A 57,391-nucleotide genomic window follows, 5' to 3' on the forward strand; every position below is an offset into this window, starting at 1 on the left:
GCGCCGGGGTCGAGCACCGCGGCCCGCGCGCCGAGCCGGTGCACCGCGAGCATCACGGCGAGCGCCCGCGGCCCGGGCCGTACGGCGACGCCGACGGTGCCGCCGCGCCCGACGCCCCGGGCGTGCAGGGCGGCGGTGTAGCGGTCGGCGAGATCGGCGAGATCCCCCCGGGTGGCCTTGGTGCGTACCGCTCCCGTCCTGGTGGTGCCGAGGACGGCGGGCCTGCCGGGGTCGGTCCGCAGGGTGCGGGCGAGTGCGTCGAGCATCAGCGGGGGTCCTCCCCGTTCCGGCCCGGTCCCCTGTCGAGGTACCACCGGGCGGTGCCGACGATGCCGTAGGCCCGCAGCCGCCGGGTGGAGTTCTCCACCACCATCGCGCGGGCGTGGACGATGGCGGCGGTGTGGCGGCGCACCCGGTTGAGGAAGAGCCGGTCGGTGGGCGAGGGCCGACGCGGCATCCCTCCCACCGCCTCGTACAACGCTGCCGTGATGGCCATGTTGTTGCCCGCGTGCATCCGGTAGGGGGCGAGGTAGCCGTGCCGGCGCCGGTGGGCGGGGCGTATCCGGCCGAAGATCGCGGCGAGGCGGACCAGGGCGCGGAAGGCGGCCCGCCCGAGCGGGCCGTGCTCGTCGCGGCGCGCGTCGATGCGCCCGCACACCAGGCCCGCGCCCTGCCGCAGGGCGCCGCGGGCGCCGGCGGTCCAGCCGGGGCGCGGCAGGCAGTCGGCGTCGGTACGGGCCAGCAGCGTCGCGCCGCGCCCGATGGCGTACCGGAAGCCGGTGTCGACCGCGCAACCCACTCCCTTGTCCGGCTCGCTGAGCACGTGGACGGGGAAGGGCGCCCGGCGGGCGAAGTCCCGCGCGAGGGCGGCGGTGCCGTCGGTCGAGGCGTTGTCGACGACCACGAGCGTGAAGTCCCGGTCGCGCTGGCCGGCGAGCGCGTCGAGCGTCGCCTCGATACGGGCGGCCTCCTGGTGCGCGGGCACCACCACCCACAGCGCGCTCGCCCGCGCTCCGTCCACCGCTCCCACGCGCGCCTCCCCCGCCGTCCCCGTGCGGGACTTCGCCCTCACGACTTCTCCCACACCATCGTCATGATGCTCACGCCGCCGCCCATCCCCACCAACAGCACCCGGTCCCCGGGGCTCAACTCGTCGTGGACGAGGTCGAGTTGCACGCCCAGGGTGGCACTGGCCATGTTGCCGAACTCCGGGACGGTGACGACGAGCCGATCCCTTGGCACCCCGGTCAGCTCCACGAAGCGCTCCAGGTAGGGCAGCGTGACCTGGTGCACCAGGATGTGCCGGAAGTCGCCCCACTCCAGGCCGGTGCGCCGCCGCATCCGGTCGAGCACCGAGGTGCCGACCTTCTCGAACGCCTCGCGCAGCCGGCTCCCGTCGCCGGTGAAGTACGTGTGCTCGTCGCCGCGCGGGTGCCGCGACCCGCCGCCGGCGATACCCCCGACCGGCCAGTGCTCGGAGCGGGTCTCGCCGTCCACGTCGATTATGCCGCCGCGCCGCACCGCCTCCAGGACGACGGCGGCTCCCGCGTCGCCGAAGGTGTAGCCGGCGAAGCCGTCCCTGAGCTGGTCGGGTCCCGCCGGGGCGTGCCGCACCGCCCGGCTCGGGGTCTCGCCGGTGACGACCAGCGCCCGGCGCGACCGGCCGGCGAGAATCATCGCGCGGGCCGTGTCGATGCCGTTGACGAAGCTGTTGCACGCGTTCGTCACGTCCAGCGCGTGCGCCCTCGACCCCAGCTCGTCCTGGACGATGTGCGCGGTGGCCGGTTCGGCGACGTCGCGGGTGGCGGAGGCGAACACCAGCAGGTCCACGTCGTCCGGTGCCAGCCCCGCCCTGTCCAGCGCCGTACGCGCCGCCCGCAGCGCGAGCGTCGAGGCGTACTCGCCCTCGGCGGCCACCCGGCGCGAGGCGATGCCGGTGGCCCGCTCCAGCATCCGCGGCGGCAGCCGGAGCCCGGAGGCGTCACTGATCCGGTCCTGCAACTGCTCGGAGGAGACGCTGAGTTCCGGCAGGCTCGCTGCGACCGCCGTGATGCCCGCGGTGAGCCGGGGGCGGTGGACCGCCTGGTCGATTGGCATGACCGGATACTATGGGCGGATTCGAACAGCTTGCCTGAGTACCCCTACTCAACGTCCCTGGGGACGTCACCATCCCGAACCGCGGTCGCCGGCCGGTCACTTCGTGAGGGGCAGGCATTCGGCGAGCAGGTCGACGACGTCGCGCCAGGCGCGCTGCGCGTGCAGCGGGTGGTGGCCGACGCCGGGGAGCACGGCCCCCTCGACCGAGGGGTGGTGGAAGGCGTGCACGGCGCCGCCGTAGACCACCAGGCGCCAGTCGACGCCCGCGGCCTGCATCTCGGCGGTGAACGCCTCCCGTTGGGCGGGCGGCATGATCGGGTCCTCCGACCCGACCCCGGCCCACACCGGGCAGCGGATGCGGGCCGCCTCGCCCGGCCGGCCCGTGGTGGTCGCGTTGACCGTGGCGATCGCGCGCAGGTCGACGCCGTCGCGCCCGAGTTCCAGCGCGATGGCGCCCCCGGTGCCGTAGCCGACGGCGGCGATCCGGTCGGGGTCGGTCCGCGGCTGCGCACGCAGCACGTCGAGCGCCGCGTGGCCGATGCTGCGCATCCGGTCGGGGTCGGCGAGCAGCGGCATCACGTGCGCCAGCATCTCCTGGGGGTCGGTGAACCAGCGCCCGCCGTTGATGTCGAAGGCCAGCACCACATACCCCAGCTCGGCCAGGGCGTCGGCCCTGCGGCGCTGGAAGTCGTTCAGCCCCGGCCCCTCCGGGCCGACCAGGACCGCGGGCCTGCGGCCGGTACCGGCCGGGAGTGCGAGGTGCCCGACCATCGTCAGGCCGTCGGCCGGGTACTCGACCGTGTGCGAGGTAACCGTCGTCATGGACCGGACGCTAGTGACGTTCCTGCCCGGACGGGCCGGTGTTCACCTCCGGCGGAAGGAAACGGGCCGGTGTTCACCGCAGGCGGAAGCGGCCCCCTCAGGGTGCGCCGAAGGTCACGCTGACCATGGGCGCGTGCGCCTGCCAGCCCAGCGCCTCGTACAGCGCGCGGCCGTCCACCGTGCCGACCAGGACACCGGTGCGGGCGCCGCGCTCCAGGGCGGCGTGCTGCAGCGTGCCCATCACCACCGAGCCGAGGCCCTTGCGCCGGTGCAGCGGCGAGGTCGCGATCCGGTCGGCGACCGCGGTCGCCCCGGTCGGCGTGATCTGGCCGCGGGCGGCGAGCGTGCCGTCCGGCGCCGTGACGGCCGCCCGTATCACCCCGCCCTGGACCCAGGTCCGCAGCCGGTGGCCGTCGGGGACGTCGACGGGGGTGTGCTGCAGCTCGGTGGTCATCAGGAAGCCCGGCGTCCCCAGTGTCCAGCCCGGTACGAGCCAGGGGGCGACGACGTCCTCGGCCGTGTGCGGGGCGCCGGGCGCGATCGACACCTGCGGCAGGAACACCTTGAGCCACCGGCCGGGCGCCGCGCGCTCGGCCGCGAGCCTGCGGACCGTCGCCTCGTCGCCGTCGGGCAGCACGTGCCGCCCGGACTGGGCGAACTCCCCCACGTCGATCGTCCACCCCCAGGGCTCGGGCACCGGGTCCGCCGCGCCTCGCGAGACCACCCAGCCGTCGATCCAGGACCGCACCAGAGGCGTAAGCGATGAAGTGCTCATGGGTCCATTACACCGTAGGCGGTAGGCTGATCGTGACCCGCAGGTCGCCGTATGATCCGGAGGGCTCTCCCGCCAGGAGGCCGACGGCACCCGTGCGGGTGGGAAGCTGAGGTTCGAGTGATCACCATCGCCTACCAGGGGGAGCCGGGGTCCAACTCCGCCGCCGCGACGGCCGACCTCTACCCCGGCAGCACGGGGATGCCCTGCACGAGCTTCGAGCAGGCGCTGGACGCGGTGACGCTGGGCACCGCCGACCTCGCGGTGATCCCGGTGGACAACTCGGCCGCGGGCCGCGTCGCGGACGTGCACCACCTGCTGCCCGAGTCGGGGCTCTCCCTCATCGGGGAGTACTTCCTGCCCATCCGCTTCGACCTGGTCGTCGTCCCGGACGGGACGGCCGAGCAGATCGAGTGCGTCCGCAGCCATGTGCACGCCCTGGGCCAGTGCCGCAAGATCCTGCGCGAGGGCGGCTGGCGGACGCTGGTCACGCAGGACACGGCGGGCGCCGCACGCGAGGTGGCGGAGCTGGGCGACCCCCGCCACGCGGCCCTGGCGCCGCCGGCCGCGGCCCGCGAGTACGGGCTGCGCGTGGTGCGGGCCGGTGTCGAGGACGACCCCGACAACACCACCCGCTTCGTCGTCCTGTCCCGCGACGCGGTCACCCCGCAGGACACCGGCGCACCGACGATGTCCAGCCTGTTCTTCTGCGTGCGCAACATCCCCAGCGCGCTGTACAAGGCGCTGGGCGGCTTCGCCAGCAACGCCGTGAACATCACCAAGATCGAGAGCTACCAGATCGGCGCCGGGCTGCACCCGGCCCGCTTCTACATCGAGATCGAGGGGCACCCCGACGAGCGCCGGGTCGCGCTGGCCCTGGAGGAGCTGGACTTCTTCTCGTCCGAGGTGCGCGTGCTGGGCGTCTACCCGGCCCATCCGCACCGCCGCGCGGGCCGCGAGCAGCAGGCGGCGGGCGCGGCTTCCTGAGCCGGGGGCGTGGTCAGTCGTCCTCGTCGGGTTCGTACCGGTGAAGCCGCGCGGCCGGGGTCTCCAGTGCGAGTTCCCTGACGCCCTCCAGGTCCGCCTCCCCCTCGACGATCGGCCACTTCGGGCGGTCGTCGCCGACGCCGGGCGCCCCGGACGCCTCCTCGGCGGGTGTGGCCAGCCCGTAGTGCAGGTACAGCTCCTGCTCCTGGGCGAGGCCGAGGTGCTGCTCGGCCTCCATCCTGGGCGCGCTGAGCACCGCCTCCGCGGTGCACGCCAGGTCGAGCACGCCCCGCCGGGTGTGCGTGGCGCCCTCCAGCGGGACGAAGGTGTCGCCGCTGCCCGGGCCGTGCTCGTGGGTGAGCACCACGGTCACCCACTCGGGCGCGCGCCCGAGGTCCTCCACGTACACGTCGCCGACGGCCCCGATCCGTTTGCCGTCCCGGTCGTAGGCGGTCAGCCGCCTGAGCGCCTCCGGGTCCGCAAGGACGTCCTCGGCCATAAGAGGTCACTCCTCCGGTGAAGGGCTCGCAGCCGCGCCGGTTGCCCTCCCACCGTAAGCACCCGCCCGAACGGGCGCACGCGCTGGCATCCCGCCCCTGGCGGCGGGATCAGTGCAGGTCGGCCCGCGCGGGGGCGTCGTCGAGGAAGCCGCCCGACTGGTGCTGCCAGAGCTTCGCATAGGCACCGCCGGCCGCCAGCAGGTCCTGGTGGCTGCCCTGCTCGACGATGCGTCCGTGGTCGAGGACGACCAGCCGGTCCATGGTGGCGACGGTGCTCAGCCGGTGCGCCACCACGAGCGCGGTGCGCCCGTCCATGAGCCGCCACAGCGCCTCCTGGACCAGGATCTCGCTCTCGGAGTCCAGGGCGCTGGTCGCCTCGTCGAGCAGCAGGATCGGCGCGTCGCGCAGGATCGCCCTGGCCAGCGCGACCCGCTGGCGCTGCCCGCCGGAGAGCTTGACCCCGCGTTCGCCCACCAGGGTGTCGAAGCCGTCGGGCAGCGCGTCGGCGAAGTCCGCGACATGCGCGGCCTCCGCCGCGCGGCGGATCTCGGCCTCGGTGGCGTCGGGCCGGGCGAACGCGATGTTCTCCCGCAGGGTGCGGTGGAACATCGCCGGGTCCTGCGGCACGTAGGCCATCAGGCCGCGCAGGTCGGCCTGGCGCAGCCGGCTGATGTCCTGGCCGCCGATCGTGATCCGGCCGGCGTCGATGTCGGACATCCGCAGCAGCAGCCGGGTCAGCGTGGTCTTGCCGCCGCCCGACCGCCCGACCAGGCCGATCCTCGTGCCGCCGGGCACGTCCAGGTCGAGGTCCTGGAACAGCGGCTCCGCGCCGGCGTGCGCGAAGGTGACCCGCTCGAAGCGGACGTCGGCGGCCCGCCCGCGCAGCGGCTCGGGCGACACGGGGTCGACCACGGTCGGCGGGGTCAGCAGCAGCTCGGTGAACTGCGCGGCCTCCGTGACGGCGCTCTCCAGCCGGCGGTAGATCTGGTTGAACTCGAACATGATCCGGGTGGCGTTGGAGTAGTAGGTGAAGGCGACCACGATCGCCTCCACGCTGTGGGTGCCCCCGCCGAGGGTGACCGCGAGCAGCAGGCCGAGCGCGTTGGTCAGCACCGACAGCGGCGCGACCAGCGTGTCGATCCGCAGGTTGCCGTAGTCCCAGGAGCGCAGCGACAGCCGTTTGGACTCCGCGACCCGGGAGCGGTGTTCCGCGGCCTCGCGTTCCTCGGCAGCGAAGGCCCGGACGGTGTCGATGTTCATCAGGCTGTCGGCGACATGGCCGGCCACCCGGGCGATCGCCTCCTCGCGCTGGTTGACCAGGGCCTGCCGGCGGCGGATCAGCGGCGCCACGACCAGCGCCGTCACCGCGATCATCGCCAGCAGCCCGACGACCAGCAGGGGCTGGTAGAGCCAGAGCACCACGCAGCCGAACAGCAGCGGCACCAGGTTGCCCACCACCTGGAAGGTCAGCGTGTCGACGAACTCCTCGAAGCGGGACGCGAAGCTCAGCACCCGCTTGGTCAGCGATCCGGCGAAGCTGTTGTGGAAGAAGTCGGCGTCCTTGGCGAACAGCTCGTCCATGCCGAGGACGTAGAGGTGCTCGATGCCGCGGGCGTCGACCCGGTTCAGGCAGTGGAAGCCGAGTCGCCACAGCACCTCGCCGAAGAGCATGACGCCGGTGAAGGCCAGGACGTAGGGCAGGGCCGTGCCGACCGCGATGCCGGAGTCGTCGGCGACCCGGCCGACGAGCTTGGCGACGAACAGCGGTGCGACGTAGTTGATGCCGGTGGAGCCCAGCGCCGGAAGCAGCATCGCGGGCACCGTGATCCACCGGAGCCGGGCCAGCTCCCGGCCGTAGTACCGCAGCGCGAGGACCACCGAGCCGCGCCGCGGCGCACCCTCGCGGGACTCGGGCGATTCCATCCCCCACCCCCTGTGTGTCGTGCACGAATGCCCGCCACCTTTTCGGGGAGGCCAGGAAGGGAAGTGTCCCGCGAGGGCACCGGCGTGGTCCAAGCGTTTTTCTCGGCCGGGCGCGCTACCGGTGACGGACCGTCAGAACCCGGAGTTCCCGGGGCCGCGGGTGATCGGGTAGCCGCCGGGGTTGTTCAGTCCGCCGGACGCCGTGCCGCTGACGGTGGTGTTGCTGACCGTCATGCCGCCGGTGACGTTGTTGATGTCGAAGCCGTAGGTTCCGGCGCCGGTGATGGTGTCGCGGTCCAGGGTCAGGCCGCTGATCCGGTGGGCGTAGCTGAGCAGGACGGCCTGGTAGGAGCTGTCCTTGACGGTGTTGCCCGTGACGGTCACCGGCTGGGTGATGTCGCCCTTGGCGTCGGCGAAGATCCACAGGGCGCCGATGTCGGAGTTCCAGTTGTCGTTGTGCGAACCGGCGCGGGTCAGCACGTTGTCGCGGATGGTGGTCGGTCCTGAGAAGTTCTGGCCGAAGGCGGTGCTGACGTTGATGCCGGAGCCGAAGGCGACGGTGTCGCTGACCGCGTTGTTCTCCACGACGTTGTCGCCGCCGCCGTAGACCCCGATGCCGCCCGCCTGGATCGGCGACTGCACGGTGTTGTGCGAGACGGTGCAGTGGGTGACGTCGCCGCCCTCGGTGTCCAGGGCGATGTTGTCGTCACCGGTGTTGCGGACGTTGGACTGCTCGACCCGGGTGCCGGAGGAGCCGCCGTGCACGTGGATGCCGTCGGCGTAGATGTCGCGCGCCCTCGCCCCGGCGACGTCCAGGCCGGTGCCGGGCACCGCCCACAGGCCGACCTTGGCGTGCTCCATCCACACGTCGAGGATCAGCGAGCCCGAGGCGAAGGAGCCCTCGATCGCGGGTGCGCCCTGGTCGTTGTTGCGGAAGGTGTGGTCGCCGGAGATCGTCAGGTCGGCGATCTGGTTGCGGCCGCCGGTCGCGTAGAGGCCGCCATCGCCGTTCTCCGCGGTGGACTGCAGCGTGGTGTACCACTGGCCCGCGCCGCGCAGCGCGACGTCGGCGAGGTTGACCCGGCCGGAGATGCCGTACGTGCCGGCCGGCAGCCACAGGCCCTGGCCGGTGCCGGACAGGCCGGCGAGCGCGCTGTTGAGTGCCGCGGTGACGTCGCCGCCGCCGGGGGTGATGCCGTAGGTCGCCGCGGAGACGTAGCCGGCGGGCATCGCGTAGGAGGGGTCGACCAGTTCGGTGTCGACGGTGTCGATCGTGAAGGTGCCGCCCGCGGTGCTGTCCTTCTGGAGCTTCAGCACCGTGCCGGCGGGCCAGGTGCCGGAGTTCTTGTAGCGCACGTCGTCGTAGAAGTGGTGGCCTGAGCCGTCGGCGGGGTTGTTGGTGTCGTAGTAGCCGCCGCCGTAGAGCCAGGAGTACTTGTTGGTCAGCGTCAGGTCGGTGACCTTGGTGCCGCCGGCGTACAGGGCGAGCGGGGCGGTGGCCGGCGAGCCGTCGGAGGTGTCGGGGATCGAGTAGCGCACGACGACGGAGTTGGCCGGCTTGGCCAGGGTGAGCTGGACGTACGTGCCCGTGCCGGTGAGCTGGACGGCGCTGCGGCCGGTGGCCTCGGCTTGAAGCGAGGGATAGGCGCGGCTGACCGGCAGCACGCTGCCGTTGGTGGTGGCGTCGGCGGCGCGGTATTCGGTGTACGGCAGGGTCGCGCCCTGGGCGGCCGGCGCGCTGCCGCCGGAGATCGCCACGCCGTCGACGGCGACGCCGCCGGTGTCGCCCGCGTCGTGCTGGAGGCCGATGAGGTTCAGGCCTGAGCGCAGCGCGACGGAGGCCGAGGCGGACTGCCAGCCGCTGCCCGCGGGCAGCGTGAGCCGGGAGTTCTTGACGCCGTTGACGTACAGGGTGAGGGTCTGCGCCGAGCCGGTGGAGTTGGCGTAGGTGACGGTGACGGGGTAGGTGCCGGCCGACGGGACGGCGGTGTCGATCTGGGTCTGGGCGCCCTGGGCGGTGAAGCCGGTCAGGTAGCCGCTGCCGGCGTAGCCGGCGATCGAGGTGCCGACCGCGGGGCCGCCGGTGGCGAAGGCCGTGGCCGCGTCGTAGGTCTGCCCGCCGCCGGGCGGGGTCGTCGGCGGGGTGGTGGGCGGCGTGGTCGGCGTCGTCGCCTGGACGGTGATGTTGTCGAGGTTGACGTTGCCGTTGTCGGTGCTGTCGAAGCGGTACGCCACGGTGTTCGCGCCGGCGGCCAGCGTCAGGTTCTCGGTGGCGGTGCCCCAACTGTTCCAGTCGGCGGTCGCGGGCAGCGAGGTGGTGACCGCCTTGCTGCCGTTGACGTACACCGACAGGGTGCGGGTGGAACCGGTGCCGTTGGCGTAGCGCAGGGCGACGGGGGTGCTGCCGGCGCTCGCGGCGGTCACGGAGAAGGTGGTCGCGGCGGCGCCCTTGTTGCCGTCGGTGTAACCGCCGACGAAACCGCTGCCGGTGAAACCGGTGTGGTCGGCGCCGGCGACCGCGCCGCCGGACAGCGCGGCCGACTCGGCCTCGTACTGCCCGCTGGGCGGGGCCGGGGCGGCGGCGAGGGTGATGCCGTCGAGGTTGACGTTGCCGCTGTCGGCGCTGTCGAAGCGGTAGGCGACGGTGTCGCTGCCCGCCTTCAGCGTGACGGGGGTGGCGACGGTGCCCCAGGTGTTCCAGTCGGCGGTCGCCGGCAGCGAGATCCCGCTGACCCTGGCACCGTTGACGTAGACCGAGAGGGTCTGCGCGGCGGTCGTGCCGTTGGCGTAGCGCAGGGTGGAGACATAAGAGCCGGCGGTCGCGGCCGTCACGGAGAAGGTCGTCGCGGCGGCGCCCTTGTTGCCGTCGGTGTAACCCCCGACGAAACCGCTGCCGGTGAAACCGGTGTGGTCGGTGGCGACCACCGCGCCGCCGGACAGCGCGGCCGACTCGGCCTCGTAGCCGGTGCCCGCGGCGGATGCCGAGGCGCGCAGGGTGGTCCAGCAGGCGAGGGCGGCCAGCAGGGCGAGCAGCGTGATGACCGCGGCGGGCGCGGATCTGGGCAGGGAGGTGCCCCGGGGGGAAGTGGGCATGCAGGTGCTCCGCAACAGGAGGGGGGGTTGGTCGAGTGCGCCGCACCGTAGCCCCGGCCCATGGCGGGGGCAATGCGCGGCGGCGAACCCGCGGAAGCGCCGTGCACCGCCGCGCAATCCGGCTGTCGCCCGCGACATGGGCGCCGACCTGCGCGGACGCGCGCAGTACCGCGTCGGCGTTTGCGGCCGCCCGTGCATGCGGCGAAGCTTTTCCGTCCGTTTCTTGCTCGGATTTCCCTGCCTGCCAGGGGGGGTTGGCTAGGGCTGGGCGCCGTCGCGCGGGGCGGGGGCCGGTGCGGTGGAGTGGCGGACGACGAGTTCGGGTTCGTGGAGGAGTTCTTTGGGGGTGGGGTTGGTGCCGTTGATCTGGTTGGCGAGGAGGGTGACGGCGGCGCGGGACATGGCTTCGATGGGTTGGCGCAGGGTGGTCAGGGGTGGGTCGGTGTAGTTCATGAAGGCGGAGTCGTCGTAGCCGACGACGGACAGGTCGTGGGGGACGGTGAGTCCCTGGCGTCGGGCGGCGCGGATGGCGCCGAGGGCGAGGACGTCGCTGCCGCAGATGAGCGCGGTGATGCCGGTGGCGAGCAGTTCGGTGGCGACGGCCTGGCCGCCCTCGAAGGAGAAGAGCGCATTGCCGATCGGATGCGTCTTCTGCGACCCGGCACCCCGGTGGGCCAGCGCGGTGAAGGCGGCCGCCTTGCGGCGCGAGGGGGTGTGGTCGGCGGGGCCCACCATCAGCCCGATCCTGGTGTGGCCCAGCGACGTCAGATGCGCGTACGCCTGCTGGACCGCCGCCACGTCGTCCGTCGACACCTGCGGGAAACCGCCGTGGTCGACGGCGGCGTTCAGCAGCACCACGGGCACGTTGCGCGATCTGAGGGCCGCGCTCTCGTCCTCGGTGAGGCCGCCGCAGAAGATGACGCCGGAGACCTGCTGGTCCAGCAGCATCGTCACGTACTCCGCCTCGGTCAGCCCGCCCGCCGACCTGGTGCAGAGCACTGGCGTGAAGCCGAGCTGCACCAGCGCACCGCCGGCGACCTCCGCCAGCGCCGGGAAGATCGGGTTCTGCAGCTCGGGCAGCACCAGACCCACCAACCGCGCCCGGACCCCCCGCAGTTGCGTGGGCCGCTCGTAGCCCAGCACATCGAGCGCCGTCAGCACCGCCTGCCGCGTCGCGTCCGACACCCCGGGCCGGCCGTTCAAAACCCGGCTCACCGTCGCCTCGCTGACCCCGACCTTCTGGGCCACCTGCACGAGTTTGCGTACCATGAGCGCACTATATCCGCGGTTCGCTGCCGGATTTCTGCGTTATTTTTGCAGTCCTTCCAAGCGGTCATGACGGGCTCGTATGGTTTTTGCGTAAATGTGTTTCCGCATTGCGTGCCTGGTGCGGGGGACGTAACTTGTGCGTCACCTCGGGGGCGGCCGACCCCTCCACCACCCTCATGACCAGGGACGATTCATGACCGGTTTCGCGGCGGGCAGCAGAGCCCGCATCGCCCTCGCCGTCGCCACGGCGGCGGGCCTCGCCCTCGCAGTGAGCGCCTGCGGCGGCTCCTCCGGCTCGTCGGCCGCATCCGACGGCACCGTCACCATCACGGTGAACGACATGCCCGCCAAGACCGATCCGGTGAACCGGAAGATCTTCCTGGAGGACGTGGCGGCCTTCGAGAAGCTGCACCCGAAGATCAAGGTGGTGCCGCACGAGGGCCAGATGGACCCGCAGACCTTCGCCACCAAGCTGGCCGGCGGCCAGCTGGAGAACGCCTTCTACGTCTACTACACCGACCCGGCGGGCCTGATCGCCAAGCACCAGGCGGCCGACATCACCCCGTACCTGTCGCAGTTCCCGGCGGTGGAGCAGGTCAAGCCGCAGCTGCGCAAGGTCTTCCAGGACGCGGGCGGCCACACCTACGGCCTGCCCGAGGGCAACTACTCGATGGGCCTGGTCTACAACCGGGCGCTGTTCACGCAGGCCGGGCTCGACCCGGACAAGCCGCCGACGACCTGGGACGAGGTGCGGGCCGACGCCCAGAAGATCGCCGCCCTCGGCAAGGGCATGGTCGGCTACGGCGACTACAGCAAGTCCAACACCGGCGGCTGGCACTTCACCGCCGAGATGTACTCGCGCGGCGGCGACGTCGCCAAGCAGCAGTCGGACGGCGCCTGGAAGGCCGACTTCGACAACGCCACCGGCAAGGCGGTGCTCCAGCAACTGCACGACATGCGCTGGACCGACGACTCGATGGGGCAGCGCCAGCTGCTGGAGTGGGCGGACCTGCTGCAGATGATGGGCGCGGGCAAGCTCGGCATGTACCTCGCCACCGCCGACAACATCCCCACCATCGCCTCGCAGTACAAGGGCGACCCCAAGGACTACGGCCTCGGCCCGATCCCCGGCGGCAAGGGCACCCTGGCCGGCGGCGGCGGGTTCATGTTCAGCCCCAAGGACTCCCCCGCGCAGATCAAGGCCGCCATGGCCTGGGTGGCCTTCAAGTACGAGAACCCCGACCGCATCGAGATGGGCGCCCAGCGCGCGTCCCAGGCCAAGCAGCCGGTCGGCCTGCCGGAGCCCAACATCTGGACCGGTGCCGCCGCGCGGACCAAGTCCGCCGCCGACCAGAAGTACGCCAACCAGCCGGTCGCCAACTACGCGCCCTTCCAGCAGGCGCTGCCCGGCATCCCGCTGATCCTGGAGCCGCCGAAGGCCCAGCAGATCTACGCCGTGCTGGACACCGCCATGGCCAAGGTCCTCACCCAGAAGGACGCCGACATCGACGCCCTGCTGTCGGACGCCTCCAAGCAGGTCGACTCCCTGCTCGCGGCCCCGTAAGGCCGCGCCCGGACCCCGACCCGCACCACCCGCGGGCGGCGCCGAACCGGCGCGGCCCGCGGGCACCGACCAAGGAGATTCCCCATGGCCACTTCGCTGGCCCCCCGCCGTCCCGGACCCCCCGCGGCACCCGCCCGCGGCCGGAGCGGGGAGCGCTCCGCGCGCCGCGCCCGGCTGCGCCGCCGGGTCGCCGACAACGCCCTGGCGTACGCCTTCATGGCGGCCGGCATCGTGTGCTTCGCGGTGTTCTCGTGGTACCCGCTGTTCCGCGGCATCGTCCTGAGCTTCCAGCAGGACAACCTCATCACCGACCCGCAGTGGGTCGGCCTGGACAACTACCGCCACCTGTTCGACGACCCGCTGTTCTGGACGGCGTGGAAGAACACCGCCCAGTTCACCGGGCTCGCGCTGCTGCTGGGCTACGTGGTGCCGTTCGCGATCGCGGTGCTGCTCAACGAACTGCGGCACTTCAGGGCGTACTTCCGCATCGCGGTCTACCTGCCGGTGATGCTGCCGCCGATCGTCAGCGTGATGCTGTGGCAGTTCTTCTACGACCCCGGCGGCGGCCTGTTCAACACCGCGCTGCGCGGCGCGCACCTGCCCACCTCGCAGTGGATACAGTCGCCGCACACCGCGATGATCTCGCTGGTGCTGGTGTCCACCTGGGCCAACATGGGCGGTGCGACGCTGATGTACCTGGCCGCGCTCCAGGCCATCCCCGGCGAGCTGTTCGAGGCCGCGGAGCTGGACGGCGCCGGCATCTGGGCGCGGCTGCGGTACGTGACCCTGCCGCAGATGCGGTTCATCATGCTCGTCCTGCTGCTGCTGCAGATCATCTCCACGATGCAGGTGTTCATCGAGCCCTTCCAGCTGACCGGCTTCACCGACCCGTCGACCATCACCGTGATGACGCTGATCTACCGCTACGCCTTCGCCGTCAACAACGACTTCGGGCTCGCGGCGTCGATGAGCGTGCTGCTGTTCGCCGTGCTGGGCGTCTTCGCGGCGCTGTACCTGCGGCTGACCCGCGAAACGGACCAGGGATGACGGGCACAGGAGCACGAGGGACCACGACCATGACCGCGACCGCCAAAGCGCCCGCCGCCCCCGCCACCCGCAGCCTCATCTCCGACCAGGAGCTGGCCAGGCCGCGCAACCGCGTCGTCTACTTCGCCGTACTGGCCCTGACCACCGTGCTGTTCGCCGCGGCCTTCCTCTTCCCGCTGTACTGGATGGCCGGTTCCGCGCTGGAGACCCCGCGGGAGTTCGCCGCCCAGACGCCGACGCTGCTGCCCAAGTCCGTGCACGCCGCCGCCTACCGCGACGCGTGGAGCCAGATGGACATCGCGCACTTCTTCCTCAACACCGCCTGGTACGCGGCCGGCGGCTGGCTGATCCAGATATCGGTGGACGTGTGCGCCGCCTACGCGCTGTCCAAGCTGCGGCCGGCGTTCGGCAGGGCGATCTTCGCCGGGATGCTCGCCAGCCTGATGCTGCCCGCCGCGGCCCTGCTGGTGCCGGCCTACCTGACCGTCTCCGACCTGCCGCTGCTGCACCTGAACCTGCTCAACACGCCCTGGGCGCTGTGGCTGCCCGGCGCGGCCAACGCCTTCAACATCTACGTGCTGCGCCGCTTCTTCGACCAGATCCCCGGTGAACTCCTGGACGCCGCCAGCATCGACGGCGCCTCCCGGCTGCAGACGCTGCTGCGGGTGGTACTGCCGCTGTCCCGCCCGGTGCTCGCGGTGATCTCCATCTTCGCGGTCGTCGGGATGTGGAAGGACTTCCTGTGGCCGCTGCTGGTGCTCCAGGACCCCGACAAGCAGACGCTGTCGGTGGCACTGCACCGGCTGTCCACCTCCACCACGCAGGTGCCGCCGACCGAGATGATCGCCGGGCTGTCGATCGCCGCGGTGCCGATGATCGTCCTGTTCCTGCTCTTCCAGCGGCACATACTCGGCGGTCTGTCCGCGGGAGCGCTCAAGGGCTGACCCGCGGTACGCCCCCGGCCGCCCGGCACGCCCGGCGGCCCGGTCCGCCCTGCCCTGCGGACCGCCGATTCACCCCCTTCGTCCCACCATGCCCGCCAGCTCATCCAAGGAGTCCGCCCCCGTGGCCGATCAGCCCGCCCCCGCCCAGCACGCCCAGTGGTGGCGTGACGCCGTCATCTACCAGGTCTACCCGCGCTCCTTCGCCGACAGCGACGGCGACGGGATCGGCGACCTGACCGGTGTCCGCGACCGCCTGCCCTATCTGGCCGATCTCGGCGTGGACGCCCTGTGGTTCAGCCCCTGGTACGCCTCCCCGCAGGCCGACGCCGGATACGACGTCGCCGACTACCGGCGCATCGACCCCGCCTTCGGCACCCTGGAGCAGGCCGAGGAGCTGATCGCCGAGGCGCACGCCCTCGGCCTGAAGATCATCGTCGACGTGGTGCCCAACCACGTCTCCGACCGGCACGCCTGGTTCCAGGAGGCGCTGGCCGCGGGGCCGGGGGCCGAGGCCCGCGAGCTGTTCTGGTTCCGGCCCGGCCGCGGCGCGGACGGCGAACTGCCGCCCAACGACTGGCAGTCCGTCTTCGGCGGGCCGGCCTGGACCCGTACGCCCAGCCCGGACGGCACACCCGGCGAGTGGTACCTGCACCTGTTCGCGCCCGAGCAGCCGGACCTGAACTGGAACAACCCCAAGGTCCGCGAGGAGCACGAGAGCGTGCTGCGCTTCTGGTTCGACCGCGGCGCGGACGGGGTGCGGATCGACTCCGCGACGATGCCCGCGAAGGACCCCGCGCTGCCGGACTTCGACCCCGACGCGCCGCCGGTGCCGCACCCGTACATCGACCGCGACGACGTGCACGGCATCTACCGCGCCTGGCGGGCACTGGCCGACGGCTACGAGCGGCCGCGCGCGCTGATCGGCGAGGTGTGGCTCGCCGACCCGGTGCGCTTCTCGCACTACCTGCGGCCCGACGAGATGCACAGCGCCTTCAACTTCGACTACCTCAACTGCCCGTGGGACGCGGCCGACCTGCGCCGGGTCATCGACGCGACGCTGGCGGCGCACGCCTCGGTCGGCGCCCCCGCCAGCTGGGTGCTGTCCAACCACGACGTCACCCGGCACGTCACCCGCTACGGCCGCGCCGACACCTCCTTCGGGCTGTCGCTGCGGCAGCACCGGACGCCCACCGACCTGGAGCTGGGCGCCCGCAGGGCGCGGGCCGCGCTGCTGCTCGACCTCGCGCTGCCCGGCGGCTGCTACCTCTACCAGGGCGAGGAACTGGGCCTGTGGGAGGTCGAGGACATCCCCGACGAGCTGCGCCAGGACCCGATATTCCACCGCACCGGGGGCACCGACATCGGCCGTGACGGCTGCCGGGTGCCGCTGCCGTGGTCGGGCGACGCGCCCCCCTTCGGCTTCAGCCCCGACGGCGCCACCGCACCGCCGTGGCTGCCGCAGCCGGAGCAGTGGGCCGGCCACACCGCACAGGCCCAGGACGGCAGGCCCGACTCGATGCTCACCTTCTACCGCACGGCCCTGCGGTTGCGCCGCGACGAACCGGGGCTGCGCGGCGAGGACTTCGGCTGGCTGCCGGGCAGCGCACCGGGCGTCCTGGCCTTCTCCCGCGGCGACGGCTTCAGCTGCGTGGCGAACCTGTCGGGTACGGCGGTGCCGCTGCCCGCGGACGCCGAGGTCGTCCTCGCCAGCTCGCCGGACGTCGACCCCGCGGCGGGCGAACTCCCCGACGACACCACCGTGTGGCTGCGGCGGCACTGACCCGACCAGAGGAAGGCAGGCAGCACGTCATGACTCGGAGACTGGCGGAGGTCGCCAAGCGGGTGGGCGTCAGCGAGGCGACGGTGAGCCGGGTTTTGAACGGCCGGCCCGGGGTGTCGGACGCGACGCGGCAGGCGGTGCTGACGGCGCTCGATGTGCTGGGCTACGAGCGGCCCACGCAACTGCGGGGGGTCCGGGCGCGGTTGGTGGGTCTGGTGCTGCCCGAGCTGCAGAACCCGATCTTCCCGGCGCTGGCGGAGGTCGCCGGCGGTGCGCTGGTGCAGCTCGGCTTCACACCCGTGCTCTGCACCCGCACCGCGGGCGGCCTCACCGAGGCGGAGTACGTGACGATGCTGCTGGACCAGCAGGTCTCCGGCGTCATCTTCTGCGGCGGGCTGAGCACCGACGAGTACGGCACCCTGCTCCAGCGGGGCGTCCCGGTCGTGCTGCTCAACGCCGCGGTCGACTCCGCGGCGATCCAGGCGGCCCGGCAGCGCGACCGGCCCGCCGCCTCCGAGGGCCGGGCGGGCGTGCGTACCGCGGGGTACGCCGCCCGCCCGGCGGACCGGGGTGCCGCGCAGGCCCAGGACCGCAGGACGTCCCCGCCGATCGGCTTTCCGCAGGTGTCGACGGACGACGTGGCGGCGGTCCAGCAGGCCTACGCGCACCTGGCGTCGCTGGGCCACACCAGGATCGGGCTGATGGTCGGCCCCGCCGACCACACCCCCTCGCGCCGCAAGGCCGCCGCCTTCACCGCGCTCGCCCACCGCAGCGCCGGCTCCCCCGCCACCCACCCCATCGGCCACGCCCTCTTCTCCTTCGAGGGCGGCCAGGCCGTGGCCACCGAACTGCTGGCCACCGGTATCACCGCACTGATCTGCGGCAGCGACGTCCTCGCCCTCGGCGCCATCCGCGCCGCCCGACGGCAAGGACTCACCGTCCCCCACGACCTGTCCGTCGTCGGCTACGACGACTCCGCCTTCATGAACTACACCGACCCACCCCTGACCACCCTGCGCCAACCCATCGAAGCCATGTCCCGCGCCGCCGTCACCCTCCTCGCCAACCAGATCAACGGCACCAACCCCACCCCCAAAGAACTCCTCCACGAACCCGAACTCGTCGTCCGCCACTCCACCGCACCCCGTCACCCGTCCGCCCTCGGCTCCTCCCCCAACCTGCGCGCGGTGCGGGCAGAGTGAGGGCGAGCCGAGGGCGGATTCACCGCGGCGGCCTGATCCGTGTCAGCCGGAGCAGGTCAGGGTGGGCGTGGCCCAGTCCCCGTGGTCGTAGGCGTTGCCGTCCCCGGCGTCGCCGACGACGAGGTCGAGCATCTGGACGCCCGTCAGGTCCGCGCTGATCTGCTGGGCCGGGTCGTTGCCCCTGATCGTGCTGCTGGCGGCGAGCTTCTTGCCGTCGCCGAGCACGGTGAAGGTCATCGAGCCGCCACCGCCGGCGTCGGCGTCGTTGCCGACCGTCGAGGTGAACTTCGAGCAGTTGCCGCCGAGGTAGATCGTGACGTCACTGATCGAGTTCGTGCCCAGGCCCTTGGGGTAGACCGTGCCGTTGATGGTGAGCGGCCCGCCGTCGCCGGCGTTCGTACCGCCGACCGACAGGTCGCGCTCGACCGGTCCCCAGCCGTTGGTCGACGTCACGAAGTCCAGGTCGCTGACGGCGTTGACGCCGGACGGCGGCGGCGGGTTGACCACCGATACCTGGGCGTCCTGGCGCAGCCACTGCGCCACGCCCTGCTGGGCGAAGGTGGCCGTGGCGGTGATGCCGACCGTGGACGGCTTGTCGGTCGGTGCGGTCAGCTCCCAGGTGGCCACCACGCTGTGGCCGGGCTGGACCTCGCCGAACACCTGCGGCTGGCTGTCGAAGGTGAACCCGGGTGCGGTGAGGCTGACGTTGACGCCCTCCGCGGGCTTGGCGCCCCGCGGGACCGACACCGTGGTGGTGACCGTCACGGGCCTGCCGCGCTCGACGCTGGCCGGCGAGGCGGCGACGGCAAGGCCGGCCGAGGGCTGCCGGTCGCGGGTCGCCTGGAAGGACAGGTTGTCGAACTGGTCGGTGGCGTAGTGGGTCATGCCCAGGCCGCCGAGACCCGCGGAGTAGCTCGCGTCGTTGACCGTGCCGACGTCCTTGCCGTCGACCGAGGCGGTGATCGCCGTGCCGCTGAAGGACAGCGCCAGGCGGTGCCACTTGCCGGTGCCCAGCGCCGCGGTGGCCGAGCGGGTCAGCACGGTGCGGTGCCCGTTCGCGTCGCTCTTGAAGATCGTCCAGGCGCCGGTGTCGCTGATCTGGAAGAAGTAGCCCTGCTGGTGGGACTGCGGGCGGTTCTGGGTGCCGGCCCGCCCGATCAGCTCGACCGCGCCGGGCTTGGCCAGCTCCACGTCGGTCTGCAGCCGGTAGTCCTTCCACGTGGTGTCGCCGACCAGGGTGAAGGCGTCGGAGTCGTCCTGCCATTCGATGGGCTTGACCGCGGCCATCTGCTGCAGGCACTGGCCATCGCGGCCGGCCGCGCACTTCTGGACCTCGAAGGAGCCCTGCATGTCGGACAGGTAGCGCGCCTCGGTGCCGCTGACATCGTTGTCAAAGTTGTCGGTGTAAGGCAGCGCGAGCGCGTGTGCGGCCGGCGGGGTGGCGGTGCCCTTGCCCTGTCCTGTGGTGGTGGTCAGGGTGTAGACCCAGCCGGGCTCGGTGGTCAGCGAGTACGAGCCGTCGACCGGCGTGATGTCCTGCTGCCGGACCAGGTTCGTGGCCGCGCCGGGGCTGTTGACCTGGGTGGCCCACACGTGCACGGCGCCGGTGGACAGGCCGCCGGTGACGTGCAGGTTGACCGTCTGCGCGGTCTGCGCCGTGGTGGTCTCCACGATCGTGGAGTAGTCCTTGCCGTTCGGCGACTTCAGGCTGACGTAGGTGCCGTTGGACTCGCTGCCGCCGAGGTAGCCGGACGCGGAGTCGATGAACTTCCAGCCGGGCTCGGTGAACTGCGTGACCTGGGCGGTGGCCCAGGTGCTGGTGCCGATGGTGTAGTTGCCCGACCAGGGGGAGCCCGCGGTCGCCAGGCCCACCGTGCTGTAGGGCAGGTTGGGGTAGATCGCGGCGATCAGCGGCCAGTTGAAGTAGCTGGTCATCTTCGCGTCGATGTAGCCGCGGGTGATCGCCCTGATCAGCGCGGGCGCACCGGTGTTCATGTCCTGCGATCCGTTCTCGCTGTCCCACAGCGGCTTGCCGTTGTCCTTGGCCGCCTGGGTGCTGGAGCAGGTGTTCGCGTTGCCGCCGTCACCGCCCTCGCACGAGTAGTGCGTCCCGATGATGGACACGGCGTCGTTGAACGCCTTGTCCTTGGCCATGTCGTCGGCCACGCCCCAGCCCGAGTCGTCGGCCACCAGCTGCACACCGGAGTAGCCCGCCTTGTCCAGGGCCGCGCGCAGCTGGACGAACCAGCCGGCGTCGTGGCCGCGCTCGTTCCAGCCGCCGAGGTAGCTGATCGGCAGGCCGTGCTGCTTGGCGCAGCCGAGCCAGGAGATCAGGTAGTTGATGGTGTCGGTCGACCAGAAGCCGCCGTCGATCCAGCCCGGTGCCGCCCAGGCCAGGCCGTACAGGCCGATCTTCGGGTTGCGGGCCTTGGCCTGCTCGGCGAGCCAGAACTCGTAGCCCGCGTTGCAGTTGACCGTGCCGCGGGCGTGCTCGATCGACGGCTCCGAGCCGTCGGTGGAGTTCGCGTCGCCACCGATCTCGATCTTCAGCAGCTGCAGGTTCGCGCCGTAGCCCGGCTTGAACAGGTAGTCGAGGATCTGCGACTGCTGGGCCGCCGGATAGTCGGTCAGCAGGCGGGAGTTGCCGCCACCGCCGCTGATCGCCCCGATCCCGTCGAACGTACGCCCGCCCTGCGCCCCGTCCACCGTCACCGAGGTGTCGGGGGCCGCGTGGGCGGCCGAGGTGCTCATCGTGAGCAGCGCGGCCAGGAGGGCAACTACCCACAGCGGAGCGAGTCTTCGCGCGTGGGTCATTACGTGGAGCATGGTTGCCAACCCTTCATGAAGGAGGTTGGCGCACAGTGTTGTTTTCTGTTTGTCCTTGCGTCAATGATACTCACAAGAAAACTCAAAATGTCACGTGTCGTCGGCTGGAGCGGCAGTTGGGGACGGCCGCCACCGGTGCGCCCACGACCGCGCCCACCACACCGCCACGACCTCGCCGACCTCCTGCCCGCCCTCGGACAAGCCCACCTGGGGCTACGGCCACTGAGCCGCCGACCGACCCCCGCGCCGCGGCCCCGGTTCCGACCGGGGCCGCGGCGCGCGTGCTTGACCTTCACCTTGGGGGAAGCGGCAGCCTTGTCCGCACCGGTCACGGCGGCCGGGGCGAGGAGGAGCCGTGCGGCAACTGCTGACGATCGGGGCGTTCGCGCGGGCCGCGCGGCTGTCGCCGAAGGCGCTGCGGCACTACGACGAGCTGGGCCTGCTGCAACCGGCCCTGGTGGACGGCGAGTCGGGCTACCGCTACTACGATCCCGAGCAGTTGGAGCAGGCCCGGCTGATCGCCTGGCTGCGGCGCCTGGGCATGCCGCTGGCGCGCGTACGGCGGGTCTGCGGCCTGCCGGCGGCAGCCGCCGCCGAGGAGATCAGCGACTACTGGCGGCAGGTGCAGGCGGAGACCGCGGCACGCGGGCAGTTGGCCACCTTCCTCGTCGACTACCTGACGGGCAGCGGCAGTCCGGTGGGCGCGGCTCCCGCCGTGCTCGGCATCCGCTACGCCGCACGGTCGGAGTCGGGGCTGCTGCGCACCAGCAACGAGGACACCGCGTACGCCGGCCCCCGGCTGCTCGCGGTGGCCGACGGGGTCCGCGGTGCGGCCGGCGACCGCGCGAGCGCGGCGGCCGTGGCCGCGCTCCGGCCGCTGGAGACCCTGGCGGTGCCGGCAGGCGACCTGCTGGGCGCTCTCGCCGACGCCGTCGACACCGCGGACCGCACGATCGCGGAGATCGCCGCCTCGACGGCCGCCGGTGCGGCGGCCACCACGCTGACCGCGCTGCTGTGGTCGGGTTCGCAGCTCGCACTGGTGCACATCGGCGACACCAGGGCGTATCTCGTACGCGGCGGTGAGCTGTTCCGGATCACCCATGACCACACCTATGTGCAAAGGCTCGTCGACGAGGGCCGGCTGACCGCGGACGAGGCCGCCTCCCATCCGCAGCGGGCGCTGCTGGTACGGGCGTTGAGCGGGACCGGCGCGGCCAGGCCCGATCTGTCGCTGCACGCGGCCGCGGCCGGCGACCGCTACCTGCTGTGCTCCGACGGCCTGTCCACGGTCGTCCCCGACGGTGTGCTGCGCGAGCTGCTGGCGGGTGCCGACGGTCCGCGGCAGGCGCTCGACGCGCTGCTCGCGCGGGCGTACGCCGCCGGTGCGCCCGACAACGTCGCCTGCGTGGTCGCGGAGGTGGTCGCCCTGGAGGCGCCGGCCGGTCCTGGCGCCGGCCACGTCGGCGGCAACGGGCGGTGAGCGCGGTGGGGTTCAGGTTCCGCGGCACGTACACCGTCGACCGGCGCCCGCTGGCCGTGCCGGCCTTCCGGCGGCTGTGGGTGGCGTCCGTGGTCGGCGCGGTGGGCGGTTCGTTCAGCGTGGTCGCCGTCCCGACGCAGCTGTTCACGGTGACCGGGTCGTCGGCGGTCGTCGGCCTGTCCGCCGCGGTGTCGCTGGTCGCACTGGTCGTGGCGGCGCTGTGGGCGGGCGCCGCGGCGGACGCGCGGGATCGGCGTACGGTGCTGCTGGTCGCCCACTGCGGGCTGGCGCTGACGTACGCGGGGCTGTGGACCCAGGCGGCCCTCGGCGGGCGCTCGGTTCCCGTGCTGCTGGTGCTGGTGGCCTGCCAGGGGCTGGCCTTCGGCGCCATCATGACGACGATGGGCGCCGCGGTGCCGCGCCTCGTCCCCGCCGAGATGCTGCCCGCGGCCGTCAGCCTCGGCTCGCTGGTCCGCTACGCCGGGTCGATCCTGGGTCCCGTCCTGGCCGGCGTCCTGATCCCGGTGACCGGGCTCGGCATGCTGTACCTCTTCGACGCCGTCGCGCTGCTGGCGGTGCTGTGGGCCGTCGTCAGGCTGCCGCCGCTGCCGCCCCGGGCGGCGGCGCGCTCCCGCCAGGCCGGCTCCGTCCTGGGCCGGCTGCTGGGCGGCTTCCGCCACCTGGCGGCCAGCCGGCTGCTCATGGCGGTGCTGGCGGTGGACCTCGCGGCGATGGTCCTCGGCATGCCGGTCGCCCTCTTCCCCGAGCTGGCCCAGCGCGCCTATGGCCGGGCGGAGGGCGGCGGTCCGGCCCTCGGCCTGCTCTACGCGGCCTACCCGGCCGGGGTCTTCGCGGTCGGCCTGCTGTCGGGCACCTTCACCCGCGCCCGGCGCCACGGCGCGCTGCTGGCGGCGGCCGCGGCCGCGTGGGGTGCCTGCGTCGTCCTGCTCGGCCTCGCCCCCGTCCTGTGGCTCGCGCTGGCGGCCCTCGCGCTCGGCGGCGCGGTGAACTTCGTCCTGAGCACGTTCCGCAACGCCCTCACCCAGTCCCTCACCGACGACGCCCTGCGAGGTCGCGTCCAGGGGTCGCTCACCGTCGTCACGATCGGCGGGCCGCAGATCGGCAACCTGCTGCACGGCGCGGCCGGTTCGGCCTTCGGCGCGCGGCCGGCGATCTGCGCCGGCGGGCTGCTGACGGTGCTGGCCGTGGCGGTGATCGTGCGGGCGGTGCCCGAGCTGGGGCGCTACGCGGCGCCGGCCGGCACCGGACGGACACACGCGGTGGGCCGGACGCCGGGAGCGGGCGTCAGCCGCCGGGTGCCCTGACGATGCAGAAGGGGTGCCCGGCCGGGTCGGTGAGGACGCGGAACCTCGCGTCGTCCGGCTGGGGTTCGGGCTTGCCCGCGCCCAGCGCCAGCAGCCGGGCCTCGGCCTCGTCGAGGTCGACGTCGACCGTGAAGTCCAGGTGCGACTGCTGGGGCACCGTCTGGCCCGGCCACTGCGGCGCCCGGTAGCCGTCGACCCGCTGGAAGCCGATGAACAGGCCGTCCCCGCTGGTGAGCCCGGCGAATCCGGCGTCGCTCTTCGGATGCGGTTCGAGGCCGGTCGCCTGCTGGTAGAAGGCGGCGAGCGCCGGCGGGTCGGGGCAGTCGAGGGTGATCGCGCTCAACGTCATCAACGGGTGCTGCACGGCGCCTCCGGGCGGGTCGGCGGACTTCTCCCGCCGCCCACCTTACGAGGCCGCCGCCCGCCCTACGAGGCCGCCGCCCGCCGCCGCGGGCGGAGGTCACGCCCGGCGGCGGGTGGCACGTACCGCGACCCGGGGCGTCAGCAGCGCCTCGGGGCGGCGGTTGAGCGAGAGCACCGCGAAGAACGCCTCGCACGCCACCGGGTCGGTGTTGGCGGCGACCAGCACCCGTGCCAGGTAGTCCTGCTGCAGCCGGCCGAACCTGCCGGGCTTCGGCCCGTCGGTGCCCGGATAGCGGGCGTCCTCACCCGTGGCGATCAGCCAGGCCGCCTTGACGCAGCGCGCGACGGCCCGCTGCGTCTCGCGCGCCCGCGCGGCGATCTCGGCGGGCTCGCGCCCCGCGGCCTGTTCCGCGATGGCCTGGGCCTGGAGCGCCGCGACCGTCATGCCGTGCCCGTAGACGGGGTTGAAGCGGCACAGCGCGTCCCCGGTCACCACCAGGCCGCGCGGCCAGCGCTTGGCGCGCTCGAAGTGCGTCCACTCGTTCGCCGTCGCCCGGAAGGCGACCGCGTCCGTCAGCGGCTCCGCGCCGTCGAGCGCGGCGGACAGCTCGGGCGAGCGCAGCGACGAGGCGAAGGCGAGCCAGGCGCCCTCCTCGACCGGCGGTTGGTGCTCGCCCTGCCCGATCAGCGTGACCAGCCACCTGTCGCCGTCGATCGGCACGATCACCCCGCCGCGCGGCACCTCGGGATTGCCCTGCAGGTACATCGCCCGCCAGGGGCCGCCGGCGACCGGGCGCCGGTAGTAGCGGGAGGAGTAGCCCAGATGGGCGTCGACGCGCTCCGGGGCGGGCACCGGGTAGCCGAGCCGCAGCAGCCATTCGGCGGTGCGGGAGCTGCGGCCGGTGGCGACCACCACCAGGGACGCCGGCAGTGTGGACTCCCGCCCGCCGCCGCGTTCGCGCAGGCGTACGCCGCTGACCGCCGTGTCGCCCGGCGCCGGGAGGAGGCCGGTCGCCTCCTGGCGGCTCATCAGGGTGACCGCCGACCGGTCGACGATCCTGCGCCGCAGCGTCGACTCCAGCACCTCGCGCGAGACGGACAGGTAGCGCGCGCCCGGCACGCCCGCGAACCAGCCCGCGGGCGAGAGCCAGCGCATCTGCGAGGGGGCGTCGATGACGGCCGCCCCGGCCGCTTCGAGGTCCGCGCCGACCCCGGGCACCAGCTCTTCCAGGGCCTGCAGGCCGCGCGACCAGAGGATGTGCACATGCCTCGACTGCGGTACGCCGGCCCGGAATTCCGCCGGCCCGTCGGTGACCGCGTCCCGTTCGACGACCGTGACCTGCTCGAACCGCCGGGCCAGCGCGTGGGCCGCAAGCAACCCGGACACCCCGGCCCCCACCACGACCGCATGGCCCGTCTCGTCGACCGCCATCGCGTACCCCCTCCTCCGATGACTGCACTCCGTATCATCCCGCATACGATGAGTGAGTGACAGGGCGCGTATATCAGGCGTTGTCGGCATCAACTCCGCGCGCCGTCGCGACTTTCCGCCACCGGGCGCACGGGCCGGTACGCCGGCGCGATCCGCACGCCATCGGCGCGGCGCCGGACGGCGCCGAGGGCGGGCACGGGGTACGTGCCCGCCCTCGGTCCTGCCGCGGCGTCAGGCGGCGGTCGCTGTGGCGGCGGTGGCGGTCGCAGTCGCGGTCGCAGTCGCAGTCGCAGTCGCAGTCAGCCGACCGTGATGGTCCGAGAGGCCGTGACCGGCGCGAGCGAGTCGGCGCCGGTGTAGGCGCGCATCGAGTCGTTCGCCACCGTCACGGTCACCGAGCCGCGGCGCAGCGCGGTGAGCGTCCGGGTCAGCGGGTCGTGGATCGCGACCTTGCCCTTGCGGCGGGCCTCCTCGACCGCCTGCTTCCCGCTGCCGACGGCCAGGCTCGACGAGCCGCCCCAGTCCACCGACATCGGGTAGCGCGGCGGCACCACCCGGGTGCCCGCCGACACGCCCTCGGGCTGCACGATGCTGCCGGACAGCTGCGCCGTCCCGCCCACCCGCAGCGAGCCGGGCGCGTCGAGCGTGACGGACTGCGCGAAGGCGCGCACGTCGCCCTCCAGCCACTGCCGGCCCGCGCCCAGGCCCGCGTCGACGGACCAGTCGACCCACCCGGTGAAACCGCCCCGGTCCGGGGTGCCGTACGGGTCCTTGCCCGACGAGGGCAGCACCACCTACGGGACGCCCTCGACGCGGTGGACGTCGGCGATCTGGGCGTGCGAGCCGACCGTCGCGGCGCCCTTGCCGGTGCCGTTCCTGAAGTCGGTGAGCATCTTCTCCACGAGTGCGGCCTCGTCGCGGTCGCCGAGCTGGCTGGACCTGGTCTCGGCCGGGTCGTCCACCGGGTGGTGGGCGAAGACCAGGACGTTGTGCACCGAGGGGTCCTTCCTGGCGTCGGCGAGCGCCTGCTGCATCATCGGCAGCTGGTCCCATGCGGTGCCGCGCAGCGACCCCAGCGAGCTGGCGAGCAGGATGAACCGGGTGCCCTTGTGGTCGAACGTCCGGTACGGCTGCCCGAATTCGCCGGTGAAGTCCGTCAGGTCGGACCGGACGTTGTTCAGGCCGTACGACTCGTGGTTGCCCGGCACGTAGTAGCACGGGACCGAACCGGCCGCCGGGTCCGGCGTGCTGTCCGCGGCCGGCTCCTGACCGACCGGGATGAGGTCGCACCCGGCGTCGGTGAGCACCTTGCGGGCCAGCGCGAGGTCCTGCGGCAGGCCGCGGTCGGTGATGTCGCCGTTGAGGACGATCAGGTCGGGCCTGGTCGTGCGGATGCGCTCCGTCGGCGAACGCGGCGGCCGGTCCGGCCGCCACCACGGTCGCGGCGGCGAGCACCGCGAACAGCGGCCTCGTACACCGGTGGCTCAGGACCCTCGGTCTCAGGTGCACCTCGGCTGGTAGGGACGCGGAGGCGGCGCCCCCGCCGCCCCCGGTTCCGCCGAGGGCGCGCACTGATCCAAAGGACCGACCGAGGAGCGCGGGTGACACCGCCTGGAGCACGCAGTGAACCCTGGGGGAAGGAGCGGTGGTCGACCGGTCGGTGGGCGTCCCGGTGCCGAGTCCGGTCCGCCGCGGGCGGCCGGCACGTGCCCCGCGGCTGCGGGGGCCGCGCCGGCCCGTGCTCACCAGGTCTTTCCGGCCTGCTCGCCGATCGTGCGGTTGATCCGGTTGAAGAAGTTGGTCGTCGCGATCTCCAGGGTGATGGCGGACAGTTGCTTCGGGTCGAAGTGGGCGGCGGCGGTGTCCCAGATCTCGTCGGTCACCCCCGCCGCGCCGTCCTGGAGCCGGGTGGCGGCCTCGGTCAGCGCGAGTGCGGCCCTCTCCTCGTCGGTGAAGAAGGGGGTGTCGCGCCACGCGACCACGTGGTGCAGCCGCTCCTCGCTCTCGCCGAGCTTCCGCGCCGACTCGACCGCGGCGAAAACGCACGGGCTGCAGCCGTTGATCTGGCTGGCGCGCAGGTGGACGAGCGAGAGCAGGCCCGGGGCGACGCCGCCGTCGCCGATCGCCTTGTGGAGGTGCTGGATCGCGGTGATCAGGTCGGGGCTCGGCGCGCTGTTCGTACGTGCTTGCATCGGTCCTGCTCCTTCATCGGTTACCTGGCCCCGTCCGGGGCCGTCATCACCCATGACGGAGCCGATCGCAGGAAGGTAACCCGATGTCCGACAGCAGCCCGGCAGACCCGGTGGCCGAGGTGTTCGAGGCGCAGCGCGAGCGGCTGCGCGCGGTCGCCTACCGCATGCTCGGCTCGCACGCCGACGCCGAGGACGCGGTCCAGGACGCCTGGCTGCGGCTCTGCCGCCAGGACCCGGCGGAGATCGGCAACCTGGCCGGCTGGCTGACCACCGTGGTCGGGCGGATCAGCCTGGACGTCCTGCGGTCGCGCAGGACCCGGCCGGACGTGTCCTACGACGTCCGGCTGCCCGAGCTGGCGGTGACGCCCGGCGGCGGTCCGGGTCCCGAGGACGACGCGGCGCTCGCCGAGTCGGTCGGGCTCGCGCTGCTGGTGGTCCTCGACGCGCTGGGGCCGAGCGAGCGGCTGGCGTTCGTGCTGCACGACCTGTTCGCGGTGCCGTTCGACGAGATCGGCCGGATCCTCGGCAAGTCGACGGCCGCCGCCAAGATGCTCGCCAGCCGCGCCCGCAAGAAGGTGCGGGCGGCCGAGCGGCCGGCGGGCGCAGGGCGGGAGCAGCGCGAAGTGGTCACGGCCTTCCTGGCGGCGGCCCGCCGCGGCGACTTCGAGGGGCTGCTGCGGGTGCTCGACCCCGAGGTGCGGTTGACCGTCGACTCCCCCGCGGGGGTGGTGGTCACCCTCGGCGCCACCGCGGTGGCCGGCGGCGCGAAGCTGTCCGCGGGTGCGGCCGGCGGCGGGCGGGCGGTGCTGGTCGGCGGGCGGCCGGGGGTCGTCTCCTGGCGTACGGACGGCACGCCGCTGGCGGTCCTCGCGTTCACCGTCGCCGGCGGCCGGATCACCGAGATGACGGTGGTGACGAACCCGGCGCGGCTCGCGCGGATGGACCTGCCGCGTCCGGGACCGGACCTGGGGACCGATCGGGCCGAACTCCCCTGATTCACACGTGTACATGACGATTGTTCACGCGGGCGTCAACCGCCGGAAAGGAACGGTCCTCATCGCATCCGTTGCCCTGTACATCAATATGGATCATGAGACTTCAGAAGAAGGCCCGCTGGGCGGCTGTGGCGGCGATCGCCGCGGCCGCGACGGCGTTCGGCCTGGTGGGAGCGGACAACGGGGGCGGGTCGGCCGCGGCGGCGAGCACCGGCCAGCGGTACTCCGCCGCGTGCCCGGCCGCGGACGCGGTCAGCCCCGCGCTGGACAGCAACCTGATCGCCAACCCCGGCGCCGAGCACTTCACGGCGGTCACCGACCTCGGCGCACCCGCCGGTGACACGCAGTACGTCCCGGACTGCTGGGAGGCGTCCTCCCCGATGGACGCGCCGGGCGCCGTCCTGGAGTCGTACGCGTCGTCGACTCCCGGCCAGTCCGGCGGCCGCACCTTCTACGGCGGCTACGACTACGAGTCCCCGCAGGTCTCGGTCGTGGGCGTCACCACGACGGCCACCCAGATGATCGACGTCAGCGCGCTGGACGCGGGCGGGAAGTCGTTCACGCTGACCGGTGCGATCGGCGGGTACACGACCCAGGCCGACTACGCGACGGTCACCGCCGCGTTCCAGGACGCGCAGGGCGCCGCCCTGGGCTCCGCGGCCATCGGCCCGGTCAACGCCGCCCAGCGCGGCAGCGTCACCAGCCTCGTCCCCGAGGCGGCGGTCGGCACCGTACCGGCCGGCACCGCCAAGGTCGTGGTCACGGTCGCGTCGACCGGTGTCAGCGCCGGCTACGGCATCGACGGCCGGGCCGACAGCCTGAACCTGACCATCGCCTCGGGCAGCAGCGGCCAGCACTACACCGCGCCCTGCCCGGCCGCCGACCAGGTCGCCCCGGCACTGAACGCCAACCTGATCGCCAACCCCGGGGCCGAGGACTTCACCGACGCCACCGCGCTCGGCGCGCCCGACGGCGACGACCGGACCGTCGCGAACTGCTGGACCAGCACCTCCCCGCTCAACGCACCGGACGGCACACAGGAGTCGCGCCCGTCGACGTACCCGGGGGTGACCGGCGGGCGGGTCTTCTACGGCGGCACCAACCCCGGCACCGTCCAGGTCGCGGGCGTGGTCACCACCGGCACCCAGCTGATCGACGTCAGCTCCCTGAAGCCGGACGGCCAGCCGTTCAAGCTGACCGGTGAGGTCGGCGGCTACTCGACGCAGAGCGACTACGCGCAGGTCGTCGCGACCTTCCAGGACGCCGGCGGCGCGAGCCTGGGCACCGCGGGCATCGGCCCGGCCACCACCGCCCAGCGCGGCGGCACCTCCGAGCTGCTGACCGACGGCACCTACGGCGTGGTCCCGCCCGGGACCAAGAAGGTCCTGGTCACCATCATCACGGTGGCCGTCGACAGCGGCGCCGACAGCGACGGCGCGGCCGACAACCTGAACCTGACGATCGGTCTGAAGGCCGCGGGCCAGAGCTACACCGCGCCCTGCCCGGCCGCCGACCAGGTCACCCCGGCGCTGAACGCCAACCTGATCGCCAACCCCGGCGCCGAGGACTGGACCGCCGCGACCGCGCTGGGCGCCCCGCTGGGCGACGACCAGACCGTCGCCGACTGCTGGACCAGCACCTCGCCGCTCAATCCGCCCGACGGCACGCAGGAGTCGCGCACCTCGACGTACCCGGGGGTGACCGGCAGCCGGGTCTTCTACGGCGGCACCAACCCCAGCACCGTCTCGATCCCGGGCGTCACCACCTCGGGCATCCAGTCGATCGACGTCAGTGCGCTGGACACCGACGGCCAGCCCTTCAGCCTGTCGGGCGACCTCGGCGGCTACTCCACGCAGAGCGACTACGCGACCGTCACCGCCGCGTTCCAGGACGCCAAGGGCGCCACCGTCGGCACCGCGGTCATCGGCCCGGTCACCGCGGGCCAGCGCAACAACATCTCCAGCCTGGTCCACCAGGCCTGGCACGGCACCGTGCCGAACGGCACCGAGAAGGTGCTGGTCACGATCGCCACGGTCGGCGTCAGCAGCGGCGCGAACAGCGACGGCACCGCCGACGACGTCAACCTGACGATCGGTTCGAGCGCGGCACCGTCAGGACCGATCCTGCAGACGATGCACTACACCTCGGTGGGCGACGACGCGGGCACCCATGTGGACCCGGGCTCCGGCGCGGTCGTCCCCAACGTCACCCCTGGCTCGCTCTACCGCCCGGCGGGCCTGTCCGTGCTCAGCGGCTCGGTCTACGTGTCGAACACCGGTGACAACGTGGTCGCCAGGCTGCGGGACGGCGGCACCTCGATCCTGGCCGGCGACCTGGAGGGCTCGGGCGAGAAGGGCGACGGCGGCAAGGCCGACGCGGCCACGATGTACCAGCCGGCCGGCACCGCGGTGGACGCCGACGGCAACGTCTTCATCGCCGACAGCGGCGACAACGTCGTCCGCGAGGTCACGGCAGGCGGCGTCATCCAGCGCTTCGCGGGCAGCGGCACCGCGGGCAGCAGGCTGTCCCTGAGCGCCCGTTCGGTCCAGCTGGACCACCCGGGTGCGGTCGCGGTCAGCGCGGCGAAGAACGTCTACATCTGCGACACCCACAACAACCGGGTGCTCGTGGTGTCCCCGAAGCAGCTCGTCATCGGGGTGATCGGCACCGGCGGCGCCGGGTACTCCGGCGACGGAAGGCCTGCCGCGCTCTCCCGGCTCAACCAGCCGACCGGCCTCGCGCTCGACGCGAAGAGCAACCTCTACATCGCCGACTCGGCCAACAACGTGATCCGCCGGGTGGACGCCAGGACCGGGGTCATCACCACGGTCGCGGGCAACTACGCGGCAGGCCGGGCGCACGACGGACTCGGCGGCTTCTCCGGCGACGGCGGCGCCGCGACCGCCGCGCAGCTCAACGACCCGCAGGGGGTGGCCGTCGACGGTGCGGGAGACCTCTTCGTGGCCGACACCTTCAACAACGCGATCCGCGAGATCACCCCGGACGGGATCATCACGACCGTGGTGAACTCCTCGGCCCTGCCCGGCGGGGAGAGCAGCGGCGCGGCCCCGGCCGCCTCGAAGCTGCACACCCCGCAGGCGGTGGCCGTCGACCCGGCCACGAACTTCCTCTACATCGCGGACACGCACAACAACGCCGTCGCGCAGGTACTCGGCGTCGCGCGCCCCGGCGCCGCGGCGGGGCCGGTGGCCCCCGCGACGTCCTGACCCGGCCCCACGAGACGAAGAAGAGAGACGATGAGCACCACCGATTCCTCCCGTCCGGGCCTTTCCCGGCGCCGGTTCGTCAGCACCGCGGCGGCACTCGCCGGCGCCGCCGGCATGGCCGGCGTGCTGCCGGAGAGCCTCGCGCGGGCCGCGACCGCAAGCCCGTCCAAGGGCAGCCTCTCCGACATCAAGCACGTCGTGTACGTGATGATGGAGAACCGCTCCTTCGACCACTACTTCGGCACCTTCCCCGGCGCGCGCGGCTTCAGCGACCGCACCGCGATCCGGCTGCCGAACGGCAACTCCGTCTTCCAGCAGCCCGATCCGGCCAACCCGGACGGCTACCTGGAGCCCTTCCACATGTCCACCATCACCACCGGCGCCGCCGCGATCCCCTCGCTGTCGCACGACTGGCGCGACCAGCACGCCTCGTGGAACAACGGCGCGATGGACGGCTGGCTGACCACCCACCTCGCCTCGGACGGCCAGGTCAACGGGTCGTACACGATGGGCTACTTCACCCGGGAGGACATCCCCTTCCACTGGGCGCTCGCCGAGTCCTTCACGCTGCTCGACAACTACCACTGCTCGGTCCTCGGCCCGACGGACCCCAACCGGCTGGTGTGGATGTCGGGCACCAACGACCCGCAGGGCACGTTCGGCGGCCCCTGCCTGGAGACGGTCACGCCCAACGCGTTGACCTACCCGTCGGCCGCGGAGATCCTGCACAGCGCCGGCTACAGCGTCAAGACGTACTTCTCCGGCGCGACCAGCGGCTTCAACGTCTTCGGCTGGTTCGCCAACTTCAAGGACAAGGCGACCCTGCCGGTCGCGCTGTACAACTCCGTCATGACCGGCGGCACGCTGTACGGCACCGGCGCCCCCGGGCAGGTCGGCAACGCGACCAGCCCGACCCCGGCGGCCGACCCGGCGCTCGCCTTCGAGGAGGACTGCGCCAACGGCGTACTCGCCGACGTGTCCTGGCTGTTCATGCCGAGCGAGGCCGACGAGCACCCGCCGAACCTGCCCGCCGCCGGCGCGCAGTACCTCGCCTCCAAGCTGGAGGCGCTGGCCGCCAACGAGGAGCTGTGGAACTCGACGGTCTTCGTCCTGAACTACGACGAGAACGACGGCTTCTTCGACCACGTCCCGCCGCCGGTCCCCGACCAGCGCAAGTACCCCGAGGAGTTCGTGACACTGCCCTCCCCGAAGGGCACGCCCGGCGGCGGGCTGCCGGTCGGCGCCGGTTTCCGGGTGCCGTGCATCATCGTGTCCCCGTGGACCGTGGGCGGCCGGATCTTCTCCGAGGTCTCCGACCACACCTCGGGGCTGCAGTTCGTCGAGACGATCACCGCGGCGGGCGGCCTGTCGGGCCACGGTCCTGTGACGTTCACGCCGATCAGCAAGTGGCGGCGGCGCACCTTCGGTGACTTCTCCGGGGCGCTGCACCTGCACGACCGCAAACCGGCCCCGGCCAACCCGCAGTTCGACGCCTCCACCACGGCGGCCAACCTGGCCGCCCAGGCCACCGCCGCGACCCAGCCCATGCCCGCCCGTCCCGGTGCGACCCAGCACATGCCGAGCCAGCAACAGAACTGACACCCCGTCACCGACGCGGAACAGGGCCGCCCGCCACCGGTGGGCGGCCCTTCACGCCCCCGGGCCTGCGGGGCCGGTGCTGGAGCGGACGACCAGCGTCGGCTCCACCGATGCGGGGGCGGGAGCCGCGGCGGGGTCGGCCAGGTGGCGCATCAGATGGGACACCGCCAGCGCGCCCAGCTCGGCGAAGGGCTGGGACACCGTGGTCAGGGGCGGCGAGCAGTACTCCGCCAGCGGGATGTCGTCGACGCCGACGACCGAGATGTCGGCCGGGACCCGCCTGCCGAGTTCGTGCAGCGCGCGGACCACCCCGAAGGCCATCTCGTCGCTCGCGGCGAAGATCGCGGTGACGTCGGGAATCCTGCCCAGGATGAGCCCGCCGCGGTAGCCGGACGCCGGTGACCAGTCACCCTCGATCTGCGGCGGCACCGTCCTGCCCGCCGCCTCCAGCGTGTCGCGCCAGCCGCGCAGCCGGCTGGCCGCGTCCAGCCACTCCCCGGGCCCCGCCAGGTGCCAGACCGTCTCGTGGCCGAGGTCGAGCAGGTGACGGGTCGCCAGCCGGGCGGCCAGCGTCTGGTCGACGGCGACGACCTCGGTGGCGGGCGTGCGCGAGCCGTCGATGGTCACGGTGGGCAGGGCGCCGGTGAGCCGCTCGATCCGCCGGCTGACCTGGATGAGCGGCACCGCCAGCACGAATCCCTCGACGCCCTGGTCGGCCAGCCGCGACATCGCGCCCTCGACGGCGGAGGTGTCCAGGGATTCGGTGGTGGCCGCGGCGACGGAGAAGCCCGCCTCCGACGCGGCCCGCTCGATGCCGTACATCAGGCTGGTGCGCGAGTAGTACCCGGTCCGCAGCGACACGACCCCGATGGTGAGGCTGCGGCCGGAGGACAGCACCCGGGCCGCGTCGTTCTTGCGGTAGCCCAGCTGCTCTGCGGCGGCCAGCACCTTGGCCCGGGTCCCGGCCTGCACGTTGGGGTGGCCGCGCAGCGCCCGTGACACGGTCTGCGGGGAGACCCCCGCCACGCGCGCCACGTCGGCCATCGCCACCCGGCCGTGCCGCGCCGCCGCTGTCCGGTGCTCCATCTGCCGCGTCCCCTGTCTGTCGCCGCGATGGTAACGCGGCGGCACGCGCGGGAGGCGGCGGCCCTGGGCGGGGGCCGAGCTCAGCCGCAGGGGCGCGCGAGGGGCTTCAGCGGGACGCCGTTGCTGCGCAGCACCTCGCGGACGTCGAGGATCAGCGGGAAGACCTCGTGGTTGCGGTCCTCGCCCTGCTCGTCCCAGGCACGCTGCTCGGCCTCGACCGCCATCCGGTCCTCGGCGAACACCCGCTCGGTGAAGCGCCGGATGAGCGGCCACGCCAGCCGCATGGCGCCCGGGACCCGGGGCTTCTCGATCATGAGCAGGCCGTAGACGTGGCAGGTCCGCTGCTCGGCGTCCTCGGGCACGTAGGCGACCCAGAGGGAGAAGACCGGGTGGTCGGACTTCTCCGGGACCAGGGTGAGCGTCTGGTACGGGTACTCGGTGCGGATCGTCATCACGTCGGCGCTGTTCGAGCCGCCGATGCCCTCGGCCGCCAGCAGGCCCGCGCCGCGGTTCTTCCTGCCGCCCGCGTGGGTGAACAGGTAGCGGGCCTCCACCGACCGCGCGCCCGCCTCGTAGCCGAGGAGCTGCGGCCGCAGCCGGCCGACGACGCCGCGGTGGAGGAACTGGTGGTTCATGTCGAGCAGGTTCTCGTGCATGAAGGAGTAGTGGCAGCGCACCGTACGGGAGTACGTCATGGTCCGGTGGCGCGGCGAGCTGTACTCCGGGAGGTCGGGCAGCGGGGTCGCCTCGGCCTGCGCCGGGTCGCCGGGGAAGACGAACACCAGGCCGTAGGCCTCCCTGACCGGGTAGGCGCGCACCCCGCGCGGCGGCCGGCCGACGCCCTTGGGCAGATACGGGATCTGCGAGATGCGGCCGTCGCCGCGGTAGGCCCACGCGTGGTAGCAGCAGCGCAGTGCCTCGCCCTCGACCACTCCCATGCTCAGCGGGACCTGGCGGTGGGCGCACCGGTCCTCCAGCGCGTGGACGGCACCGCTCGCACCGCGGTAGAGCGCCATGCGCTCGCCGCCGAAGGTGGCGGCCACCGGCTTGCCCCGTACGCCCGACGACAGCGCGACCGGGTACCAGTTGTCCGGGTGGGCGCCGACCCGGCGCAGGTCGAGGGCGCCGGCCGGGCGGGCGTACGCGCCGTCCTGCGCCGCGATGCCCGTCGCGTCGCCCGGGGACGTGGTGTCGGTCATCGGTCCTCCCTCGGTCGCGGGCGTCGGCACGGCAGCCGTGCTGCCGGTCGGGCCGACGGACGTCGGCGACCGCCCGATGCGCACGGGCAGGCCGCCGCGTCCCATCCTGACCGGAGCCCGCAGCCCCGGCCCACCGAGCGCGTCCGGACGGGTGGCCGGACCCGGGGCTTTCAGTCCCCGGCGGGCCGGTGGTCGAACCGGTCGAAGTGGACGAACCGGTCGAAGTGGACGGTGCCGGACGCGGCGTACATGCCGATGACGCGGCCGGTGAAGTCGCCCGCCAGCCGGCACCGTCACCTGCCCGTCGGCCGCCCTCTTCGGGTCGGATCGGCATCCTGGTGTGTTTCCCTGCGTCGCTTCGCTCAGGTCGTACGTCCCCGCCTCAGTGTCCCCGCCAGGGGGTCCAGCCGTCGGCGCCCGTCAGGTAGGCCTCCCGGGTGGCGGACGCGGCCTGCGCGGCGGTGAGTTGGGGGCGGGCGGCGGGGTCGGTGACCCGCGCGCCCGGGCCGGTGTCGGCGTACTCGCGGAAGCGCATGCTCTGCCAGGGGTGGGCGGCGGACATGTCGGCGTACGGCGCCGCGGCGTCGATGCCCGCGCCGAGCCAGGTGTTGCGTACGGTCAGCATCGGCACGGCGGTGGTGTCGGAGCTGGGCACCCAGGGGCGGGCGAGCTTGTACGCGGCGTCCGGGGCGGCGCTGGTGATCCGGCAGCGGGTGGCGAGGAAGCCGTGCGGGTCGGCGGCCGTGGTGCTGGGCGCGAAGACGAAGCCGTAGGGCGGGGCGGCCAGGTCGGTGCGGTCCAGGGTGCGGAAGCGGCAGCGGTCGAAGACGGCGGTGGCGCGGCCGAAGACGAAGTCGACGTCGCCTTCGGCGTAGCAGTCCTCGAAGTACTGCCGGGCGAGGACGTCGGCCGCGAGGGTGTCGGCGTACAGCGTGTCCTGGTGGCCGAGGAAGCGGCAGCGGTGGAAGGCCGAGCGGTCGCCCTGCACCTTGACCGCGACCGCCTGGGTGCCGGTGATGTCGGGGTGGTCGGCGCGCAACCAGTCGTTGGCGAAGGTGATGTGGCGGACGGTGAGGCCCTCGGCCTGGGTCGTCACGGTGGCGGAGCCCGAGGTGCCGTAGGTGCCGCCGGTGGGCTTGGGGGTGCCGTTGGCGGTGTCGTGGACGATGACGACGTCGCGCGGGTCGCCCGTCGCGCCCAGCAGCGTCAGCCCCTGCGCGGCCGCGGTGATCAGGACGGTCTCGCGGTAGGTGCCGGCGGCGACCACGATCGTCGCGCCGGGTCCCGGCACGGCGTCCACCGCGTCCTGCACGGAGCTGAAGCCGCCCCGCCCGTCGGGTGAGACGTACAGCGCGCGGCGTCCTGGACGCCCCGCGCGTGCGTGGGCCGGGGACGCGCCGGCGGCTCCGAGCCCCAGGGCGGCGGCCGTGCCGGCTGCCGCGGCGGTGAGGGCGGTTCTGCGCGTGAGTGCCATGGGTCCGCTCCTCTGGGCTGGTTGTACGGCGTCGGCACCGGCTCCCGTCGTTCCGCAGTATGAACAGAGTCCAGCCCGTTGCACAACCGTCCTGGGTACCCCGGTCGCCGCTCGATCAGAAAGTAAGCCTTTACTGTCACCTGTGGCCAGACCGTCGGCCGATGGCGAGCCGATCCGTCGATGCGCTTCACCGCCCGCTCCCCGCTCGCCTGCGCGGGCACTAAGCGCCCTTTCCTGTACGGATAACAGGGCCGCCGCCCGGCGAAGACGAACCCTGCGAAAAGTGTTGCCCGCGTGGCGGGCGTGTCCTACGGTTCTTGGCACCGTGGCGCTTCGACAGCGCTCCGTGATGGCTCATTGGCAAGCGCTTGCTAGGCAACTGCACCTGACTCATCCCCCCACAAAGGACGACCACCATGTCTCCACGCACCAGCCCCGACGGGCGGCGCCGGCAGCACGGCAGCCGAGGCCGCGCCCGCCGGCGCCTCGCCGTCGGCCTCGGCTCCGCCACCGCGCTCACCACCGCCGCCGTGGTGACCGGGACCTTCCTGCCGCCGGCGTCGGCGGCGACCTGGCCCACGCCGACCAGCAGCCACGGCACCGGCTCGACCATCTCGGTCTCGGGCACCAGGGACTACGGCTACGCCCGCTACTACGGCACCGGCGACCTCGGCACCGACGGCCAGTCGGAGGACCAGGGACCGATCTTCGACCTGGCGCCGGGCGCCACGCTCAAGAACGTCATCATCGGCTCCCCCGCCGCCGACGGCGTGCACTGCGAGGGCAGTTGCACCCTGCAGAACGTGTGGTGGGAGGACGTCGGCGAGGACGCCGCGACCTTCCGCGGCTCGTCGTCGTCCAACGTCTACACCGTCACCGGCGGCGGCGCCCGGCACGCCTCCGACAAGGTCCTGCAGTTCAACGGCGCCGGCAAGCTGGTCGTCAGCAACTTCGCGGTGCAGGACTTCGGCAAGCTCGTCCGCTCGTGCGGCAACTGCTCGACGCAGTACAAGCGCACGATCGAGCTGAACGGCATCGAGGCCACCTACAAGGGCAGCGCGATCGCCGGGATCAACACCAACTACGGCGACACCGTCTCGCTGCGCAACATCACCGTCATCGGTGACAGCAGCCACAAGATCGTGCCCTGCCAGAAGTACATCGGCAACAACACCGGGGCCGAGCCGCCGAAGAACGGCTCGGACCCCGACGGCTTCTACTGCAACTACAAGTCGTCGGACATCACGTACAAGTAGTCCTCCGCCAGGACCCGGTGGGCCTTCGCCCCCCTGGTTCCGCGCACACCCGGGCGCCGCCCCCCAACTCCCCTCGTGCACCCGAAGTTTGTCCAATCCCTTGACGCTTTCTGTGCGGGACCGATGTTATCTGAGCGGTTGCCCTTCGGGTCGACGTTCGAAGTTGTTGGTTCGAGCGGTGTTCCGTTCCGATTGCGGCAATCGGCCCGGGGCCGGAGCCGGCCCGCATGCGCGCACTGGTGGAGCGAGGCAGAGGACGCAGATGAGACCACGACAGAGAAGAACCCGGCAGGCGGTGACCGGCGTGGCACTGGCCGCGCTGGTGGGCAGCGGACTGGTCGTGGCGGCCGCCGCGCCGTCGTCCGCCACGCAGGACGGTTCCCGCACCTGGTCGGTGACCGGGCCCGGCGCGCCCGGCGCGGCGCGGCTGACCGCCGACGTGGACCTCGACGCCGCGGGCGATCTGCACCTCGCGGTCGAGCGGGGCGGCACCCCCGTCCTGCTGCCCGGCCGACTCGGGATCACCACCGACGAACACGACCTGACGACGGGTCTGCGGCTGGTCGACCGGCGGGAGCGCACCGTCCACGAGTCGTACCGCATGACCACCGGCAAGCAGCTGGACCGCTCGGCCACCATGCGGGAGGCCACGCTCACCTTCCAGGGCGCGGACGGCGCCCGGCTCGGTGTCGTGCTGCGGGTGTCCGACGACGGCATCGCCTACCGCTACCTGCTGGACGAGCCCGGCCAGGTGACCGTCACCCAGGAGGCCTCGACGTTCGACCTGCCGGCGGACGCCAAGGCGTGGGTCCAGCCGTACCAGCCCAGTTACGAGACCGAGCGCACCGAGACCACCGCGGCCGCCGCCAACGAGGCGCAGCCGAAGACCTGCGACGGCGACACCTGCTCGTTCGGCTACCCGACGCTGTTCAAGACCGGCGGCAGCTACGTGCTGCTGACCGAGGCCGACGTCGACGGCCGCTACTCCGGCAGCCACCTGGACCACCAGGACGGCAGCTCCGCCTACCGGGTCGCCCTCGCCGAGGACGCGCCCGTGACGTCGCAGGGCCCGCTGGCCACCCCCTGGCGCACCGCCATCGTGGGCGGCCTGGACACGGTGGTCGGCTCCACCCTGGTGGACGACCTGGCGCCGCCGTCGAAGATCAAGGACACCTCCTGGATCCGGCCCGGCATGGACGACTGGTCCTGGCTGAGCGACGGTTCGAGCCCAGGGAACTTCGAGCGGCAGAAGGACTTCGTCGACTACGCGGCCCAGCACGGCCTGGAGTACACCCTCGTCGACGCGGGCTGGCAGGCGAGCTGGGTGCCGGAGCTGGTCCGGTACGCCCGGGCCAAGGGCGTCGACATCCTCCTGTGGTTCGACTGGAACGCCCTGCGCACCCAGGCGCAGCGCGACGCCTGGCTGCCCAAGGTCAAGGCGTGGGGCGTGGTCGGCGTCAAGGTCGACTACATGTACTCCGACACGCAGTCCACCTTCCAGTGGTACGACGCGATCCTGCGCGACACCGCTGAGCAGCACCTCATGATCGACTTCCACGGTGCGACCATCCCCCGTGGCCTGCAGCGCACCTGGCCGCAGGTGACGAGCGTCGAGGCGGTCCGCGGCGAGGAGAACGGCCAGAACCCGACGCGCGACATCTTCCTGGCCTTCACCCGCAACGTCGTCGGGTCGATGGACTACACCCCGACCTGGTTCTCCCGGCCCGGCCGCAAGGACACCCTGGCGCGCGAGCTGGCGCTTCCGGTGGTCTTCGAGTCCGGCTGGACCAGCCTCGGCGACAAGCCGGAGGGCTTCGCGGCCCAGCCGGTGGCCGAGCGCTACCTCGAACAGCTCCCCACCGCCTGGGACGAGACGCGCCTGGTCTCCGGCGGCCCCGAGCAGCAGCCGGCCGGCGACCGCCAGGCCGTCATCGCCCGGCGCAGCGCGGACCGCTGGTTCGTCGGCGGCATCCTGGCCGGCGCGAGCGACACGATGAAGGCCCCGCTGGGCTTCCTCGGCAAGGGCAGCTGGCTGCTGGAGACCATCGGTGACACCGACGGCGGGCTGCAGCGCACCGTGCGGACCGTGACCGCCGCGGACACCCTTGAGGTGCCGTCGGCCGAGAACGGCGGCTTCGCGGCCGTCGCGTGCCCCGCGGCCAAGGGCCGCACCGACTGCGAGCAGCCGGTCGTCACCGCCCCGGCCACCAGCCTGACGCTCGACCCCGCGTCCACGACCGCGGCGCCGGGCGCGAGCGTGCCGGTCGGCGCCTCCTTCGTCCTGCCGCAGGGCGGCACGCTTCGCCACGTGCGCATGACGCTGGACCGCGACCGGCTCCCCGCGGGCTGGACCGCGACCGGCCAGGACGTCACGCGCGGCTCGCTGCGCGCCGGCGAGGAGCTGACCGGCGACTGGACCGTGACGGTGGGCAAGGACCAGCCGGGCGGCTCCGTCGAGGTGCCGGTCTGGGTCGAGTACGCCAACCCGGCCGGCGGGAACGCCCCGCCGGTCCACGTCGAGCAGATCCTGCGGGTGGCGATACCGCTGCACGGCACGGCCTACGCGAGCGACCAGCCGTTCCTCACCGAGGCCAACGGCTGGGGTCCGGTCGAGCGCGACCAGTCCAACGGCGAGACCGGCTCGGGCGACGGGCACCCGCTGACCATCGGCGGGACCGTCTACGACAAGGGCCTGGGCATGAACGCCACCGCCAAGGTGACGATCGACATCCAGGGCCGCTGCACGCGCTTCGAGGCGCACGTCGGCGTCGACGACGAGAACGCGGGCAAGGGCAGCGTGACCTTCACCGTGCTCGGTGACGGACGCCAGCTGGCCGCCACCGGCGTGCTGAAGGGCGGCGCGGCCGCGGTCGACCTCAGCGCCGACACCACGGGCGTGCAGACCCTGACCCTGTCCGTCGGCGACGGCGGCGACGGCAACGCCTTCGACCACGCCGACTGGGGCACGGCCGCGCTCACCTGCGCGGACTGACACCCCTCCCCCTACGACCGCCGCCCCGCCGCTCCCCCGGCGCCGGGGCGGCGGTCCTCGTCCGGCGGCCGGGTCACCGGGCGCGGCCGCCGGTCAGGCGGCGGCGCCCGGTCCCGGCAGCAGGTCGACGTCGTCCGCGCGCATCGGCTCGCCGCAGTGGGCGCAGCGCAGCTCGACGGCGCTCACCTCGCCGCACGCGTGGTGGCGGTAGAGCACCGGCGGGCCGGCCTCGCCGGCGAGCCACCGGTCCCCCCAGCCGGCCATGACCATCAGCAGGTCGACTAGTTCCGTGCCCTTCCGGGTCAGGACGTACTCGTAGCGCGGCCGCCTGTCGTAGGGGCGGCGCTCCAGGACGCCGTGCTCGACGAGGTGGTTCAGCCGCTCGGTCAGGACCTTGCGGGAGATCCCGAGGTCGGCCTGGAGCTGCTCGAACCGGGTGAGCCCGGCCCATATGTCCCGCAGTACCAGCGGCGACCACGGCTCCCCGATGACGTCGAGGGTCCGGGCGATCGAACACGCCATCCTGCTGAAGTCGGTGCGCTGCATGACCGCGAGTCTACGGCAACGGAGTTCCCTCAAGGAACTCGGACTGGTAAGGTCACGGCGTCTCTTGAAGGAACCCAGGAAAGGACCGCGGAGATGACCACGGCACTCGACCCCGACGTCCGCCGCGTACTCGACGGCACCCCGATCGCCCACCTCGCCAGCGTGCTGCCCGACGGCGGCCCGCACACCGTCCCGGTCTGGATCGGCACGCACGGCGACCAGGTCGTGATCCTCACCGGCCCGCACTCCCGCAAGGCCCGCAACCTGCGCCGCGACCCCCGGGTCGCCCTGTCCCTGACGCCGGCCGACAACCCGTTCCACCCGGTCATCATCCGCGGCCACGTCACCGAGTGGCTGGAGGGCGACGCGGCCTGGGAGGTCATCGACGAGGTGTCCGCCAAGTACACCGGCGGGCCCTACTCCCGCGACCAGGAGCGCGTCGTCGCCCTCATCGACCCCGACCGCCAGACGGTGGGCGTCTCCTGAACCCCGCCGCACCGGCATCGCGCCCGGCCGGAGCCGCTCCGGGGGCGGGCGTATAGGGTGCCCGGCATGACGCAGGAGCCGGCGCGGCGGGTGGGGCAGGAGCAGCTGGAGCAGCGGGTCTCGCACGACGACCGGGAGCGGGTCGCCGAGGTGCTGCGAGTGGCCGCGGGGGACGGGCGGCTGAGCCTGGAGGAGCTGGAGGAGCGGCTGGAGAGCTGCTTCGCGGCGCGGACGTACGGCGATCTGGCCCCGCTGGTGGCCGACCTGCCCGGGCAGGCGGTGGTGGTGGGGGAGCCGGTCCGGGCCAAGGAGGTCGCGCGGGTGCGCCGGGCCGGCGGCAACGTCAGGTACGAGGGCGGCTGGGAGGTGCCGCGCCGCATGGAGTTCGAGGTCCTCGGCGGCAACGTGCTGCTCGACTTCACGTCGGCGGCCGTGCGCGAGCCGGCGACCGAGGTGGAGGTGGACATGCGCGGCGGCAACCTGCGGCTGGTCGTCCCCGACGGCTACGTCGTGGACGCCGAGGAGGTGGACATGCGCGGCGGCTCGGTCCTGTACCGCCACGCGAAGGACCGCGACCCGCACGCCCCGGCCGTGCACCGGATCACCGTCACCGGCTCGATGGTCGGCGGCAACATCGTCATCCAGCCGCCCCGCCCCCCACGCCGGCCCGGCCGGCTGCGCCGGCTGCTGGGCCGGGCCTGAGGGTCAGCTGACCGCCCCCCGCGCCGCACCCCGCCGCCGCGCGACGCTCTGACCTGCACCGACGCTGATGCTGTGGGTCTGCCATGACCTGCACGGAAGCCGCATGTTCCCCCTCCGTTAACATGTTCGATCGGCGATCACTCCAGCGCCGCCCTTCACCGGGAAATCGTGCCATCCGGTACGAAGCGTGACCGAGACAGCCGTAATCGAACAAATCGACCAAAATTGACGAATATAACATCGCGGGTCTTCCCGCGAATAACAGGCGGGTCCGCATTCTCGGCCGCGTGGCGCCGGCCACGGGCGATGCTGTGGACGGCGGCAGGCGCGGTGACCCTCGGGTTCCTCGTGGCGCTGGAGATCGCCGCGCGCCACTACGGCATAGCGGGGCCGGTCACCAACCAGGCGAAAGAGGTCATATTCGCCCCCAAGTCCGGGCCGCTGCTCTACGCCAGCATGGGCCTGATGATGGTGGTGCTCACCTGGCGGCAGCGCGCTCTCGCGCTCGCCGCGGCGGTCGGCATCGACGTCGTCTTCCTGCTGGTCCGGTGGGCGGCCGGCGCCGGGTTCGCCTGCGGCAACGGCCCGTTGTGGGTGATCGCGGCCTGCGCGGTCATCGCGGTCACGCGCCGCACCGGCCAGGAGCGCATGCTGCTGCTGAAGGGCGTCGGGCTCGGGCTGCTGCTGGTGACCGGCCGCAAGACCGGCGACACCTGGCTGCTCATCACGTCGAAGACCCGCCCGAACGTCCTGGACCAGTACGCGGCAACCGCGGACCACGCGCTCGGCGACCCCTCGTGGCTGGCCGGCAGGATCGTCGACGCCACCGGCCCGGTCGGCAGCCATCTCCTGGACTACGTCTACATCCAGCTCGCCGTGGCCGCGGTCGCCGTCGCGATGTACCAGCTGCGCAACGTGGCGTCCGAGCGCCGCTTCCCCCGCCACCACCTGGTGCGCACCTTCCTGGTGATAGGCCTCGTCGGCCCCGCCGTTTACATGCTCTTCCCCACCGTCGGCCCGGTCTTCGCCTACGGCGCCGACGGCGGCCACTGGGCGGTGGCCACCCTGTGGCCGCACACCCCGCCGCCGGTCACCGCCCCGCACTCCATGCCCTTCGACGGGATCACCCCGCGCAACTGCATGCCCAGCCTGCACACCGCGTGGGCCACCGCGATATTCATCCACTCCCGCAAGGGCCCGCGGAGCCTGCGGTTCGCCGGCGCGTTCTGGCTGATCGCCACGCTCAGCGCCACGCTGGGGTTCGGCTACCACTACGGCGTCGACCTGGTGGCCGGTGCGGTGTTCGCGATCACCATCGAGGCCGCGCTGCGCACGTTCGACCGCGGCTGGGACAGGCAGGGCGTCCAGCTGGTCGTCCACGGCGCCGCGGTCTTCACCGCGCTCCTGGTGTCCTACCGCTTCCTGCCGCTGCAGATGGCCCACCACCCGTGGGTGTTCGGGCCGCTGCTCATCCTCGCGCTGCTCTCGGTGATCCACGGCTACATAGGCACCACCCGGCAGTGGGAGCCGGCCGCACCGCCCGCGCTGCGGCCCGAACCGCAGCCCGAACTGGTGTGAGGCAGGCCCTGGTCAGGCCGGGGCGGCCTCCAGGGCCGCGAAGGGCGGCGGCAGCGGGGTCAGCGCGGTGGGGGCGAAGCCCGCGCGGACGCAGAGGTCTTCGAGCTCCGCGCGGGTGCGGACCCGGCCGCCGGTGTTGACGAGCATGTTCAGGTCCGACAGGTACGCGCCCGGCGGGGTGCTGCCGTCGACGGCGGGCGGCAGGACGGGCTCGACGATCAGCAGCCGGCCGTCGTCGGGCACGACCCGGCGGCACTGTTCGAGGAGGGCGACGCAGGCGTCGTCCTCCCAGTCGATGACGACGCTCTTGAGCAGGTAGAGGTCGCCGCCGGAGGGGACACCGGCGAAGAAGTCCCCGGCGTGCACCGTGACCCGCTCGACAAGCTGCTCGCGGGCGAGCACGGCGCCGGCCTCGGCCACCCCCTCCGCGGTGTCGAAGAGCATGCCCCGCAGCGCCGGGCGCCCGCGCAGGATCGCGGCCAGCAGCGTGCCGTCGCCGCCGCCCACGTCCACCACCGTCTTGAAGCGGTCGAAGTCGTACGCCGCCGCCAGGCCCGCAGCGGTCGCCTTCGTGCCCTGGCTCATCGCCGCGTTGAACTCCGCCGACGCCTCCGGGTTCTGCTTGAGGTAGCCGAAGCAGTCCACCCCGAAGGCCGTCTCGAACGACGGGTCGCCGGTCAGCAGGCTGTCCGCCAGGTGGTCCCAGCCGCTGAGCACCACGGGCCCTGTGAACATCCGGACGAACGCGGCCATGGAGGCGGCGGTGCCGTCCGGCGACGCGGCTCCGCCGCCGTGCAGCAGCTCACCGGCCGGGGCGAGCGCGAAGCGGCCCGGGGCCGGCTCGGTCAGCAGCTGCAGGGCCGCCATGGCGCGCAGCAGCCGCAGCGTGGCCCGCGGGTCCGTACCCAGGCCGGTCGCCACCTCGGCCGCCGGGCGGCTCGTCCGGTCCGGGCCGAAGCGGTCCAGCACGCCCAGCCGCAGCGCCGTGCCCACCACCCGCGCGGCCAGCTGGCCGAACACCAGCCGGGCCAGGTGGCCCTGCGCCACGTCGATCTCCTGCTGGCTCGCCGCCACCGCGCCTCCACCCCGTCGACATTGCCCGGCGCCCGCACAGTACTCGGCATTCGCAGGCCAGACTCGGTGCGCTGCATTGACAGGAACCTGCTACTTGACGATCAGTCAGCCGGGTAACTTGAATTGTGCATTGGTTCGGAGTTCACCTACCCGCCACTGAAGCCCGCCGCCTCGGACCTCTTCCCGGCTGAATTGCCATGCAGCCGACTGCGCCGAGCTACGAGGGGTGTCTCCGAATGAATGAACGAGATGACGCGCGACTCTCCGGCCCTTTCCCCGGAAATGCGAATATTCCGAGCGACCCGCCGCTCGACCTGCTGGAATCGTTGTTCGCGTCCTTACCGCGAGCGGATCAGCGGCGCACCGGCGTCGAGTACGTCATGGGACTGCTGCACACACCGGGGCGTAAATCGGCGCGGAACATCGCGAATCTCGTCGGCAGCCGCGGAGCAGACCAGAGCCTGCACCACTTCGTCAACCAGTCGACGTGGGCCTGGCAGCCGGTGCGGCGGGCACTTGCGGAATACTTGGTACCGCGTATTTCCGTGGAAGCGTGGGTGGTGCGCGGAACGCTCATTCAGAAGGTGGGCCGGCATTCGGTGGGAGTGCACCGCACCTTCGTGCCGGACGCCGGGCGGGTGCTGAACGCCCAGCAGGCCGTCGGCGTGTGGGCCGCCTCCGGCGAGGGCAGCGGCCCCGTCGACTGGGAGCTGCGGCTCCCCCGCGGCTGGCTCGACGACGACTTGCGGCGCAGGCGGGCGTCGATCCCCGACAGCGCGATCCCGGAGACGTACGCGGAGCAGGTCGCCCGGCAGTGCCGCACCGTCGTGCACGAGTGGGGCCTGCCGCTGCGCCCGGTCGTCCTGGACGCCCGCGCTATGGACCTCGGCACCCTGCTCGACCGGCTGGCCCGCGCGGGCCTCCCCGTCCTGGCCCGCGTCGACGCGTCGGTGCCGCTGGCCGTCGCGGACCCGGCCCTGACCGGGCACCGCACGTCGTCCCGCATGACCGCGGGCGAGGCGGTGCGGGCGGCCAAGGGGACCAGGAGCCCCGTCCGGTGGCGCGACCGCGGCGCACCCGGCGGCGTGCGGGCCGGGCAGCTGGCCGGCGTCGCGGTCAGGCCCGCGGACGGCGGCGCGGCCGACCTCCCTGGCGACCCGCGCCCCCTGACGCTCATGGGGCTGACCGAGCGCGGCCACCCCGAGCCGCCGCAGCTGTGGCTCACCGACATCCCGACCACGCACCCCGCCTCGCTGCTCAGGCTGTGCACGCTGCTGGAGCGGGTCGCGTACGACTACGCCGCCACCGCCGAGAGCGTCGGCATCAAGGACTACGCCGGCCGGTCCTTCCGCGGCTGGCACCGGCACATGACGCTCGCCTCGGTCGCCCACGCCGTCTCCCTGCCGCTCGCCGCGCACGGCGAACTGGCGTCCGCCTAGTGCCCGGGCGGCGGGCACGCGACCGGGTGCCGCACCTGACGAAGTAGCGCGGAGCCGCGTTGACGGCCCGGTGGCAGGGGCCAAGGGTGGGGGCGTTCCGACCTGCGGGTGGAGGGAGACGGGGCTATGGAGGGCAAGGTCGCCTTGGTCACCGGCGCTGCCGGCGGCATCGGCGCGGCCATCGCCGGCGAGCTGTGCAGGCGCGGGGTGAGCGTGGCCGCGGTGGACTGCGACGAGGACCGGCTGGCGCACACGGTGGAGAAGCTGACCGCGGACGGCCTGCGCGCCGAGGCCTTCTCGGTCGACCTGGTCGGCAGGACGCAGGTGGACTCCGCGGTCGCCGAGGTGGAGGACCGCCTGGGGCCGCTGGACTTCCTGGTGAACTGCGCGGGTGTGCTGCGGACGGGCGATGTCACCGACCTGACGGACCAGGACTGGGACGCCACCTTCGCGGTGAACGCCACCGGCGTGTTCCTGATGTCCCGCGCCGTCGTGTCGCGGATGGTGCCGCGCCGGCGCGGGGCGATCGTCACCGTGGCGTCGAACGCGGCCGGCACCGCGCGGACGCAGATGGCCGCCTACGCCGCGTCCAAGGCGGCGGCGACGGTGTTCACCAAGTGCCTGGGCCTGGAGGTCGCCCGCTACGGCATCCGCTGCAACGTGGTGGCGCCCGGCTCGACGGACACCCCCATGCTGGTGGGCATGGGGGTCGACGGCGAGGCCGAGCGGGCGAGCATCATCGACGGCATCCCCGAGCACTACAAGGCGGGCATTCCGCTGCGGAAGCTGGCCCTGCCCTCCGACGTCGCCGACGCCTTCGTCTTCCTGCTCTCCGACCACGCCTCGCACATCACCCTGCACAGCCTCACGGTCGACGGCGGCGCCACCCTCGGCTGACAGCAGCCGGCAACAGCACGAAGGAGCGGACGGTGGGCGAAGGGCAGGCACTGCTGCGGAGCTTGGACGGCGGCGTGCTGACGCTGACGCTGAACCGGCCGCACCGCAGGAACGCGCTCGACAGCGAGCTGTGGGCCGCGTTCGGCGACGCGCTGACGGCGGCCGCGAACGACCCCGGGGTGCGCGCCCTGGTCATCACCGGCGCGGGCGGCGCGTTCTCCGCGGGCCTTGACCTGGCGGGCGGAGAGGCGGGCGGCCGTCCGCTCGACGTCTCCGGCGCCGGGCCGGGCGCGCATCCGCTGGAAGAGATGCGCAGGGCCAACGAGTTGGCGCTGCGGCTGCACGACCTGCCGATCCCCGTCGTGGCGAAGGTGACGGGCGTCGCGGTCGGCGCGGGCTGGAATCTCGCGCTCGGCTGCGACCTGGTGGCCGCCACCCCCGGGTCGCGCTTCTCGCAGATATTCGTCCACCGGGGCGTGTCGGTCGACTTCGGCGGCTCCTGGCTGCTGCCCAAGCTGGTGGGCCTGCAGCAGGCGAAACGCCTGGTGCTGCTGGGCGAGATGATCGACGCGGCGGAGGCGCACCGGCTGGGCCTGGTCACCTGGGTGGTGGCCGAGGAGGAGATCGACGCGTTCGTCGCGGACCTCGGACGGCGGCTCGCGGCCGGCCCGCCGATCGCGACGGCGCAGAGCAAGGCGCTGCTGAACGAGGGCGCGGACCGCACCCTGCGCGACGCGCTGGCCGGCGAGGCGCGCGCCCAGACCGTCAACTTCGCCACCGCCGACTCCCGCGAGGGCTTCACGGCGTTCCTCGACAGGACGGAGCCGGTCTTCACCGGCGAGTGGGCCGTGAAGTGACCGCCGGCTGCCGCGCGGCCGGCCGGGTCTCCTTCCCGGTGCAGAGCGAGGTCTTCCCCTATCGCTACGTCTCCGTCGAGAGCCCGGTCGTGCTGGACGAGCCCACCGACCCCGAGGAGCACCGGGCGCGGTCGGTCCGCTACCTCGGCGAGGAGATCGGCCGGCGGTACGCCGACGCCGTCAAGCCCACCCTCCCGCGGTTCGTGACGCTCGCCATCCGTCCCCGAGCGCTGGCGCACCTACGACGCGGGCAAGAGCATGTGACCTCCCGCCACCCGCCGCGCGCGGCCGACTTGACGGATACGGCGGGCGTTTGTTGACCCGGTCCCGGCCCGCTGGCGACGCTGCCGGACATGACCGACACCCCGATGAAGGTTGGCTCCCTCTTCGAAGTCCGCGCCGAGGTCACGATCGCGGCGCCGCCCGAGGCGGTGTACGCGACGGTGAGCGATCTCCCCCGCTGCGGCGAGTGGAGCGCCGAGTGCAACGGCGGTGAGTGGATCTCCGGGACGCCCGGCGCGGTCGGCGCGGTCTTCCGCGGCGAGAACTACCGCAGCCGCGAGGTCGTCGCCTGGGCACCGGTGGTCCGCGGCACCTGGACCACCGAGGCCGAGGTGGTCGCCGCGCAGCCCGGCCGGCGCTTCGGCTGGGCGATGCGGGACAGCGCCGGGCGGGCGCAGGAGAGCGTGTGGTCCTACGAGCTGTCCGCGGCCGGGCCGGGCGCGGAAGGCACCGCCTTGGTGCACAGCTTCTGGATGGGCCGGGCCACGGAGGGCATCCGCGGCATCACCGCGGAGATGTCCGAGGCGGAGCGCGCCGAGTTCTTCTCGGCCTGGGCCGCCAAACTCGCGTCCGAGATGCAGGCGACCGTGGAGCGCGTCAAAGGCGTCATCGAGCAGAGCTGAGGGGTGGTGGGCCAGGTGTTCCTGCAACGCATAGGCAACCGCGGGTTGCGGCTCGGGACGCTCTTCGAGCGTGCGGCGGCGCGGCATCCGGCGAATCTGATCGTCCTCGACCACGACCTCGACATCGCGCCCGAGGCCGGCCGCCGGCTGACCGTGGCCGAGCTGGCGGACCTGGTCGCGGACTGCGCGACCCGGCTGCGCCAGGCCGGCATCCGGGCCGGCGAGCGCGTGGTGGTCTACAAGTCCGACGGCTTCGACATCATGCTGCTGGCCTGCGCGGTCAACCGGATCGGGGCGGTGCCGGTGCTGCTGTCCCCCGCGCTCGACGGGGCGACGGCCACCGAGCTGGTACGCCGCGCCGACCGGCCCCATCTGCTGACCGACCGGGCGAAGCTGGACCAGGAGCTGCCCGCCGCCGTCCTCGGGCTCACCCGCACCGTCGTCCTGACCTCGGGGGAGCACCCCGGCGCCGTGGCGCTGGCGGACCTCGGTGGCGGCCCGCCGGCCCGCCCGGTCGCCGTCCTCCCGGACCGGCCGATGCTCATCACCCACACCTCGGGCACCACGGGCACACCCAAGCTGGCGGTGCACACCGCGCGCAGCATGCAGGCCCGCTACCGCCCCCAGCGCGCGGCCGTCACCCCGCTGATCCGCGGCCGCGAGACGGTCGCGATCCACGTCTCGTTCGTCCACTCGCGGCTGGTCACGGCACTGGCGATCGCCCTGCTGCGGGGCTTCCCCGTGCTGGTGCTGCGCGACGGCGAACCGGCACACGCCGCCGACCTGTTCACCCGGCTGCGCCCGGGCATCCTGGAGGCGCACCCGAACGCGTACATGAGCTGGGAGGGCCTCGCGGACGACCCGCGCGGGCCGCTGGCCAACGTCAGGCTCTTCAGCAGCACCTTCGACGCGATCCACCCGCGCACCGTGCACCGCCTGCTGGGCGCCTCGCGCCGTACGCAGCCGGTGTTCGGGCAGATATACGGGCAGAGCGAGGTCGGCCCCGCCCTGATGCGCGGCTTCACCCGCGGGCGCGGGCTGGACGCCGACGGGCGCTGCGTCGGCATGCCGGTGCCCGGGATGACCGAGGCGCGCGTCGTCAGCCGGGGCGGGCAGCCCCCGTCGGCGGAGAACCCGGGCTTCATCGAGGTGCGCAGCGACGGCCGGATCGTGACGTACCTCGGCGAACAGGAGCGCTACGCGGAGCAGCTCACCGACGGCTGGTGGCGGATGGGCGACGTCGGCTACCGCACCCGGTGGGGCTGCTTCCACCTGCTCGACCGCGAGGTGGACCTGATCCCCGGCTTCGGCAGCAGCCTGGCCGCCGAGGACGTGCTGTTCACGCGGCTGGAGGAGCTGGCCGAGGTCGTCATCGTGCCCGGCGCGGACGGCGCTCCGCCGATCCCCGTCGTGTGCACCAAGGACGACAAGCCGCTGGACCTCGCGGCCTGGCGGGCCGCGGCGGCCCGGCTGCCCGCGATGGCGGAACCGGTGCACTGGCGGCTGGAGGACCTGCCGCAGACCGCTACCCGGAAGATCAAGCGGCTCGACCTCGCCAGACTGCTGTCGGCCCCGGCCGACCACCGGCAGTGAGGCCGGGTACGGCCGAGGTGGTCGTCGTCGGCGGAGGTATCGGCGGCCTGGCCGCCGCCCTCGCGGTGGCCGCCCGCGGCCACCGGGCGGTGGTGCTGGAGCGCGGCGAGTTCGCCGAACTGGGCGCCGGCATCCAGCTGGCGCCGAACGGCATCCGCGCGCTCGACCGGCTGGGCCTCGGCGCGCAGGTGCGCGAGCGCGGCGTACACATCGACGAGCTGCGCTTCATGGACGGGGTGTCCGGCGAGCACGTGGCGAGCCTGCCGCTGAAGGGCGCCTACCCGCTCCGCTTCGGCAACCCCTACGTCGTGGTGCACCGAGGGGAGTTGTACGGGCTACTGCTCGCCGCCTGCCGGAGCAGCGGCGCCGTGGAGTTGCGCGCGGGCAGCGCCGTCACCTCCTACCGGCAGGACGGTGCGGCGGCGCGGGTGCGGCTGAGCAGCGGCGAGGAGGTCGCGGGCGACGCGGTGATCGGGGCGGACGGCATCCACTCGGCGGTCAGGCGGCAGCTCGTCGGCGACGGCGAGCCGCGCGTGTCGGGCATCACGGTCTACCGGACGGTCATCCCGATGGAGCGGGTGCCGGTCGAGCTGCGGTGGAACGCGGTGACCTGGTGGGCAGGGCCCGGCTGCCACTTCGTGCACTACGCGATCGCCGGCGGCCGGTATCTGAACCTGGCGCCCAGCGTCGAGAACGGCGCCGCCGAGGCGTTCTCGGGCGTGCCCGCGGGCGCGGACGAGGTGCGGGCCGCGTTCGCCTCGCTGAGCGCCGTCGCGCAGCGGCTGCTGGCGCTGGGCGAGGACTGGAAGTCCTGGGTACTGGTCGACCGCGACCCGGTCGAGGTGTGGACGGACGGCCGGGTGGCGCTCCTGGGCGACGCGGCCCATCCGATGCTCCACTACGCCGCGCAGGGGGCCTGCCAGGCGCTGGAGGACGCGGTACTGCTCGGCGAACTGCTCGGCGGTGACGCGGACTGTGTCCCGCAGGCGCTGGCGGCGTACAACGCGCAGCGCCGCGGGCGCACCGCCCGCCTCACGCACCTCGCCCGGCAGAGCACCCGGCTGTGGCACCCGGCGGGCGAGGCGGCCCTGGCGCGCAACGCGATGCTGTCCGCCCTGTCGGAGACCGAGCTGCACGACCAGGTCGCGTGGATGCACGGCGCGCGCGAGTTCGGCGGGGCGCGGCCGGCCCAGGACCCGGCGGGCGCGGGGGCGTCGACCTGACAGAGGCGGGCGGCGGTTGCCTGCGGCGGCCGCGGCGGGGCAGCACAATCGGCACCATGCTTGCTGCTTACGTGGAGGAGTGCGGCCGGCCGGACGCCATACGGTTCGGCGAGGTGCCCGCCCCCCGGCCCGGTGCCACGGACGTGCTGGTCGACGTCGAGGTCAGCGCGGTCAACGCGGTGGACACGATGGTGCGTTCCGGCGCCTTTCGCACACCCATGGACTTCCCCTTCGTCATCGGCCGCGACCTGGTCGGCACCGTCGCGGCGGCGGGGCCGGGCGTGCCGGGCTTCCGGCCGGGCGACCGGGTGTGGTGCAACAGCCTCGGCCACGGCGGCCGCCAGGGCGCCGCCGCCCGGCAGGCCGCCGTGCCGGGCGACCGGCTCTACCGGCTGCCCGAGGGCGTCGACCCCGTCGACGCGGTGGCGGTGCTGCACCCGGCGGCGACCGCGTACCTCGCGCTGTTCACGCACGGGCGGCTCCGCGTCGGGGAGACGGTGGTGGTCGCGGGCGGCGGCGGGAACGTCGGCGGCGCCCTGATCACGCTGGCCGCCCACGCGGGCGCCCGCGTCGTCGCGACCGCGGGCGAGCGGGACGCGGAGCGCTGCCGCGCGCTCGGAGCGGCCGAAGTCGTCGACCACCGCGGCGCGGAGCTCGCGAAGCAGCTGCGGGCGGCGTGCCCGGACGGCGCCGGGCTCTACGTCGACACCTCGGGGCGTGTCGACCTGGACCTGGCCGTCGGCCTGCTGGCATGGCGCGGCCGGGTGGTCCTGCTGGCCGGGATGGGCGCCCGGCCCGCGCTGCCTGCGGGGCCGCTGTACGCCATGGACCGCTCGGTGGTCGGCTTCGCCATCTCGCACGCCACATCGGCGGAGCTCGCCGAGGCCGCCGCGACCGTCAACCGCCTGCTGGCGACCGGCGCCCTGCGCCCGTCCGCCACCCGGACGCTCCCGCTGAGCGCGGCGGCCGAGGCCCACCGCCGCCTGGAGTCCGGCGGGGTCCGCGGCAAGCTCGTGCTGCGCGTCCCGGCCGCGGGCTGACGGCAGGCGGCCGCCCGTCCCGCCGGTCAGAGCGGGGCCATCCGCAGCCCCGCGTCCAGCCGGACGGGAATGCGCACGGCGAGTTCCTGGTCCGCAGGGTCGACGGCAGGACCTTCGACGTCATCCGCAACGGGAAGCCGCAATACCGCTTCTACGACGACGAGGTGGACCTGTCGGTCGACCTCGACCAGGTCGTGTGGTGGATGCGCACCAGCCCGCAGTCGCCGACCCTGCAGAACATGATCTGCTCCCGGCCGACGGAGGACGGCTGGGTGACCCTCAAGGACGACGTGCTCACCGTCGTCAGCGGCGGCGGGCGCGAGTGCGAGCAGCTCGCCGGCGACGCCGAGGTGCTGGCGGCGTACGAGAAGTGGTTCGGCTTCACGCTGCCGCAGCGGCCCACGCCCGGCCCGCACGCGCGCAGCGACCCGTCGCGCGTGATGGCTGTCGACCAGGACTGAGCGGGCGTACGGCCCGGATCCCACCACGACGTCCACCGACGAGGAGGCGGCAGGCCCATGCCGGCCATACCCCCGATCACGGCGTACCCCATGCCCACCCGCGACGACCTGCCGGACAACACCGTCGGCTGGGGGCTCGACCCGGACCGGGCCGTCCTGCTCATCCACGACATGCAGCGCTTCTTCGTGCGGGCCTTCCCCGAGGGGCGCTCGCCCGGGCGTGAACTCCTGGACAACACCGCGCGGTTGCGCCGCGCCTGTGCGAGCAGCGGTGTGCCCGTGGCGTACACCGAGCAGCCCGGCGACATGACGGAGGCGGAACGCGGCCTGCTGCGGGACTTCTGGGGGCCGGGCATGCACCGCGACCCGCAGGACCGCGCGGTCGTGGACACCCTCGCCCCCGAGCCCGGCGACTGGCGGCTGACCAAGTGGCGCTACAGCGCCTTCCAGCGCACCGACCTGCTCGAACGGCTGCGCGCGGCCGGCCGCGACCAGCTGGTGGTCTGCGGCGTGTACGCCCATGTGGGCATCCTGATGACCTGCGTCGAGGCCTTCAGCCACGACGTCCAGCCGTTCCTGGTCGCCGACGCGGTCGCGGACTTCTCCGCGGACTACCACCGGATGGCCGTGACGTACGCCGCGCAGCGCTGCGCGCACGTGCAGACCACCGCCTGGGTGCTCGGGCAACTCGGGCAGTTCGGCCGGCTCGCCCCCGAGGTCCACGCGCTGGGCGAACCCCGCCGGTAGCGGCGGCAGTTGCCCCGACGCCGGTCGCACCGGCGGTATCGGGCCGCCCGGAAAGTCGCGCCGTCGGACTCGTTGCGCTTCGACAATTCGACTGTCATCGTATCGGCCAATCCTCCGATGACGGCAGCGAACTGCTTCACCCCACGATCGAAGCGCTTCGACGCAGATCCGTACGCGGGAGCCGTCACGGCACACGAAACGGAGTCCCCCCATGCGCGCAACCCTCCGGAAGAAACCCCGCACCGTCCTGCTCGGCCTGGTCGCCGCCGCGGCCGCCGCGGTGGGCCTGGCCGCGGCGCCGGCCCAGGCGGCCACCTGGTCGTCCAGCGACCAGTGGGCCACCTGGTCCAACGGCGGCTACACGCTCTACAACGACATCTGGGGCAGCGGCGCGGGCCCGCAGACGATCTGGGCGAACTCGTACAGCAACTGGGGCGTGTGGGCGAACCACCCCGACACCGGCGGCGTGAAGTCCTACCCCAACGCCACCCGCTACGTGGGCAAGAAGCTCAGCGCCCTGCACTCCGTCAGCTCCGGCTTCAACGTCACCGTGCCGTCGAGCGGCGCGTACGAGACGGCCTACGACATCTGGGACACCGGCAACGCCTACGAGATCATGCTCTGGATGAACAAGACCGGCGCGGTCGGACCACTCGGCACCTCGCAGGGCAACGTCAGCGTGGGCGGCAGCAGCTGGACGGTCTACAAGGGCAGCAACGGCGCCAACGCCGTCTTCTCCTTCGTCCGCTCGTCCAACACCAGTTCCTCCACGGTGGACGTGCTGGCGGTGCTGAACTGGATCAAGAACACCAAGGGCTGGTTCGGCGACATCACCCTGGGCAACGTCCAGTTCGGCTACGAGATCACGTCGTCGTCGGGCGGCCTGAACTTCACGACGAACTCCTTCTCGGTGTCGTCCTCCTGACGGGACGGCACCGGCACCGGAGGGGATGGCGAACACAACCGCACCCGATCGTTCACCTCCGACCATCCAGGCCCCGGGACCCCGGGCGGCAGCGGTCAGCCGTACGGCGCGCTGTCGCCCGCGGGGGCCGTCCAGACCTGCCGGGAGGAGGGCACCGACGAGTTGCGGATGACCAGTTCCGGGAGGATGAGCACGCGTTGCGCGGGGCGGCGCTTGCCCTCGATCAGCCGGGAGACCATCATCTCCACGGCCACCCGCCCGACACGCCCCTTCGAGGGGCGCACCGCGGTCATGGCCGGCTCCGCGAGCTGGGCGACCTCGTCGTCGTAGCTGACCATCGCCATGTCGCCGGGGATGGAGATGCCGACTTCTGCGAGGTATTGGGCGATCGAGATCGCGTCGGGGTCGCTGTGCACGATCAGCGCGGTGGTCCGGTGGTCGCGGCACCGCTCCAGGACCCTGCCGATGATCTGGCGGTGGCCCGGCACGTCGAGGGCGACGCTCTCGCGCACCACGAACTCGGCGGGCAGGCCCAGGTCCGCGCAGGCCCGGTGCCAGCCCACCGTCAGATGCGCCGAGGTGGGGCTGCCCTTGGAGAGCACCAGGCCCATCCGCCGGTGGCCGTGCTCGTACAGGTGCCGCACCGCCATCTCCAGGCCCAGCGCGTGGTCGCTGCGGACCCACTCCAACTGCCGCGGGGTGGGGGTCCAGTGCGGGGTCAGGCGCTCGACCAGGATGGTCGGGACCGGCAGGTTGCCGATCCAGTCGATCATCTCGTCGACGCCGTCGCCTTCGAGGTTCGGCGCGAGCAGCAGGCCCTGCACCTGCTGCGCCGCGATCAGCCGGGATATCTGGCGGCGGTCCTCCGCCTGGTCGTAACTGGAGCCGCGCAGCTGGATCTGCACGCCGAGCGCGGCGGCCGACGCCCGGGCGCCGCCGACGATCGCCGGCCAGTAGAAGTCCAGCGAGGGCACCACCATGCCGATGGTGAAGCCCGCCGCAGGGCGCGCCCGCCGGCCGGGCGCCGCGGCCGTCACGGGCTCCAGCTCGGTCGGCAGCGTGGCGCCGCCGTGCACCTTGGTGAGCAGGCCGTCGGCGGCGAGCGCGGCGATGTCGCGCCGGACGGTCAGTTCGCTGACGCCGAGGACCCTGGCCAGGTCGCGGACCCGCACCGCACCGTGCCGGCGCAGCTCCTCCATCACCCGCTCGCGTCGCTGCAGCGCGAAGAGTCGGTCGTCGCCCATCAGGCGCCTCTCGTCCGGTGTTCACATCTGAATGTCTGGTTGCGAATCTGTTCGAACTCTGGTGAACAGCTCCTGAACACCACTATCTCTGTTCCAACGTATTTGGAACGGAACTCACAGGAAACACCGGTGCAGCCGTTCCGAGGAAGAGGACCGACGCCCGATGCAGACCAAGCCGCACGCGCTGGTCGCGATGAGCCGGCAGAGCTTCGACGCGCACTTCGACCG

The 57,391-nt window shown here is 73.0% G+C and carries 49 protein-coding genes (1 of these 49 cut by a window edge); 28 read left to right on the forward strand and 21 right to left on the reverse strand.

The annotated features are described in order from the left end of the window. From NFU81_RS24355 to NFU81_RS24375, 5 genes are all read right to left on the reverse strand, one after another. Positions 1-266 (reverse strand): AMP-binding protein (locus NFU81_RS24355; protein ID WP_251493481.1); only part of this gene is annotated, 266 nt, incomplete at its 3' end. Then, the gene (locus tag NFU81_RS24360) at positions 266-1,030 is read right to left on the reverse strand and encodes a glycosyltransferase family A protein (RefSeq protein ID WP_251493484.1); all 765 of its coding nucleotides are present in this window, start codon (positions 1,028-1,030) and stop codon (positions 266-268) included. The genes NFU81_RS24360 and NFU81_RS24355, both read right to left, overlap by 1 nt. A 38-nt stretch (positions 1,031-1,068) precedes the next feature. Beyond that, positions 1,069-2,097: a 3-oxoacyl-ACP synthase III family protein gene (locus tag NFU81_RS24365; RefSeq protein ID WP_251493487.1), complete on the reverse strand. Its 1,029-nt coding sequence runs from the start codon at positions 2,095-2,097 to the stop codon at positions 1,069-1,071. Positions 2,098-2,193: 96 nt separating this feature from the next. Beyond that, positions 2,194-2,919, reverse strand: coding sequence for a dienelactone hydrolase family protein (locus NFU81_RS24370; protein WP_251493490.1), 726 nt, complete (start codon positions 2,917-2,919; stop codon positions 2,194-2,196). Positions 2,920-3,016: 97 nt separating this feature from the next. Next, positions 3,017-3,694, reverse strand: a complete 678-nt coding sequence (locus tag NFU81_RS24375) for a GNAT family N-acetyltransferase (RefSeq protein WP_251493493.1) — start codon at positions 3,692-3,694, stop codon at positions 3,017-3,019. Between the two features lie 117 nt (positions 3,695-3,811). Here NFU81_RS24375 and NFU81_RS24380 point away from each other — a divergent pair, with 117 nt between their 5' ends. Continuing rightward, positions 3,812-4,678, forward strand: coding sequence for a prephenate dehydratase (locus NFU81_RS24380; RefSeq protein WP_251493496.1), 867 nt, complete (start codon positions 3,812-3,814; stop codon positions 4,676-4,678). A gap of 13 nt (positions 4,679-4,691) precedes the next feature. On the opposite strand, the gene NFU81_RS24385 is transcribed toward NFU81_RS24380, so the two are convergent. The 4 genes from NFU81_RS24385 to NFU81_RS24400 all read right to left on the reverse strand — a co-directional run bounded on the left by NFU81_RS24385 (position 4,692) and on the right by NFU81_RS24400 (position 11,463). Further along, positions 4,692-5,177, reverse strand: a complete 486-nt coding sequence (locus NFU81_RS24385) for a PRC-barrel domain-containing protein (protein WP_251493499.1) — start codon at positions 5,175-5,177, stop codon at positions 4,692-4,694. Positions 5,178-5,286: 109 nt separating this feature from the next. After that, positions 5,287-7,101 carry an ABC transporter ATP-binding protein gene (locus NFU81_RS24390; protein ID WP_251493502.1) on the reverse strand — a complete coding sequence of 605 codons (1,815 nt, stop codon included), beginning with the start codon at positions 7,099-7,101 and terminating at the stop codon, positions 5,287-5,289. A 132-nt stretch (positions 7,102-7,233) separates the two neighbouring features. After that, the gene (locus NFU81_RS24395) at positions 7,234-10,194 is read right to left on the reverse strand and encodes a CBM35 domain-containing protein (protein WP_251493506.1); all 2,961 of its coding nucleotides are present in this window, start codon (positions 10,192-10,194) and stop codon (positions 7,234-7,236) included. 258 nt (positions 10,195-10,452) lie between these two features. After that, positions 10,453-11,463 carry a LacI family DNA-binding transcriptional regulator gene (locus NFU81_RS24400; RefSeq protein ID WP_251493509.1) on the reverse strand — a complete coding sequence of 337 codons (1,011 nt, stop codon included), beginning with the start codon at positions 11,461-11,463 and terminating at the stop codon, positions 10,453-10,455. A 193-nt stretch (positions 11,464-11,656) separates the two neighbouring features. Here NFU81_RS24400 and NFU81_RS24405 point away from each other — a divergent pair, with 193 nt between their 5' ends. The 5 genes from NFU81_RS24405 to NFU81_RS24425 all read left to right on the forward strand — a co-directional run bounded on the left by NFU81_RS24405 (position 11,657) and on the right by NFU81_RS24425 (position 18,000). Further along, on the forward strand, positions 11,657-13,027 hold the full coding sequence (locus NFU81_RS24405) for an ABC transporter substrate-binding protein (protein ID WP_251493513.1): 1,371 nt from the start codon (positions 11,657-11,659) through the stop codon (positions 13,025-13,027). An 84-nt stretch (positions 13,028-13,111) separates the two neighbouring features. Beyond that, complete coding sequence (locus tag NFU81_RS24410) at positions 13,112-14,074, forward strand: carbohydrate ABC transporter permease (RefSeq protein ID WP_422665275.1); 963 nt, start codon at positions 13,112-13,114, stop codon at positions 14,072-14,074. 29 nt (positions 14,075-14,103) lie between these two features. Continuing rightward, positions 14,104-15,018, forward strand: a complete 915-nt coding sequence (locus NFU81_RS24415) for a carbohydrate ABC transporter permease (RefSeq protein WP_251493516.1) — start codon at positions 14,104-14,106, stop codon at positions 15,016-15,018. An 88-nt stretch (positions 15,019-15,106) separates the two neighbouring features. After that, the gene (locus NFU81_RS24420; RefSeq protein WP_422665276.1) at positions 15,107-16,798 is read left to right on the forward strand and encodes a glycoside hydrolase family 13 protein; all 1,692 of its coding nucleotides are present in this window, start codon (positions 15,107-15,109) and stop codon (positions 16,796-16,798) included. Between the two features lie 29 nt (positions 16,799-16,827). Continuing rightward, positions 16,828-18,000 carry a LacI family DNA-binding transcriptional regulator gene (locus tag NFU81_RS24425; protein ID WP_251493534.1) on the forward strand — a complete coding sequence of 391 codons (1,173 nt, stop codon included), beginning with the start codon at positions 16,828-16,830 and terminating at the stop codon, positions 17,998-18,000. Between the two features lie 42 nt (positions 18,001-18,042). On the opposite strand, the gene NFU81_RS24430 is transcribed toward NFU81_RS24425, so the two are convergent. Then, positions 18,043-20,814 carry an NPCBM/NEW2 domain-containing protein gene (locus NFU81_RS24430; protein ID WP_251493537.1) on the reverse strand — a complete coding sequence of 924 codons (2,772 nt, stop codon included), beginning with the start codon at positions 20,812-20,814 and terminating at the stop codon, positions 18,043-18,045. 367 nt (positions 20,815-21,181) lie between these two features. Between NFU81_RS24430 and NFU81_RS24435 the strand changes: the two genes are divergently transcribed. Next, positions 21,182-22,306: a MerR family transcriptional regulator gene (locus NFU81_RS24435; RefSeq protein ID WP_251493540.1), complete on the forward strand. Its 1,125-nt coding sequence runs from the start codon at positions 21,182-21,184 to the stop codon at positions 22,304-22,306. Positions 22,307-22,311: 5 nt separating this feature from the next. Further along, positions 22,312-23,631, forward strand: a complete 1,320-nt coding sequence (locus tag NFU81_RS24440) for an MFS transporter (protein ID WP_251493543.1) — start codon at positions 22,312-22,314, stop codon at positions 23,629-23,631. Here the strand turns inward: NFU81_RS24440 and NFU81_RS24445 are convergent. The 5 genes from NFU81_RS24445 to NFU81_RS24465 all read right to left on the reverse strand — a co-directional run bounded on the left by NFU81_RS24445 (position 23,612) and on the right by NFU81_RS24465 (position 27,618). Continuing rightward, on the reverse strand, positions 23,612-23,980 hold the full coding sequence (locus NFU81_RS24445) for a VOC family protein (RefSeq protein WP_251493547.1): 369 nt from the start codon (positions 23,978-23,980) through the stop codon (positions 23,612-23,614). The two genes, NFU81_RS24440 and NFU81_RS24445, sit on opposite strands and share 20 nt — an antisense overlap. A 111-nt stretch (positions 23,981-24,091) precedes the next feature. Further along, positions 24,092-25,426: an FAD-dependent oxidoreductase gene (locus tag NFU81_RS24450; protein WP_251493551.1), complete on the reverse strand. Its 1,335-nt coding sequence runs from the start codon at positions 25,424-25,426 to the stop codon at positions 24,092-24,094. Positions 25,427-25,725: 299 nt separating this feature from the next. After that, positions 25,726-26,220, reverse strand: a complete 495-nt coding sequence (locus NFU81_RS24455) for a hypothetical protein (protein WP_251493554.1) — start codon at positions 26,218-26,220, stop codon at positions 25,726-25,728. Further along, positions 26,221-26,820, reverse strand: a complete 600-nt coding sequence (locus tag NFU81_RS24460) for a metallophosphoesterase family protein (RefSeq protein WP_308208319.1) — start codon at positions 26,818-26,820, stop codon at positions 26,221-26,223. Positions 26,821-27,168: 348 nt separating this feature from the next. Further along, entirely contained in the window at positions 27,169-27,618 is a 450-nt protein-coding gene (locus NFU81_RS24465; RefSeq protein ID WP_251493556.1) for a carboxymuconolactone decarboxylase family protein, read from the reverse strand. Positions 27,619-27,701: 83 nt separating this feature from the next. Here NFU81_RS24465 and NFU81_RS24470 point away from each other — a divergent pair, with 83 nt between their 5' ends. From NFU81_RS24470 to NFU81_RS24480, 3 genes are all read left to right on the forward strand, one after another. Then, positions 27,702-28,613: a sigma-70 family RNA polymerase sigma factor gene (locus NFU81_RS24470; protein ID WP_251493559.1), complete on the forward strand. Its 912-nt coding sequence runs from the start codon at positions 27,702-27,704 to the stop codon at positions 28,611-28,613. 95 nt (positions 28,614-28,708) lie between these two features. Beyond that, complete coding sequence (locus tag NFU81_RS24475) at positions 28,709-31,840, forward strand: NHL domain-containing protein (protein WP_251493562.1); 3,132 nt, start codon at positions 28,709-28,711, stop codon at positions 31,838-31,840. Positions 31,841-31,870: 30 nt separating this feature from the next. Beyond that, positions 31,871-33,439 carry a phospholipase C gene (locus tag NFU81_RS24480; RefSeq protein ID WP_251493565.1) on the forward strand — a complete coding sequence of 523 codons (1,569 nt, stop codon included), beginning with the start codon at positions 31,871-31,873 and terminating at the stop codon, positions 33,437-33,439. Between the two features lie 51 nt (positions 33,440-33,490). On the opposite strand, the gene NFU81_RS24485 is transcribed toward NFU81_RS24480, so the two are convergent. From NFU81_RS24485 to NFU81_RS24495, 3 genes are all read right to left on the reverse strand, one after another. Then, on the reverse strand, positions 33,491-34,525 hold the full coding sequence (locus tag NFU81_RS24485) for a LacI family DNA-binding transcriptional regulator (protein WP_251493567.1): 1,035 nt from the start codon (positions 34,523-34,525) through the stop codon (positions 33,491-33,493). Between the two features lie 80 nt (positions 34,526-34,605). Then, entirely contained in the window at positions 34,606-35,724 is a 1,119-nt protein-coding gene (locus NFU81_RS24490) for an aromatic ring-hydroxylating oxygenase subunit alpha (protein WP_251493568.1), read from the reverse strand. A 382-nt stretch (positions 35,725-36,106) separates the two neighbouring features. Beyond that, the gene (locus NFU81_RS24495; protein ID WP_251493570.1) at positions 36,107-37,198 is read right to left on the reverse strand and encodes a pectinesterase family protein; all 1,092 of its coding nucleotides are present in this window, start codon (positions 37,196-37,198) and stop codon (positions 36,107-36,109) included. A 416-nt stretch (positions 37,199-37,614) separates the two neighbouring features. On the opposite strand from NFU81_RS24495, the gene NFU81_RS24500 reads away from it, so the two are divergent. Then, a complete protein-coding gene (locus tag NFU81_RS24500) occupies positions 37,615-38,454 on the forward strand; it encodes a pectate lyase (protein WP_251493572.1) in 840 nt (279 codons plus the stop codon). Positions 38,455-38,716: 262 nt separating this feature from the next. Continuing rightward, positions 38,717-41,446, forward strand: a complete 2,730-nt coding sequence (locus tag NFU81_RS24505) for an NPCBM/NEW2 domain-containing protein (protein WP_251493574.1) — start codon at positions 38,717-38,719, stop codon at positions 41,444-41,446. Between the two features lie 93 nt (positions 41,447-41,539). Here NFU81_RS24505 and NFU81_RS24510 read toward each other — a convergent pair whose 3' ends face one another. After that, entirely contained in the window at positions 41,540-41,992 is a 453-nt protein-coding gene (locus NFU81_RS24510; protein ID WP_251493576.1) for a winged helix-turn-helix transcriptional regulator, read from the reverse strand. A gap of 93 nt (positions 41,993-42,085) precedes the next feature. Here NFU81_RS24510 and NFU81_RS24515 point away from each other — a divergent pair, with 93 nt between their 5' ends. From NFU81_RS24515 to NFU81_RS24525, 3 genes are all read left to right on the forward strand, one after another. Further along, positions 42,086-42,478 (forward strand): PPOX class F420-dependent oxidoreductase, encoded by a 393-nt coding sequence (locus NFU81_RS24515; protein ID WP_251493578.1) that lies wholly within the window; start codon positions 42,086-42,088, stop codon positions 42,476-42,478. 66 nt (positions 42,479-42,544) lie between these two features. Beyond that, the gene (locus NFU81_RS24520; protein ID WP_251493580.1) at positions 42,545-43,180 is read left to right on the forward strand and encodes a DUF1707 SHOCT-like domain-containing protein; all 636 of its coding nucleotides are present in this window, start codon (positions 42,545-42,547) and stop codon (positions 43,178-43,180) included. A gap of 306 nt (positions 43,181-43,486) precedes the next feature. Then, complete coding sequence (locus NFU81_RS24525) at positions 43,487-44,758, forward strand: phosphatase PAP2 family protein (RefSeq protein ID WP_251493583.1); 1,272 nt, start codon at positions 43,487-43,489, stop codon at positions 44,756-44,758. Positions 44,759-44,770: 12 nt separating this feature from the next. Here the strand turns inward: NFU81_RS24525 and NFU81_RS24530 are convergent, their stop codons facing one another. Next, entirely contained in the window at positions 44,771-45,832 is a 1,062-nt protein-coding gene (locus NFU81_RS24530; RefSeq protein ID WP_251493586.1) for an acetylserotonin O-methyltransferase, read from the reverse strand. 236 nt (positions 45,833-46,068) lie between these two features. Between NFU81_RS24530 and NFU81_RS24535 the strand changes: the two genes are divergently transcribed. The 11 genes from NFU81_RS24535 to NFU81_RS24585 all read left to right on the forward strand — a co-directional run bounded on the left by NFU81_RS24535 (position 46,069) and on the right by NFU81_RS24585 (position 55,919). Next, positions 46,069-47,271: an IS701 family transposase gene (locus tag NFU81_RS24535; protein WP_422665277.1), complete on the forward strand. Its 1,203-nt coding sequence runs from the start codon at positions 46,069-46,071 to the stop codon at positions 47,269-47,271. Between the two features lie 126 nt (positions 47,272-47,397). Further along, positions 47,398-48,168 carry a 2,3-dihydro-2,3-dihydroxybenzoate dehydrogenase gene (locus tag NFU81_RS24540; protein WP_251493592.1) on the forward strand — a complete coding sequence of 257 codons (771 nt, stop codon included), beginning with the start codon at positions 47,398-47,400 and terminating at the stop codon, positions 48,166-48,168. A 32-nt stretch (positions 48,169-48,200) separates the two neighbouring features. Then, positions 48,201-49,025, forward strand: coding sequence for an enoyl-CoA hydratase/isomerase family protein (locus NFU81_RS24545; protein ID WP_251493595.1), 825 nt, complete (start codon positions 48,201-48,203; stop codon positions 49,023-49,025). After that, positions 49,010-49,345: a hypothetical protein gene (locus NFU81_RS24550; protein ID WP_251493598.1), complete on the forward strand. Its 336-nt coding sequence runs from the start codon at positions 49,010-49,012 to the stop codon at positions 49,343-49,345. Before NFU81_RS24545 ends, NFU81_RS24550 begins: the two co-directional genes overlap by 16 nt. A gap of 33 nt (positions 49,346-49,378) precedes the next feature. Beyond that, complete coding sequence (locus tag NFU81_RS24555; protein WP_251493600.1) at positions 49,379-49,930, forward strand: SRPBCC family protein; 552 nt, start codon at positions 49,379-49,381, stop codon at positions 49,928-49,930. A gap of 15 nt (positions 49,931-49,945) precedes the next feature. Further along, positions 49,946-51,523, forward strand: a complete 1,578-nt coding sequence (locus NFU81_RS24560; protein WP_251493603.1) for a class I adenylate-forming enzyme family protein — start codon at positions 49,946-49,948, stop codon at positions 51,521-51,523. Next, positions 51,520-52,746: an FAD-dependent monooxygenase gene (locus NFU81_RS24565; RefSeq protein WP_251493605.1), complete on the forward strand. Its 1,227-nt coding sequence runs from the start codon at positions 51,520-51,522 to the stop codon at positions 52,744-52,746. The genes NFU81_RS24560 and NFU81_RS24565 overlap by 4 nt, the downstream gene beginning before the upstream one ends. A 56-nt stretch (positions 52,747-52,802) precedes the next feature. Further along, positions 52,803-53,786, forward strand: a complete 984-nt coding sequence (locus NFU81_RS24570) for an NADPH:quinone reductase (RefSeq protein ID WP_251493609.1) — start codon at positions 52,803-52,805, stop codon at positions 53,784-53,786. Positions 53,787-53,908: 122 nt separating this feature from the next. Next, the gene (locus NFU81_RS24575; protein ID WP_285833822.1) at positions 53,909-54,247 is read left to right on the forward strand and encodes an arylamine N-acetyltransferase; all 339 of its coding nucleotides are present in this window, start codon (positions 53,909-53,911) and stop codon (positions 54,245-54,247) included. A 57-nt stretch (positions 54,248-54,304) separates the two neighbouring features. Then, the gene (locus tag NFU81_RS24580) at positions 54,305-54,994 is read left to right on the forward strand and encodes an isochorismatase family protein (protein WP_251493615.1); all 690 of its coding nucleotides are present in this window, start codon (positions 54,305-54,307) and stop codon (positions 54,992-54,994) included. A 211-nt stretch (positions 54,995-55,205) separates the two neighbouring features. Continuing rightward, positions 55,206-55,919 carry a glycoside hydrolase family 12 protein gene (locus NFU81_RS24585; RefSeq protein WP_251493618.1) on the forward strand — a complete coding sequence of 238 codons (714 nt, stop codon included), beginning with the start codon at positions 55,206-55,208 and terminating at the stop codon, positions 55,917-55,919. A 95-nt stretch (positions 55,920-56,014) separates the two neighbouring features. On the opposite strand, the gene NFU81_RS24590 is transcribed toward NFU81_RS24585, so the two are convergent. Then, positions 56,015-57,163, reverse strand: coding sequence for a LacI family DNA-binding transcriptional regulator (locus NFU81_RS24590; RefSeq protein WP_251493621.1), 1,149 nt, complete (start codon positions 57,161-57,163; stop codon positions 56,015-56,017). Positions 57,164-57,326: 163 nt separating this feature from the next. Between NFU81_RS24590 and NFU81_RS24595 the strand changes: the two genes are divergently transcribed. Next, positions 57,327-57,391: the 5' end (the start) of a hydroxyacid dehydrogenase gene (locus NFU81_RS24595; RefSeq protein ID WP_251493623.1), read on the forward strand. The gene runs 955 nt beyond the window's last position; 65 of the gene's 1,020 nt are visible here — the first part of the coding sequence; the start codon lies at positions 57,327-57,329; the stop codon falls past the right edge of the window.

This window comes from Actinacidiphila cocklensis (genome assembly GCF_907177275.1).
GTDB lineage: Bacteria > Actinomycetota > Actinomycetes > Streptomycetales > Streptomycetaceae > Actinacidiphila > Actinacidiphila cocklensis.

Bases quoted from the DNA above. Each gene is read 5' to 3' on its own strand.
- NFU81_RS24365 (WP_251493487.1), bottom strand. From the start codon at position 2,097: ATGCCAATCGACCAGGCGGTCCACCGCCCCCGGCTCACCGCGGGCATC.
- NFU81_RS24370 (WP_251493490.1), bottom strand. From the start codon at position 2,919: ATGACGACGGTTACCTCGCACACGGTCGAGTACCCGGCCGACGGCCTG.
- NFU81_RS24375 (WP_251493493.1), bottom strand. From the start codon at position 3,694: ATGAGCACTTCATCGCTTACGCCTCTGGTGCGGTCCTGGATCGACGGC.
- NFU81_RS24385 (WP_251493499.1), bottom strand. From the start codon at position 5,177: ATGGCCGAGGACGTCCTTGCGGACCCGGAGGCGCTCAGGCGGCTGACC.
- NFU81_RS24390 (WP_251493502.1), bottom strand. From the start codon at position 7,101: ATGGAATCGCCCGAGTCCCGCGAGGGTGCGCCGCGGCGCGGCTCGGTG.
- NFU81_RS24395 (WP_251493506.1), bottom strand. From the start codon at position 10,194: ATGCCCACTTCCCCCCGGGGCACCTCCCTGCCCAGATCCGCGCCCGCC.
- NFU81_RS24400 (WP_251493509.1), bottom strand. From the start codon at position 11,463: ATGGTACGCAAACTCGTGCAGGTGGCCCAGAAGGTCGGGGTCAGCGAG.
- NFU81_RS24405 (WP_251493513.1), top strand. From the start codon at position 11,657: ATGACCGGTTTCGCGGCGGGCAGCAGAGCCCGCATCGCCCTCGCCGTC.
- NFU81_RS24410 (WP_422665275.1), top strand. From the start codon at position 13,112: ATGGCCACTTCGCTGGCCCCCCGCCGTCCCGGACCCCCCGCGGCACCC.
- NFU81_RS24415 (WP_251493516.1), top strand. From the start codon at position 14,104: ATGACCGCGACCGCCAAAGCGCCCGCCGCCCCCGCCACCCGCAGCCTC.
- NFU81_RS24420 (WP_422665276.1), top strand. From the start codon at position 15,107: ATGCCCGCCAGCTCATCCAAGGAGTCCGCCCCCGTGGCCGATCAGCCC.
- NFU81_RS24425 (WP_251493534.1), top strand. From the start codon at position 16,828: ATGACTCGGAGACTGGCGGAGGTCGCCAAGCGGGTGGGCGTCAGCGAG.
- NFU81_RS24430 (WP_251493537.1), bottom strand. From the start codon at position 20,814: ATGACCCACGCGCGAAGACTCGCTCCGCTGTGGGTAGTTGCCCTCCTG.
- NFU81_RS24445 (WP_251493547.1), bottom strand. From the start codon at position 23,980: ATGACGTTGAGCGCGATCACCCTCGACTGCCCCGACCCGCCGGCGCTC.
- NFU81_RS24450 (WP_251493551.1), bottom strand. From the start codon at position 25,426: ATGGCGGTCGACGAGACGGGCCATGCGGTCGTGGTGGGGGCCGGGGTG.
- NFU81_RS24465 (WP_251493556.1), bottom strand. From the start codon at position 27,618: ATGCAAGCACGTACGAACAGCGCGCCGAGCCCCGACCTGATCACCGCG.
- NFU81_RS24470 (WP_251493559.1), top strand. From the start codon at position 27,702: ATGTCCGACAGCAGCCCGGCAGACCCGGTGGCCGAGGTGTTCGAGGCG.
- NFU81_RS24475 (WP_251493562.1), top strand. From the start codon at position 28,709: ATGAGACTTCAGAAGAAGGCCCGCTGGGCGGCTGTGGCGGCGATCGCC.
- NFU81_RS24480 (WP_251493565.1), top strand. From the start codon at position 31,871: ATGAGCACCACCGATTCCTCCCGTCCGGGCCTTTCCCGGCGCCGGTTC.
- NFU81_RS24485 (WP_251493567.1), bottom strand. From the start codon at position 34,525: ATGGAGCACCGGACAGCGGCGGCGCGGCACGGCCGGGTGGCGATGGCC.
- NFU81_RS24490 (WP_251493568.1), bottom strand. From the start codon at position 35,724: ATGACCGACACCACGTCCCCGGGCGACGCGACGGGCATCGCGGCGCAG.
- NFU81_RS24495 (WP_251493570.1), bottom strand. From the start codon at position 37,198: ATGGCACTCACGCGCAGAACCGCCCTCACCGCCGCGGCAGCCGGCACG.
- NFU81_RS24500 (WP_251493572.1), top strand. From the start codon at position 37,615: ATGTCTCCACGCACCAGCCCCGACGGGCGGCGCCGGCAGCACGGCAGC.
- NFU81_RS24505 (WP_251493574.1), top strand. From the start codon at position 38,717: ATGAGACCACGACAGAGAAGAACCCGGCAGGCGGTGACCGGCGTGGCA.
- NFU81_RS24510 (WP_251493576.1), bottom strand. From the start codon at position 41,992: ATGCAGCGCACCGACTTCAGCAGGATGGCGTGTTCGATCGCCCGGACC.
- NFU81_RS24515 (WP_251493578.1), top strand. From the start codon at position 42,086: ATGACCACGGCACTCGACCCCGACGTCCGCCGCGTACTCGACGGCACC.
- NFU81_RS24520 (WP_251493580.1), top strand. From the start codon at position 42,545: ATGACGCAGGAGCCGGCGCGGCGGGTGGGGCAGGAGCAGCTGGAGCAG.
- NFU81_RS24525 (WP_251493583.1), top strand. From the start codon at position 43,487: ATGCTGTGGACGGCGGCAGGCGCGGTGACCCTCGGGTTCCTCGTGGCG.
- NFU81_RS24535 (WP_422665277.1), top strand. From the start codon at position 46,069: ATGAATGAACGAGATGACGCGCGACTCTCCGGCCCTTTCCCCGGAAAT.
- NFU81_RS24540 (WP_251493592.1), top strand. From the start codon at position 47,398: ATGGAGGGCAAGGTCGCCTTGGTCACCGGCGCTGCCGGCGGCATCGGC.
- NFU81_RS24555 (WP_251493600.1), top strand. From the start codon at position 49,379: ATGACCGACACCCCGATGAAGGTTGGCTCCCTCTTCGAAGTCCGCGCC.
- NFU81_RS24570 (WP_251493609.1), top strand. From the start codon at position 52,803: ATGCTTGCTGCTTACGTGGAGGAGTGCGGCCGGCCGGACGCCATACGG.
- NFU81_RS24580 (WP_251493615.1), top strand. From the start codon at position 54,305: ATGCCGGCCATACCCCCGATCACGGCGTACCCCATGCCCACCCGCGAC.
- NFU81_RS24585 (WP_251493618.1), top strand. From the start codon at position 55,206: ATGCGCGCAACCCTCCGGAAGAAACCCCGCACCGTCCTGCTCGGCCTG.
- NFU81_RS24590 (WP_251493621.1), bottom strand. From the start codon at position 57,163: ATGGGCGACGACCGACTCTTCGCGCTGCAGCGACGCGAGCGGGTGATG.